The organism is Wenjunlia tyrosinilytica (assembly GCF_014646055.1).
Lineage (GTDB): Bacteria > Actinomycetota > Actinomycetes > Streptomycetales > Streptomycetaceae > Wenjunlia > Wenjunlia tyrosinilytica.
The window spans coordinates 169,137-226,454 of the sequence record NZ_BMMS01000014.1; the positions used below are offsets into that span (position 1 = coordinate 169,137).

47 protein-coding genes and 2 pseudogenes (1 of these 49 cut by a window edge) are annotated in these 57,318 nt (G+C 71.0%); 21 read left to right on the forward strand and 28 right to left on the reverse strand.

The genetic code is table 11. The annotated features are described in order from the left end of the window. Positions 1-288: 288 nt before the first annotated feature. Together IEY86_RS17700 and IEY86_RS17705 are read left to right on the forward strand one after the other, a co-directional pair. Entirely contained in the window at positions 289-1,092 is an 804-nt protein-coding gene (locus tag IEY86_RS17700; protein ID WP_189132679.1) for a hypothetical protein, read from the forward strand. A 552-nt stretch (positions 1,093-1,644) separates the two neighbouring features. Beyond that, positions 1,645-4,611 carry an ATP-binding protein gene (locus tag IEY86_RS17705; RefSeq protein ID WP_229698522.1) on the forward strand — a complete coding sequence of 989 codons (2,967 nt, stop codon included), beginning with the start codon at positions 1,645-1,647 and terminating at the stop codon, positions 4,609-4,611. On the opposite strand, the gene IEY86_RS17710 is transcribed toward IEY86_RS17705, so the two are convergent. Continuing rightward, positions 4,608-5,654, reverse strand: coding sequence for a terpene synthase family protein (locus tag IEY86_RS17710; protein WP_189132681.1), 1,047 nt, complete (start codon positions 5,652-5,654; stop codon positions 4,608-4,610). The genes IEY86_RS17705 and IEY86_RS17710 overlap by 4 nt on opposite strands. Positions 5,655-5,909: 255 nt before the next feature. Here IEY86_RS17710 and IEY86_RS17715 point away from each other — a divergent pair. Further along, a pseudogene (locus tag IEY86_RS17715) lies at positions 5,910-6,116 on the forward strand (ZIP family zinc transporter); the annotation flags it as partial. 35 nt (positions 6,117-6,151) lie between these two features. Here IEY86_RS17715 and IEY86_RS17720 read toward each other — a convergent pair. Continuing rightward, entirely contained in the window at positions 6,152-7,105 is a 954-nt protein-coding gene (locus tag IEY86_RS17720; RefSeq protein WP_189132682.1) for a Rieske (2Fe-2S) protein, read from the reverse strand. Positions 7,106-7,235: 130 nt separating this feature from the next. Between IEY86_RS17720 and IEY86_RS17725 the strand changes: the two are divergent. Both IEY86_RS17725 and IEY86_RS17730 read left to right on the forward strand, forming a co-directional pair. Continuing rightward, positions 7,236-7,364: pseudogene (locus IEY86_RS17725) on the forward strand (GlsB/YeaQ/YmgE family stress response membrane protein); the annotation flags it as partial. A 602-nt stretch (positions 7,365-7,966) separates the two neighbouring features. Further along, on the forward strand, positions 7,967-8,485 hold the full coding sequence (locus tag IEY86_RS17730; protein WP_189132683.1) for a hypothetical protein: 519 nt from the start codon (positions 7,967-7,969) through the stop codon (positions 8,483-8,485). 129 nt (positions 8,486-8,614) lie between these two features. Here IEY86_RS17730 and IEY86_RS17735 read toward each other — a convergent pair whose 3' ends face one another. Continuing rightward, the gene (locus IEY86_RS17735) at positions 8,615-9,685 is read right to left on the reverse strand and encodes a carboxylate-amine ligase (RefSeq protein WP_189132684.1); all 1,071 of its coding nucleotides are present in this window, start codon (positions 9,683-9,685) and stop codon (positions 8,615-8,617) included. 240 nt (positions 9,686-9,925) lie between these two features. Between IEY86_RS17735 and IEY86_RS17740 the strand changes: the two genes are divergently transcribed. Next, on the forward strand, positions 9,926-10,249 hold the full coding sequence (locus IEY86_RS17740; protein ID WP_189132685.1) for a plasmid stabilization protein: 324 nt from the start codon (positions 9,926-9,928) through the stop codon (positions 10,247-10,249). A gap of 267 nt (positions 10,250-10,516) precedes the next feature. On the opposite strand, the gene IEY86_RS36535 is transcribed toward IEY86_RS17740, so the two are convergent. The 6 genes from IEY86_RS36535 to IEY86_RS17775 all read right to left on the reverse strand — a co-directional run bounded on the left by IEY86_RS36535 (position 10,517) and on the right by IEY86_RS17775 (position 18,036). Continuing rightward, positions 10,517-12,487 carry a sensor histidine kinase gene (locus IEY86_RS36535; RefSeq protein WP_229698523.1) on the reverse strand — a complete coding sequence of 657 codons (1,971 nt, stop codon included), beginning with the start codon at positions 12,485-12,487 and terminating at the stop codon, positions 10,517-10,519. A gap of 203 nt (positions 12,488-12,690) precedes the next feature. Then, positions 12,691-14,379, reverse strand: coding sequence for a phosphoenolpyruvate--protein phosphotransferase (locus tag IEY86_RS17755; protein WP_189132686.1), 1,689 nt, complete (start codon positions 14,377-14,379; stop codon positions 12,691-12,693). Beyond that, positions 14,376-15,002, reverse strand: coding sequence for a dihydroxyacetone kinase subunit DhaL (dhaL, locus tag IEY86_RS17760; protein WP_189132687.1), 627 nt, complete (start codon positions 15,000-15,002; stop codon positions 14,376-14,378). The genes IEY86_RS17755 and dhaL overlap by 4 nt, the downstream gene beginning before the upstream one ends. Positions 15,003-15,159: 157 nt before the next feature. Then, positions 15,160-16,158: a dihydroxyacetone kinase subunit DhaK gene (gene dhaK / locus IEY86_RS17765; RefSeq protein ID WP_189132688.1), complete on the reverse strand. Its 999-nt coding sequence runs from the start codon at positions 16,156-16,158 to the stop codon at positions 15,160-15,162. Next, the gene (locus IEY86_RS17770; RefSeq protein ID WP_189132689.1) at positions 16,155-16,925 is read right to left on the reverse strand and encodes an MIP/aquaporin family protein; all 771 of its coding nucleotides are present in this window, start codon (positions 16,923-16,925) and stop codon (positions 16,155-16,157) included. The genes dhaK and IEY86_RS17770 overlap by 4 nt, the downstream gene beginning before the upstream one ends. A gap of 331 nt (positions 16,926-17,256) precedes the next feature. Next, positions 17,257-18,036, reverse strand: a complete 780-nt coding sequence (locus IEY86_RS17775) for an IclR family transcriptional regulator (protein WP_189132690.1) — start codon at positions 18,034-18,036, stop codon at positions 17,257-17,259. 60 nt (positions 18,037-18,096) lie between these two features. On the opposite strand from IEY86_RS17775, the gene dhaM reads away from it, so the two are divergent. The 3 genes from dhaM (at position 18,097) to IEY86_RS17790 (ending at position 19,486) form a co-directional block, all read left to right on the forward strand. Then, positions 18,097-18,489 carry a dihydroxyacetone kinase phosphoryl donor subunit DhaM gene (gene dhaM / locus IEY86_RS17780; protein WP_189132691.1) on the forward strand — a complete coding sequence of 131 codons (393 nt, stop codon included), beginning with the start codon at positions 18,097-18,099 and terminating at the stop codon, positions 18,487-18,489. After that, entirely contained in the window at positions 18,473-18,808 is a 336-nt protein-coding gene (locus tag IEY86_RS17785; protein ID WP_189132692.1) for an HPr family phosphocarrier protein, read from the forward strand. Before dhaM ends, IEY86_RS17785 begins: the two co-directional genes overlap by 17 nt. 243 nt (positions 18,809-19,051) lie before the next feature. Next, the gene (locus tag IEY86_RS17790; RefSeq protein ID WP_189132693.1) at positions 19,052-19,486 is read left to right on the forward strand and encodes a hypothetical protein; all 435 of its coding nucleotides are present in this window, start codon (positions 19,052-19,054) and stop codon (positions 19,484-19,486) included. Positions 19,487-19,592: 106 nt separating this feature from the next. Here IEY86_RS17790 and IEY86_RS17795 read toward each other — a convergent pair whose 3' ends face one another. The 4 genes from IEY86_RS17795 to IEY86_RS17810 form a co-directional block, all read right to left on the reverse strand. Next, on the reverse strand, positions 19,593-21,137 hold the full coding sequence (locus IEY86_RS17795) for a M1 family metallopeptidase (RefSeq protein ID WP_189132694.1): 1,545 nt from the start codon (positions 21,135-21,137) through the stop codon (positions 19,593-19,595). A gap of 164 nt (positions 21,138-21,301) precedes the next feature. After that, positions 21,302-22,450: a serine hydrolase domain-containing protein gene (locus tag IEY86_RS17800; RefSeq protein WP_189132695.1), complete on the reverse strand. Its 1,149-nt coding sequence runs from the start codon at positions 22,448-22,450 to the stop codon at positions 21,302-21,304. 193 nt (positions 22,451-22,643) lie between these two features. Next, complete coding sequence (locus IEY86_RS17805; protein ID WP_189132696.1) at positions 22,644-23,663, reverse strand: substrate-binding domain-containing protein; 1,020 nt, start codon at positions 23,661-23,663, stop codon at positions 22,644-22,646. A gap of 191 nt (positions 23,664-23,854) precedes the next feature. Next, positions 23,855-24,547: a TetR/AcrR family transcriptional regulator gene (locus IEY86_RS17810; RefSeq protein ID WP_189132697.1), complete on the reverse strand. Its 693-nt coding sequence runs from the start codon at positions 24,545-24,547 to the stop codon at positions 23,855-23,857. Positions 24,548-24,789: 242 nt separating this feature from the next. On the opposite strand from IEY86_RS17810, the gene IEY86_RS17815 reads away from it, so the two are divergent. Both IEY86_RS17815 and IEY86_RS17820 read left to right on the forward strand, forming a co-directional pair. Next, positions 24,790-27,357, forward strand: coding sequence for a SpoIIE family protein phosphatase (locus tag IEY86_RS17815; protein ID WP_229698524.1), 2,568 nt, complete (start codon positions 24,790-24,792; stop codon positions 27,355-27,357). A 91-nt stretch (positions 27,358-27,448) separates the two neighbouring features. Further along, positions 27,449-28,081, forward strand: coding sequence for a hypothetical protein (locus IEY86_RS17820; RefSeq protein ID WP_189132699.1), 633 nt, complete (start codon positions 27,449-27,451; stop codon positions 28,079-28,081). A 143-nt stretch (positions 28,082-28,224) separates the two neighbouring features. On the opposite strand, the gene IEY86_RS17825 is transcribed toward IEY86_RS17820, so the two are convergent. From IEY86_RS17825 to IEY86_RS17875, 11 genes are all read right to left on the reverse strand, one after another. After that, the gene (locus tag IEY86_RS17825; protein ID WP_229698525.1) at positions 28,225-29,082 is read right to left on the reverse strand and encodes a class I SAM-dependent methyltransferase; all 858 of its coding nucleotides are present in this window, start codon (positions 29,080-29,082) and stop codon (positions 28,225-28,227) included. Positions 29,083-29,342: 260 nt separating this feature from the next. Then, positions 29,343-30,827 carry an NAD-dependent succinate-semialdehyde dehydrogenase gene (locus IEY86_RS17830; protein ID WP_189132700.1) on the reverse strand — a complete coding sequence of 495 codons (1,485 nt, stop codon included), beginning with the start codon at positions 30,825-30,827 and terminating at the stop codon, positions 29,343-29,345. Positions 30,828-30,879: 52 nt separating this feature from the next. After that, the gene (locus IEY86_RS17835) at positions 30,880-32,046 is read right to left on the reverse strand and encodes an iron-containing alcohol dehydrogenase family protein (RefSeq protein WP_189132701.1); all 1,167 of its coding nucleotides are present in this window, start codon (positions 32,044-32,046) and stop codon (positions 30,880-30,882) included. After that, positions 32,043-32,978: an NAD(P)-dependent oxidoreductase gene (locus tag IEY86_RS17840; RefSeq protein WP_189132702.1), complete on the reverse strand. Its 936-nt coding sequence runs from the start codon at positions 32,976-32,978 to the stop codon at positions 32,043-32,045. Before IEY86_RS17840 ends, IEY86_RS17835 begins: the two co-directional genes overlap by 4 nt. A gap of 3 nt (positions 32,979-32,981) precedes the next feature. Further along, positions 32,982-34,502 carry an aldehyde dehydrogenase gene (locus IEY86_RS17845; RefSeq protein WP_189132703.1) on the reverse strand — a complete coding sequence of 507 codons (1,521 nt, stop codon included), beginning with the start codon at positions 34,500-34,502 and terminating at the stop codon, positions 32,982-32,984. Positions 34,503-34,625: 123 nt separating this feature from the next. Next, positions 34,626-35,750: a mandelate racemase/muconate lactonizing enzyme family protein gene (locus tag IEY86_RS17850; RefSeq protein ID WP_229698526.1), complete on the reverse strand. Its 1,125-nt coding sequence runs from the start codon at positions 35,748-35,750 to the stop codon at positions 34,626-34,628. Beyond that, positions 35,747-36,244, reverse strand: coding sequence for a formaldehyde-activating enzyme (fae, locus tag IEY86_RS17855; RefSeq protein ID WP_189132704.1), 498 nt, complete (start codon positions 36,242-36,244; stop codon positions 35,747-35,749). Before fae ends, IEY86_RS17850 begins: the two co-directional genes overlap by 4 nt. Positions 36,245-36,294: 50 nt before the next feature. After that, positions 36,295-37,257: a glycine betaine ABC transporter substrate-binding protein gene (locus tag IEY86_RS17860; RefSeq protein WP_189132705.1), complete on the reverse strand. Its 963-nt coding sequence runs from the start codon at positions 37,255-37,257 to the stop codon at positions 36,295-36,297. Positions 37,258-37,340: 83 nt separating this feature from the next. Continuing rightward, complete coding sequence (locus tag IEY86_RS17865; RefSeq protein WP_189132706.1) at positions 37,341-38,117, reverse strand: ABC transporter permease; 777 nt, start codon at positions 38,115-38,117, stop codon at positions 37,341-37,343. Further along, positions 38,114-39,172 carry an ABC transporter ATP-binding protein gene (locus tag IEY86_RS17870; protein WP_373287045.1) on the reverse strand — a complete coding sequence of 353 codons (1,059 nt, stop codon included), beginning with the start codon at positions 39,170-39,172 and terminating at the stop codon, positions 38,114-38,116. The genes IEY86_RS17865 and IEY86_RS17870 overlap by 4 nt, the downstream gene beginning before the upstream one ends. Continuing rightward, entirely contained in the window at positions 39,165-39,815 is a 651-nt protein-coding gene (locus IEY86_RS17875; RefSeq protein WP_189132707.1) for an ABC transporter permease, read from the reverse strand. Before IEY86_RS17875 ends, IEY86_RS17870 begins: the two co-directional genes overlap by 8 nt. A 113-nt stretch (positions 39,816-39,928) precedes the next feature. Here IEY86_RS17875 and IEY86_RS17880 point away from each other — a divergent pair, with 113 nt between their 5' ends. From IEY86_RS17880 to IEY86_RS17900, 5 genes are all read left to right on the forward strand, one after another. Continuing rightward, positions 39,929-40,729, forward strand: a complete 801-nt coding sequence (locus IEY86_RS17880; RefSeq protein WP_189132708.1) for an IclR family transcriptional regulator — start codon at positions 39,929-39,931, stop codon at positions 40,727-40,729. Between the two features lie 87 nt (positions 40,730-40,816). Beyond that, positions 40,817-42,373 carry a GMC family oxidoreductase gene (locus IEY86_RS17885; protein WP_189132709.1) on the forward strand — a complete coding sequence of 519 codons (1,557 nt, stop codon included), beginning with the start codon at positions 40,817-40,819 and terminating at the stop codon, positions 42,371-42,373. Between the two features lie 381 nt (positions 42,374-42,754). After that, positions 42,755-43,576 (forward strand): alpha/beta fold hydrolase, encoded by an 822-nt coding sequence (locus IEY86_RS17890; protein ID WP_189132710.1) that lies wholly within the window; start codon positions 42,755-42,757, stop codon positions 43,574-43,576. 249 nt (positions 43,577-43,825) lie between these two features. After that, positions 43,826-44,833 carry a zinc-dependent alcohol dehydrogenase family protein gene (locus tag IEY86_RS17895; protein ID WP_189132750.1) on the forward strand — a complete coding sequence of 336 codons (1,008 nt, stop codon included), beginning with the start codon at positions 43,826-43,828 and terminating at the stop codon, positions 44,831-44,833. Positions 44,834-45,281: 448 nt separating this feature from the next. Then, positions 45,282-46,325 carry a zinc-dependent alcohol dehydrogenase family protein gene (locus IEY86_RS17900; protein WP_189132711.1) on the forward strand — a complete coding sequence of 348 codons (1,044 nt, stop codon included), beginning with the start codon at positions 45,282-45,284 and terminating at the stop codon, positions 46,323-46,325. A 119-nt stretch (positions 46,326-46,444) separates the two neighbouring features. Here the strand turns inward: IEY86_RS17900 and IEY86_RS17905 are convergent, their stop codons facing one another. Next, positions 46,445-47,371, reverse strand: coding sequence for an HAD family hydrolase (locus tag IEY86_RS17905; RefSeq protein WP_189132712.1), 927 nt, complete (start codon positions 47,369-47,371; stop codon positions 46,445-46,447). Between the two features lie 257 nt (positions 47,372-47,628). On the opposite strand from IEY86_RS17905, the gene IEY86_RS17910 reads away from it, so the two are divergent. Then, a complete protein-coding gene (locus tag IEY86_RS17910; RefSeq protein ID WP_189132713.1) occupies positions 47,629-49,344 on the forward strand; it encodes a sensor histidine kinase in 1,716 nt (571 codons plus the stop codon). Positions 49,345-49,363: 19 nt separating this feature from the next. Here the strand turns inward: IEY86_RS17910 and IEY86_RS17915 are convergent, their stop codons facing one another. After that, complete coding sequence (locus tag IEY86_RS17915; protein ID WP_229698527.1) at positions 49,364-52,051, reverse strand: cation-translocating P-type ATPase; 2,688 nt, start codon at positions 52,049-52,051, stop codon at positions 49,364-49,366. Positions 52,052-52,615: 564 nt separating this feature from the next. On the opposite strand from IEY86_RS17915, the gene IEY86_RS17920 reads away from it, so the two are divergent. Both IEY86_RS17920 and IEY86_RS17925 read left to right on the forward strand, forming a co-directional pair. Further along, positions 52,616-53,167 (forward strand): Rv1733c family protein, encoded by a 552-nt coding sequence (locus IEY86_RS17920; protein ID WP_189132714.1) that lies wholly within the window; start codon positions 52,616-52,618, stop codon positions 53,165-53,167. 84 nt (positions 53,168-53,251) lie between these two features. Further along, entirely contained in the window at positions 53,252-53,509 is a 258-nt protein-coding gene (locus IEY86_RS17925; RefSeq protein WP_189132715.1) for a DUF1876 domain-containing protein, read from the forward strand. A 65-nt stretch (positions 53,510-53,574) separates the two neighbouring features. Here IEY86_RS17925 and IEY86_RS17930 read toward each other — a convergent pair whose 3' ends face one another. Then, entirely contained in the window at positions 53,575-54,093 is a 519-nt protein-coding gene (locus IEY86_RS17930) for a flavodoxin domain-containing protein (RefSeq protein WP_189132716.1), read from the reverse strand. 30 nt (positions 54,094-54,123) lie between these two features. Beyond that, positions 54,124-54,792, reverse strand: a complete 669-nt coding sequence (locus IEY86_RS17935) for a DUF4389 domain-containing protein (RefSeq protein ID WP_189132717.1) — start codon at positions 54,790-54,792, stop codon at positions 54,124-54,126. A 243-nt stretch (positions 54,793-55,035) separates the two neighbouring features. Between IEY86_RS17935 and IEY86_RS17940 the strand changes: the two genes are divergently transcribed. Together IEY86_RS17940 and IEY86_RS17945 are read left to right on the forward strand one after the other, a co-directional pair. Continuing rightward, positions 55,036-55,908: a universal stress protein gene (locus IEY86_RS17940; RefSeq protein ID WP_189132718.1), complete on the forward strand. Its 873-nt coding sequence runs from the start codon at positions 55,036-55,038 to the stop codon at positions 55,906-55,908. A gap of 85 nt (positions 55,909-55,993) precedes the next feature. Continuing rightward, positions 55,994-57,318, forward strand: partial view of a bifunctional aminoglycoside phosphotransferase/ATP-binding protein gene (locus tag IEY86_RS17945; RefSeq protein ID WP_189132719.1) — the 5' portion only. It continues 217 nt past the right edge of the window; 1,325 of the gene's 1,542 nt are visible here — the first part of the coding sequence; it begins with the start codon at positions 55,994-55,996; its stop codon lies off the right edge, out of view.

The following is a 57,318-nucleotide window of genomic DNA, read 5'->3' on the forward strand; positions in this document are numbered from 1 at the left end:
TGGTAGCTGAGTTGTTCGGGTGTGCGCCCGTATGGATGCTTCTGTGGCTGAACCATTGAAAGGATCTCCTCACGCTGTGCTACTAGGCATATCGAACCGGTGGGCCGCCCATCCCTCCCCGGGGGAGCGGAGCCACCGGCCCGTCGCGGGTTTGAGCGATACCCGGTCGGCCCCGAAGGTCCAGCCGTCCTGGACGAGGCGCCCCTCGTGGAGATGGAACCGTCAGCCGCTGCGTCCCGCAGCACTCGCTGATGAGCGGTGGCCCACGCCACCCCCTCGAGGAGTGTCATGCGACTCACCCGCGTACTTGGGGCACTCACCGGCTCCGTCCTCCTGGCCGCCGGACTGGCTGCCGTCCCGGGCACCGCCGAGGCCCGGGCCGTCGTGCCCTGTGACCTCACCGCGCTCGTCAACGCCATCGACGCGGCGAACACCGCCGGCGGCGGTTCCCTGGCGCTGGCTCCGCTGTGCACCTACACACTCAGCACCGTCGACAATGACAGCGTGGACGGCGCCAACGGCCTGCCGGTCATCACGACCAACATCTCCATCACGGGGGCGCTGAGCACCATCGAGCGCTCCAGTGCGCCCGGCACGCCCGACTTCCGGATCTTCCAGATCGACCCGCCCGACGGCAACCTCACCCTCACCGGAGTGACCGTCCGCAACGGCCGCGCGGAGCCGGGACAGATCGGAGGCGGCATCTGGCTCCACGACGGAGGCACCCTGCACGTGGTCAACAGCACCATCACCAACAACGTGGGCTCGGACTCCGGCGGTGGCGACATCGGCAACAACACGGCGACCGCAGCGTCCGGCGTGGGTGGCGGCATCCTCAACGCGTCCACGCTGAACGTCACCACCAGCCAGTTGGTCGACAACACCGCCGGTGGAGCGAGCAGCCGGGGCGGCGGCCTGTTCAACTCCGGGACCGCCACCTTCCAAACCAGCCTGGTCAGGAGCAACCACGCCAATGACGGCGGCGGAATCTTCAACTCGGCAGGGCTCGGCGCGGTGACCCTGGCGCTGACTCCGGTCATCCTCAACACGCCCAACAACTGCGCTCCGACGGGCAGCGTCGCCGGCTGCTGAGCCTTGCCGGTGGCCTTCATCGCCTCATCCCGCCGGGCCTCTCCGGCGGGACGAAGTGCTGCCGAGCCGCGCGGGGCCGGAGCGCGACTGGTTGTCGTCCCCTACCACGTCGCCTCCGGCGTAGGGAGGGTCAAACGCCCAATACTACGTCAGGTCATCCGAACGGGCGAAACGTACCGGCCTTTCCGGCTGGAGTCTGCCGACTGCTGATAGTCAGGGAGCGCGAACCGGCCCGCTGGGCAGGCTGCCATCGGATTCACGCAGGCGACTGCCGGGTTCGTGGCGAGCCTCCGGTGTGCGGGCGGCTCGTCGGCACACGCGTTGGACGAGTCCGCCGAGGAGTGGTCCGTGCACAGTCGCATCGACCGATATGGGTCGAGGGATTTGTCCTGTCGGCGCCCTTTGTGATTGTCCCCCGGCTACGCTGCCGAGCACGGCCGCGTCTCAGTATCGGTCCGCCCCTCGTTGGCACGGAGGCTTCCGACGGGTGGCGCCCCGCTGATGGTGAGCCGACGTGGATGCCCAGCGGTGGGGCGCCCGGGAGGGGGAGGCGTGAGCGATCGAGACAGGCAGCTCAGAGCCGTCGCGACCGGACGGCGCGGCGGTCGGGTGCACGACCGCGGACGGCTGCTGGAACGCGAGACGGAGTTGCGCGCCGCGGAGGGCGCCCTGGACCGGCTCCGCCGACAGGCTGCGACGCAGGGCAACGGCGGTGGACTGCTGCTGTTGACCGGCGCCGCCGGTCTCGGCAAGACCAGCCTGCTCGCGGCCGTGCGGTCGATGGCCATGAGCCGCGACTGCGGTGTGCTGTCCGCTCGTGGCGGCGAGCAGGAGCGGGGCGTCGCCTTCCATGTGGTCCGCCGTCTGCTCCAGCCCGCCCTCGCCGCGCTGTCCGAGGCGGAGCGCCGTGAACTGTTCGGCACCTGGTTCGACATCGTCGGCCCGGCACTGGGGATGCCCACGACCGCTGGTCCGGCAATGCCCACGACCGGTGGTCCGGGGACCGGTGGAGCGGGCCAGGGCGCCGCGCTGCCCGATCCGCAGGCCGTGCGCGACGGCCTCGACTGGGTGGTGACCCGTCTGGCCCTGGGGAACGCCCCGGTCGTCCTGATGGTGGACGACGCCCACTGGGCCGACGCCGAGTCGATGGCCTGGCTGGCCTCGTTCGCCTCCAAGGTCGAGGATCTGCCGCTTTTGATGATCCTGGCCTATCGGCCCGACCAGCTCTCCGGATCCGAAGCGCTCCGCCGGACGGCCGACAGGAACGGAGTGCGGCCTCTGGGCCTGTCCGCGCTCACCCCCGAGGCGGTGGCCGAGCTTCTGCGCGGGGAACTGGGTGAGGACGCCGAGACCGGATTCTGCCGGGAGTGCTGGGTGGTCACCGGCGGCAATCCGTACGAGACCGTGGAGCTGACCGCCAATGTGCTGGACCGGGGGATCCTCCCGACCGAGGCGAGCAGCCCCCTGCTGCACCGTCTCGCCGCGGCCACCAGGGGCAGCGGCCTGGTCGCCCGTCTGCAGCAGCTGGGTCCGGCGTCCGTTCGGCTCGCCTGGGCCGTGGCGCTGCTGGGCGCCGAGGCCACGCCGCACCTCGCCGCCACCATCGCCGGTCTCGGCCCGGCGGAGTCGGCCGACGCCACCGACCGGCTGCGAGCCGCCCGCGTCCTCACCGGAAGCGAGACCCTGGAGTTCGCGCATCCCCTGATCGCCACCGCGGTCTACCGGGCGATCCCCGCAGCGATGCGGGTCGCCATGCACGGCCGGGCCGCCCGGATGCTCCTCGACGCCGGGCACGGGGCCGACGCGGCGGCACGGCATCTGCTGGAGACCCATCCGGAAGGCGATCCCGCCGTGGTGAAGCAGTTGCGTGAGGCGGCGCAGGTCTGCCTGCGAGCCGGTGCGCCGGATGCCGCCCGCCGCTGCCTGGACCGGGCGCTCCTGGAGCCCCCCGCACCGGAGGTGCGCGCCGCGGTGCTGTACGAACTGGGCTGCTCCTCGCTCCTGCACTCGCCTCCCGTCACCGTCAACCATCTGCGGTCCGCGCTCGAACAGCCGGATGTGACACCGCCGATGCGCGAGGGCATCATCCTGCGCCTGGCCCAGGTGCTGGCACACACCGACCAGCTCGCCGAGGCCGCCGAGACGGTCGCCGAGGAGGCGCGCCGGGTGGTCGACCCGCGAGCGCGGCTGCGGCTTCGGACCTGGCACTTCATCTGGTCCGCCTTCCGCGACGACGAGCCGGACTCCGCCGCCCGCTCGCGCCGACTGGCCCGTATCGCGGACCGCCTGTCCGGACGCGATCTGACGGAGCGCTACATCCTGGGCGTGCGTGCCTGGGACGCCATGGTCCGCGCAGAGCCGTCAGCGGTCGTCCTGGACTTCGCCGAGCGGGCCCTTCGGAACGGGATGAGCTGGACGGACCCGGAGTGGGGTTTCGAGGTTCCCGCCCTGGTGGCGCTGACCTATGCGCAGTGCGACCGGCCGCACCGCGCGGAGGAGCTGTTCGCCCAGGGGATCAGGGACTTCGAGATCGCGGGATGGCGCGGCGCGCACCTGGCCTTCGGCTACGCCCTGCTCGGCTACGTCCGCTACCGTCGCGGCCGGCTCACCGAGGCGGAGGACCTCGTCAGGGCGGGTTTGCAGGTCGCCGACCGGGTCGGTGAGGGAGCGCCCGCCCAGTACAACGCCGTCGCCATCCTCATCGAGGTGCTGCTGGCCAAGGGCGAGGTCGCCAAGGCACAGGAACTGGCCGCCCGCTACTCCTTCGCCGAACCCTTCCCCCGGGCGATGATGGTCCCGCCCCCGCAAGCGGTGCGCGGTGAGCTGCGCCTCGCCGAGGGCCGCATCACGGAAGCGGCCGCGGACATCGCGGCGGTGGGGCGGAAGCTCGAATCGCGGGGCATGGTCAATCCCGCCCTCTTCCCGTGGCTCGGTCTGCTGGCGCGGTGCCGCGCCGAGGAGGCCCCGGACACCGCTCGCTCCCTGGCCCGGCGGCAGGTGGAGCGTGCCGAGCGGGTGGGCACGGCCTCGCATGTCGGCTCGGCACTGCGCGTCGCGGCGAGCCTTGCCGGCGGTGTGGAAAGCCTGAGGCTGCTGGAACGCGCCGTCCGCAGCCTCGAGCAGTCCCCGGCGGCGTACGAGCACGCACGGGCACTGGTGGACCACGGCTCCGCCCTGCGGCGGGCCGGGCGGATCAGGGAAGGCGCCGAGCAGTTGTACCTGGGCATGGACGTGGCGGCGCAGTGCGGTGCCGACGCGCTGGTGGACAGGGCACGCGGTGAGCTCGGCGGGGTCGGGCTGCGACCGCGCCGGCTGCGCAGCGTGACGACGGTGGAGTCACTGACCCGGGGGGAGCGGGAAGCCGCTGAACTGGCCGCGCGGGGCGACGGCAATGAACGGATCGCGGAGAAACTGCGTTTGGAGGAGCGGGAGGTGGCCCGGTTGCTGTCCTCGGTGTTCAGGAAGGTGGGCTCGGACCGGCCGGGTCTGCGCGCAGCTCTGGGGGAGTCGGGGCGCTAGGAGGCGGGGTGCCGGGCAGCGGTGAAGGATGTGCTTCCGCCGGGGCGCAGGGTGACCGTTCCCGCGGTCAGCGGGTTCCAGACGAATCCGGGGCCGTGGTAGCGGGGACTGGTGCGTGACCAGTGCCAGTTCCCGGCGAGCATGTCGGCCAACGCGGTCAGGTACGGCTCCACTTGGGAAGCCGCGGTGGCGCGGGCGAGCAGGCGGTCACGCAGGGCCGTGAAGCGGAGCTCTGCCGCCTCGATCCTGCCCAGCACCGTGTCGACGGCTTCCTGCAGGGCTGCCCTGCCGTCGCCGCAGAGGATGAGGACCGCGTTCATGGCCTCGCCCCGGTGCCGTTCGTAGGCGAAGGTGAACAAGTCGTTGACGAAGGTGAGGTGTTCCGCGACCGCGGCCTGCAACCGCGTGTACTCGGGGTCCGTGAAGAGGGAGTCGGGCAGGTCGGCGCCGATTCCGTACTCGGCCATCGCGCTGCACAGCTGCGCTCCCACGCTGTGGGCGCGCAGTTCCACGTAGTCGGCGAGGTCGGTGAAGCCGCCCCGGCGACGGGAGGCCACCTCCGCGACGAAGCTGCGGAACAGGTTGTGCAGGGACACCGAAAGCCGTTCGCGCACACCGGGGGCCGCCTTGCCCGCGATACGGCCCCATACATCGGACAGGGCGGACGCGTACCCGGGTTCCTGGCCGGGCGGAACTTCCCGGCCGCTGAGCGCGGCGCCGAGTTCGCGGGCGAACGCGGTGGCATGGGCCTCACTGCGGCCCACGTCGCCGGGGTTGGGCAGGGTGTCGTCTATGCGGGAGACGACCGAGGACAGGTCGCACAGGTCGAGCATCCTGTCGAACGTGGCCCTCGGCCAGACCAGGCACGGGAAGAGGCAGGCGTACTGGAGGAAGTCGTGCTCGTCGTCGGCATCGGAGAAGGGAAGACGGGCTCGGGCCCAGGCGCCGCCGAGTCCCTGCAGTTCGGGTGACCGCGGGTGGTAGCGCGCGGTGAGGCGGCTGGGGACCTGCGGCAGATGGAACTCGTACATGGTCGCCGTCACGGCGTCCGGGGGCGCGGCATCTGTTGGCGCGGCATCTGTTGGCACGGCGTCTGTCGGCGCCGACGATTGACGCCCGTCGTGGGCCGTCGCCGACCCGGTCGCCCGGTGGGTCGTGCGGGTTGCCGATCCCATCGCATGGTCCCCTCTCAAGTACCATGATCCCCCGCGTCCTTCGCACAGTGGCTCGAGCCACCGTAACGGGACACCTCGATGTTGGGACCACCCGCGCGGGCATCGGCGACGGCGTCAGGACATGTGTGGGCAGCGCGCCGCGGCGCACAGCGCCGCAAGCGCCCGGGGCACCGGCACAGCCGGCCGTCGGAGGCTCAGCAGGGCGGCTCGGGACTGGCTCTGGCGCTCGGTGCGCTCCTCGACGGTGTTCCCGAGTCGGCGGTCATCGGTGTCGGCCTCCTCGACCGCGGCACGGTGACCATGGTGACGGTGGCGGCGGTGTTCATCTCCTTCCTGAAGCGCCGCGAGGCGAATGCCCCGGCCGCCTAGGCGCTCCGTTCCTGTACCAGTCCGTCGACGTGGGAGGAGGGCGGCTTCTCCCGCAGGCGCGCCTCAACCCGCCCGTCCACGATCCGGGTGTCGAACGCAGGCTGCGGGGCGGTGGCGGGCCCGCGCACATTCCAGCCGTCGGAGAGCCGGAAGACGCTGCCGTGCCAGGGGCACTGCACGCAGCCGTCGGCGACCTTGCCCTGCGACAGCGGCCCCGCCAGGTGGCTGCAGTGATCGGCGAGTGCGTGGACCGTGCCGCCGACCTCACGGACGACGAGGACCGCGACATCGTCGATGGCGCGCCGGACCGGCTCGCCCACGGGGAAGTCGGCGACCTCGCCCAGCGGGTGCCAGCCGGGCGCGACGAGGTGCGGGACCTCTTCGGCATGGTTGGCTCCCGCGGCCTGCCGGTACGCCATGTGGCCGCCCAGCGTGCCACTGATCCCGACCGCCGCAAGGCCCGCGAACCCCAGCGTCCTGCCGAGTGCCTCCCGCGACTTCAGACGCGCGCTGAGCGAACCGGCGTAGAGGACGATGGCCACGACGTTGGTGGTCGCGTGGACCAGCCCCACCCGCTGTTGGCGCTTGTGCAGCTCGGCCCAGTCGATCCACCCCGCCCACGCGGCGGGGGCGGCCGCGGCCAGTCCGACGGCGACCAGGGTGCGCGATGCCCGGCGCTCGCCCGGCATCAGATCCAGGACCGCGGTGGACATCCAGGCGCCGATCGGCACCTGCACGAGGACCGGATGCACCGGATGGCCGAGCCACCGGCCGTGCAGAACGTCCCTGACCGGTCCGAGCGGCAGTCCGCGCACCTTCTGCCGGATCCTGTCGATCACGGGGTCGAGCCCGGAAAACCCTTCCAGCCGGTCCAGTACGGCGGCGACGCGGTCCGGCTTCCCGTCCGACGAGAGGGCGCGGCGGAACGCCGGCGCGATGCTTGAGGACATTGGGGTCATGCGTCCCGGGTCCCCCATGATCATGGACCATAAACAGACAAGCACCGTTTGCCGTACGCCTGACGGGAAGACGCATGGGCACGACAAGGTTCATCAGCGGTTGAGGAAGTGGTGCGACGCCATGGACATTGTCTCGTGGATCCTCATCGGCCTTCTCGCGGGGGCGATGGCGAAAGCGCTGATGCCGGGTAAGGACCCGGGAGGCATCATCGTCACGATGCTGGTCGGAATCGTCGGCGGCCTGCTGGGCGTCGAGACGGCACTTCGCGAATGACCAGGTGCCATCTCGTCAAAGAGTTCGATGGTTTGCTGAGCCCTGGCGCGGTGAGACGACCCGGTATTCGCCACTGGGAAGGAAGGCGCGAATGTTCGGTCTCATCCTGCTGACTGCTCCATTGCTGCTGGCCGCGCTTCTTCTGTACACCGGTTCACGGCAAGCCCGTCACCGGGCCACCGGTCACGCGGCTCCCCGTGCTGTTCACCGCCGCCATGCCGCACATGGCTGAGTGGAAAAAGACCACCCTCCGACGGGCGGCCGGGCCGACGCGAGATACGATCGCAGCCGCCCGCGTGGTCTTCGACGGGGTGTCGGCCACGGTCACCCGACGGCTCAATCCTGTGCCGAGCGCGCGCACCATCCGTCCGACCGCACAGCGTGCCCTCCGCGGTAGCAAGGCACCGCGCGGGGTTGCGTGTGCCGGACGCGCCGGGGCACCACGCTGAGCGACGATTTGCTCCTGTCCGGATGCATGGTGACAGATGTCATCTTCTGCGCCCCAGGGATGCTGGGTTAGCTTGGTCCGGACCTGTACGGCCTGCGAGCCGGGCGGCATCAGAAGGGGCTAGTACGTCGTGTCAGTCGATCTGTCCTCCGTCATAGCGGCGACCGCTCAGTGGCTGCTGCGCGCCTACCCGGCAAATGGAGGACCCTTCAGCCGGGCTCTCGCCGAGGCGCAGGCGCGGCAGGCCACCACAGTCGCGGCCTGGCTGCGCTACCCGACCTCGGTGGACGCCGCGCTGGTCTCGCTGGTCGGACCGGGCGGCTCGGGGCGGTTGGACTGGCTGATGACCTCCGACGAGCCCGACATCGACGACCATGCCTGGCGGACATGGGTGGACGAGGTTGTCGCCAGTTGGGCCGCGTGTCTGCTGACCGATCCCGCTCTCGCGGAACTCGCTGTGACGGCACTGTCCGGCTCCGATCACGCCGCCGGGACGCCGGCCGACTTCCGTCGTCTGACCTCGCCCGGCGAACAGGATCTGAGCGCCGCGCCGCTGCTGCGCCACCCGGACCTGCTGACTTCGGTGACGGAGCTGTACCGCGAGGATTTGGTCCAGCGCCTCGAGGCCGACCCGGTGGAAGCGGCCTAGTCGGCGCTTGGACGGTGGGCGGCCCGGCGAAGCCCGTGGCAGCGACTCTCGGCTTGGGTTGCCGGGGCGTCCGCGACTGGGCACGGCATTGGCTCCTGCCCGCCGCCGCACAGACCGGTACCGGGCGGGTCACACCTCCTGGGTGATGAGTTCCATGAGCGCTTTGGGGCCGCCTTCGGCGAGCGCCCTTCGCTGCCGGTCGGCGCAGGCGCCCACCTGGAGGAGCCGATGCACGAGCGAGGTCACCTCGCGGGCGTCGCCGGATTCTTCCAGGGCGGGGGTGATGTGGCCCATGAGGGCACACACCACGTCCCCGGCATGGGGGTCGATGAGCGCATTGTTGAGTCCATGGCGGGCGGCGTGCCAGTTCGCCGCGTGCAGCAGCTCCGGAGCGCGGCTCGGGACGGGTGTGCCGGACTTCGCCTCGCGGATGGCGGTCGTCACCAGGGCGCGCACGATCCCGGCGAACATGACCGCTTCGTCGGCTTGCAGCTGAACGTCCATGCAGCGGATTTCGATGGTGGGATACCGCTCGGACAGGCGAGCCTGCCAGTAGAGCTGACCGGTGTCTGCCATGGCCTCGGCGGTCAGTAGTGCCTGGACGCGGTGCTCGTAGTCGGCGAGATCGGCGAACTGCGGTGGGGGGCCGCTGACGGGCCACCGGCCGAAGACCACGGTGCGCCAGCTGGCGAATCCGGTGTCCTGCCCATTCCACAGGGGCGAGTTCGCACCCATCGCGACCAACGCCGGCAGCCACGGGCGAACCCTGTTCAGCACACCGATGCCGGTCTCCTGGTCAGGGACCGCGGCGTGCACGTGCATGCCGTTGATCAACTGCTCGTCGACCAGTTGCGGTGCCTGAGTGCGCATGAACAGATAGCGGGCCTTGGGAGTGACGGGGACCGGCACTGATCCTTTGAAGGGCGCTGTACCGGACGCGGCGAGGCAGCACCCGCTGCGGCGTGCCGCGGCGCCCACAGCATGCCGCAGCCGCAGCAGGTGGCCGCCCACTTCCTCGAGATCGGTGCAGATGGGCGTGGCCACCTCGACCTGGGCCTGCAGCAGCTCCGACTGGACCTCGTGCTCGTTCGTGATCGGCTCGAGGCCGGCGGCTGCCCGCACCTGCTCGACCAGCGGCACCGGGAGCATCGTGACCGGGTCGAGCAGCAAATACTCCTCCTCGACCCCAACCGTGATCATAAGGATGGAGTACCCCGTTCAGACCGGCCAAATCGGGGTGATCAGGGCGGTCGGGGAATGGCCTGCCTCAACGGCCGGCCGCCGCTTCCGCGCTCGGGTGAAACACCGGACGCCGGGTGCGTGGCCGGGGCACTCGCGGGTAGTCGATTGTTCGAAGAGCCGACTTCAACACGCCCCCCCGCACACGGGCAGGACTCCGGCTCGGGGCCGGGGGAGAGGGAAGCGGAAAGGAGAGCTGCTGTGCCTGCGGGATCGAGTTCCAAGCGCGAGCGGCAGTACGAGCACATCAAGGAGAGTGCGAAGAAGCGAGGCGCCTCCACCGACCGTGCCAAGGAGATGGCGGCGCGGACGGTGAACAAGGAGCGTGCCCGCTCCGGTGAGGCCAAGCAGGCCAGCCGTACCTCCATCCAGGACAAGTCCTCTTCCGAACGCGGTGGCCAGCGTTCGCACTCGGGCGCCAAAGGACCGACGCGCGACCAGCTGTACGAGGAGGCCAAGCACAAGGGCATCGAAGGCCGATCGTCCATGAGCAAGGACGAACTGGCCAAGGCACTGGGGCGCTGAACCGCCGCCGCCGCCGTCACCTGCCGCCGTGCCGCCGAGTGTCCGGACCGAATGTCCGCCGGCGGCTCGTTACAGGCGGCTCACTGCCGGCCGCTCGTGGGTGGTGACGTGCCCCTCGCCGATGACTGTGCCTCCGGCCGCACACCGGGGAGCCCTCGGCGGCGCTCGCGGTGGCCGGGTCGACACGTTCTTCGGTCGGGACGTTCTTGGGCCGGGCGGCCCCGCAGGCGTGGCTCGGCGCAATGGCGCCACGGGTCGCGACAGCGGTCAGCGCTTGCCGACCGGGCGGGCGCCGTTGCGGCGTGCCCGGTACGCACGTTTGGCCGGCGTGGTCTCGTCGAACTGCTCGGTCGTGTCGTAGTTGCGCCATCCGGTCAGGCGTCCTTCCAGGTTGTACCGGGCTGACAGACCGGGAGGATCCATGTGATCTCCGTGTTCCCGGACCAGCTTCTGGGGCAGCGCGACCACTGCTGTGATGCCGCGGAGCGACGACCTGCGGAGCTGGACGCGGATGCCGTGGCGGCCGGAGAGCCGGCCGACGACGAACATGCCCATGCGCCGCGCCACCGAGACATCGACGACCGGCGGGTTCAAGAGCCTGTCGTTGGCCTCCTCGAGGCCCTTCGCGGTCATGCCGATGCCGCTGTCCTGGATTTCGACCTCCGCGCCGCCGCCGGACAGCAGCCGGCTGGTGACGAACACCTCAGTGTCCGGCGAGGAGAACGTGGTCGCGTTCTCCAGCAGCTCCGCGATGAGGTGAACGATGTCGTTCACTGCCCGGCCGTCGACGTCCGCGGTTACCAGTCCTCGTAGCTGTACCCGCTGGTACTGCTCGACCTCGCCGGCGGCGGCCCGCAGGACATCCACGAGCCGGACCGGGGCGCTCCAGCGGCGACCCGCCTCCTCACCCGCGAGGACGAGTAGGTTCTCCCCATTGCGGCGCATGCGGGTGGCCAGGTGGTCGAGCTTGAAGAGGCTGGCGAGCAGGTCGGGGTCCTGCTCGCCGTTCTCCAGACGGTCGATCAACTCCAGCTGCCGTTTCACGAGGCTCTGGCTGCGCTGCGAGAGATTGACGAACATCGCGTTGATGCGGCCTCGCAGTTGCGCTTGCTCGAACGCCAGCCGCACGGAGCTGCGATAGACGTCGTCGAAGGCGTGGGCGGCACCGCCGATCTCGTCGGACGAGCTGATGCCCGTGGGCTCGACATCGGTGGCCTCCAGTTGCGCGTCGCCGGAGCCCCGCAGCAGCCGGACCACCTCGGGCAGGCGGCGTTCCGTGATGTCGAGCGCGCAGGCGCGCAGGGTTCGCAGCGGGCCGACAATCGACCGCACGACGACGTGCGTCACAACGGACGTGAGCAGGAGGATCAACAGCACGACGAAGGAGGCGACGAACACTGAGCGCTCGGCCTGGTGCTGCTCGCGCGAGATCTCGCCTTCGACCGATCCGACGAGGCGCTTCTCGACCAGACGCATCAGCTCGAGCTTGCTCGTCATGGTGTCGAACCATTCGCCGGCGTCGAGGCCGAGGCGGCTGGTGCCCCGCCGGGCGAGGGCCTGTTTCTTGAGCATCTCAGCCTTGATGACGTCCCTTCCGGTGACGGTGCGCTCGTAGAACTGACGCTCGGCCGAAGGCGCACCGGCCCGGAACGCGCCGATCGACGCCCGTTGCTGCCAGTCGGCGAGGATCAGGCCCTGGGCCTCGTCCGAATCGAACTGTCCCCGGGTCAGCGCCCCGCCGAGCAGCGCTCGTTGCCGGGAGGCCTCCTGCGCGGCCTGCGCGAAGGACTTGAGCGCACCGGCCCTTGCGGCGAGGGGCTGGTGGGCGATGTCCGGAGTGAGAAGGTCAAGGGCGTCGGTGAGCTCGCTGATCAACGCCGTGTATGCGTTGACCATGGACAGCAAGCGCGTCTTCGAGTGGGCCACCGTGTGGCGCAGTGACGCCGCCTTCCCCCCAAAGGCGTCGAGCACCGCGAGCCGGGTGGCCAGGACGGTGTTCGTCCCACGGCGGACATGGGCGGCCTCGGCACGGACCCGGGCGAGCGCCGTGTCCACCCGGGAGCGCTGAGTGTCCAGCCGGCTCGTGTGTCCCCCGTGCTCCCGGCCGCAACGTAGAGCGCGGTCAGATTGCCCGACGAACCCGCCGTGCAGCGGCTCGTGGCCGGATCCGCCACCCGACACCAGGCCGACCTTCCCAGCGGTCGGCCCGCCCGCGCGGGCGATGTAGCGGTCGGACATGTCGACCCGTCAGCGTGGGGTGCGCGGCGGCCACGCCGACGAGGGCATCGGCAAGCACCTCATCGGGCGAGTTGATGAGCTTCTTCACGGTTCAGGACCCTTCTCGACCGGAAAGGAACATCAGCGGAAACCAAGTCCTCCGGTGGGCCGGTCCGGTCCGACCTGCCCACGCTTGAGAAAACGCGCCATGTTCGCGGCTCGGGTCAGGGCAGCGACGGCTGGCAGCACTGCTCGACGAGTCGCCGGACCTCCTCGGGGGTTTCGCGGGTGAGGGCGATGGCGGCCAAGGAGACGCAGGTGTCATGGCGGATTCGGCGGATGCGGGCGCGGACCTCGTCGAGGGCGGCGGGGGCGACCGAGAGGCTGTCGCAGCCGATGCCGATGAGCAGGGGGGTCACGAAGGGATGTGCGGCGGCGTCGCCGCAGACGGAGACCTGACGGTTGTGGCGGTGGGCGGCGGTGACGACGCGGGCGATGGCGTCGAGTACAGCGGGGTGTGCCGCCATGGCGGGGGTGGCGGTGGGGTCGCGCCGGTCCAGGCCCAGGATCTGGCAGGTGAGGTCGTTGCTGCCGATGGAGAGGAAGGAGGCTTCGCGGGCGAGGTCGTCGGCCGCGGCGACGGCTTCGGGCAGTTCCACCATGATGCCCAGGGGCGGGGTCGGCACGCCGGCTTCGGCGGCTGCGGCCTGGAGGAGGCGTCGGCAGGCGCGTAGTTCGTCGATGCTCGCGACCATGGGGATCATGATGCGCAGGTCGGTGTCGGCTCCGGCGCTGAGCAGGCTGCGGAACTGGTCGGCGAAGGCGTCCGGTTGGGCGAGCATGAGGGGCAGACCGCGCCCGAGCCGTCGGCCTTCGCGGCTTTCGGCGAGGAACGGCGGCAGTTTGTCGTCGGCGAAGTCGAGAGTGCGAGCCGTGACCACCTGCCCGGTGAGCGCGCGCAGCACGGGGACGAGGGTGGCCGCGTGCTGATTGCGGGTGGGCCAGGAGGGGTGGTTGAGGAAGGGCAGCTCGGTGCGGAGCAGGCCGACACCCTCGGCGCCGGTGGTCAGGGCCGCGCGGGCCTCGGCGGGGGTGGCCACGTTGGCCCGCAGAACGATGCGGTGCCCGTCGAGTGTCTCGGCGGGCAGGTGTCGCTCTTCGGCGAGGGCGAGCCTGCGGTTTCGGGCGGTCTCCATCGCGTGCAGTGCCTTGGTGCGTTCGTCGTCGTCGGGGTGGGCGACCGCGCTGGCCATGTCGGCGTCGAGGAGGATCTCCTGCCCGTCCGGCAGCTCGAGCAGCTGGGGGTCGACGGCCAGGAGGAAGGGAATGCCCAGCGAGCGGGCGACGATCGCGGCGTGGGAATTCGGGCCGCCGGTCACGGAGATGGCGGCTGTCACCGTCAGGCCGGGTTCCAGCAGGTCGGCGGCGCCGATCTCGTGGGCGACCAGGACGAGGGGCTGGTCGGTGGCAGGGCCTGTGTGGCCGTAGAGGTGGGCCAGGACGCGGCGGCCGACCTGCCGGACGTCTGCCGCGCGTTCGGCAAGGGTCGGATCGTCCAGTTCCGCGATGGTTCCGGCGTAGGCGTCGATGGCCTGCCGGACGGCGACGGGTACCGGTCGGCCGTAGTTCGCTCGTTTGACGGCCTGGTCACGCAGATCCTGGTCCTGCGCGATGTAGCTGTTGACTTCCATGATGTCGGCCTGTTCGTCCTTGCCCTGTTCGCGCAGTGAGGTGGACAGGTCGAGCAGGCGGGTGGCGATGGTGTCGAAGGCGTCGGTGATCTGCTTCGTGGGGTCGCCGCCGGTGCGGTGGGGGAGCACCGCTTTGGCGGGTGGCCGGTCGGTGCGGTGGACGAAGCCGAGGGCTGTGCCGGGTGCGGCGGTGTGCCCGGTGTAGGCGCGGCGGTCGGTCATCGGGCGACCACTGCCTCGGCGAGAGCGCGGAAGATCAGGGCGGTGGACGTGGCGCCCGGGTCCTGGTGGCCCATGCTGCGGGCGCCGAGGTAGGAAGCGCGGCCCTTGCGGGCCTGCATCGGGGTGGTGGCACGCATGCCCTCTTCGGCGGCGTCGGCCGCGGCCACGGCCGCGGCGGCGAAGTCGGCTCCGGCGTCGGCCTGTTGTCGCACGGCGGCCAGCGCGAGGGCGTAGGCGTCGATCATGGTCTTGTCGCCTGGCGCGGCCGCGCCGAGCTTCTGGATGCCGGCCAGGCCGGCGGCGAGTGCGGCGGCGAACTGCCGTGGGTCGGTGGCGGGCGTGTCCAGGGCTTTGCCGATGGCGCGGAAGGCGCCGCCGTAGAGCGGGCCGGAGGCGCCCCCGACGCTGGAGATCAGGGTGGTGCCCGTCTTGACCAGCACTGCCCCGGGGGTGTCCGCCTTGTAGTCGGTGAGTGCCGCGGTGATGGCGGAGAAGCCTCGGTGCATATTGACGCCGTGGTCGGCGTCGCCGATGGCCGAGTCGAGCTGGGTGAGGTGGTCCTTGTGCTTCTCCACCGCGGCGGCGATGGCCTGCACCCACGTACGGGCGAGGTCAGTGTCCACGGAGTCTCCGTTCCTGGTCGGGGCGTGTGTGGCTGACGGTTGGGTGAGCCGGGGGCGAGGGCGGGGGCGGATGCGCGGGGGTGCGGTCCGGGGCGAGCCGGCGCGGGAAGGCTTCGGCCCGGCCCTCGCGTACGCGAGGCCCCGCCCCCGACTCGGTTCAGTTGCCCCAGCGCAGGGCGGGGGTGTTCACGGGCGCGTCCCACAGGCCGAGCATGTCGGCGTCGGCCTTGCACACGGTGAGGGAGACACCGGCCATGTCCAGGCTGGTGACGTAGTTGCCGACGAGGTTGCGGGCGATGACGATGCCCTTGTCGGCGAGTGCGGTGGCGACTTCGTGGAAGACGACGTACAACTCGATGAGCGGGGTGGCGCCCAGGCCGTTGACGATGACGATGGTCTCGTCCCCGACGGCCAGCGGCTGGTCGGCGAGGATGGCGTCCAGGGCGGTGGCCACGATCTCCTTGGCCGGGCGGAGCTTTTCCCTGCTGCGGCCGGGTTCGCCGTGGATGCCGACGCCGACCTCCATCTCGTCCTCGGGCAGGTCGAAGCCGGGCTTGCCGGAGCCGGGGGTGGTGCAGGCGGTCAGGGCGACGGCGAAAGACCGGGAAGCGGCGTTCACGCGCTTGGCCGTCTCGGCGACGGCGGCGAGGTCGGCGCCCTGCTCGGCGAGCGCGCCGGCGATCTTCTCGACGAGGACGGTGGCGCCGGTGCCCCGGCGCCCGGCGGTCCAGGTGGAGTCCTGGACCGCCACGTCGTCGTCGACCAGCACGGTCTGCACCGAGACGCCGGCCTCGGCGGCCAGCTCGGCGGCCATCTGGAAGTTGAGGACGTCACCGGTGTAGTTCTTCACAATGAACAGCACCCCGGAGCCACCGTCGACGGACTGGGCCGCGGCCAGCATCTGGCCGGGGACGGGGGAGGTGAACACCTCGCCGGGGCAGGCCGCGTCCAGCATGCCCGGCCCGACGAAACCGCCGTGCAAGGGCTCGTGCCCGGAACCGCCGCCGGAGATCAGGGCCACCTTGCCGCTTCTGCCTGCGCCGCCGCGGGAGATCACCTTGTTCTCCCCGTCGACCTTCAGTTCGGGGTGCGCGGCGGCGATTCCGGCCAGCGCCTCTGCCAGCACCGCTTCAGGGGCGTTGATGAACTTCTTCATGACAGGGCTCCTTGGGGAGTCGCAGCGGGCTCGGCCGCTTCCTCGGCCGTGGCGCCGAGGCCGCGGCGGGCGTTCAGGGCGATGTACAGGAAGCCGGCGACAACCGCGCCGACGACATCGGCTATGAGGTAGACCGGCAGCTGGTTCCAGTGGACCGTGCCGCTGTACCACTGGCCGACGAGCATGGGACCGATGACGCGGGCCGGGTTGATCGCGGAGCTGGTGGCCGGTGCGACCACCATGATGATGGCGAACACCGCCAGGCCGATGGCGAGCCCGGCGAAGCCTCCGGCCGAGCGGCGGTCGATGGCGCCGAAGACGACGAACGCGAGGATCGCCGTGCCGACCGCTTCGGCAAAGAAGGCTTGGCCGGCACTGACCTGGGGGCCGTACGAGGCGATGCCCAGACCGACGGTCACGGCCTGGCGGCCGAGCACCCCGACGATCGTCAGGGCTCCCAGGACCGCGCCCGCCACCTGGGCGGCGATGTAGCCGGGGACGTCCCGCCAGGGCATCTTCCCCGTCGCGGCGAGCGCGAGGGTGATGGCCGGGTTGATCTGGCAGCCGGAGATGTGGCCGATCGCGTAGATCATCGCGATGACCACCGTGGCGAACGCCAGCGAGATCATGCCCAGATCGGCGAAGGTGAACGGGGCCTTGCCATTGGTGATGAGCGTCGCGGGAACCGAACCGACGCCGATGAACACCAGCATCGCGGTGCCCAGCATCTCGGCCACAAGCTTTTGTGGGTATGTGTTTTCTTCCATGGAAGGCGCCCAGCGCCGAGCGGCGGCTTGGGCGTCTCACCTCCTCCGCGTGGAGCGGGCTGTGAAGGGAGGTGGCCGCCAGGTGGTCAGGGTTGGGCAACCTGGCGGCCGGCTCAGGGGAAACCGGGCAGCTTTATGCATCCGGCCGAAAAGACGTTCGCTATGGATGAACGTTGTTCGGGAAGTTAAGCCCGCGTTTCCTACCTGTCAAGAGGTTCCGCGGCCATCGCGTTGCATCGATATGGACAAGGCCCCGCGGCGGCGTGCCGAGGGGCCTGGATCGGACGGTGGTGCGCGGGAGGAGGGCAGCCGCCACCGGACCGCGGGCAGATCAGGTCTTCGTGGTGCGTGGGGCCGCCCCTCTGGGCGCGCCGAGGTCGCGGGAGAGATTGCGGGCGGTCTCCCGGACGGCGACCGCAAGCTCCTGACGTGCCGATTCGGCCAGCAGCCGGTCGACGGGGCCGACGATGCCGAGAGCGCCGACCACCTCGCCGGAGCGGTCGAAGACAGGGGATGCGATACCCGCGCCCCCGATGGCGGACTCCTCGTCCTCGATCGCGTACCCCGCCCTGAGGGCCTCCTTCAGCTGGCTCGCCAGCTCCTCCGGTTCGGTGACGCTGGCTCCGGTGAGCACGGCCGGCTCGGGCGCGAGCAGCCGCTCGCGCTCGTCGGCGGGAAGGAAGGCCGCGATGGCCTTGCCCAGGGCGCAGGTGCTCCACGGGATGCTGGAGCCCACCTCCAGGATCTGCACAGCCCCCTCCGGCCGGAAGGCGTGGTGCACCACCAGGACGCGGTCACCGGTGAGCACGGCCACCCAGACCGCCTCGTTCGTCCGGTTCGCGAGCTGGTCCGCCCAGGTCAGCGAGCGGGTCCGCAGCTCCTGGGTGTCCAGGTAGGCGTTGCCCAGCCGCACCAGGTCCGGGCCGAGCTGGTACTTCGAGCTGTCCCTGTCCTGCACCACGAGCCCCTCGGCCTCCAGTGTGCGGAGCAGCGCGTGCGCGGTCGGCTTGGCGACGCCGAGGCGGTCGGCCAGCTCGGTCACTCCCAGCCGGGGGCCGGTGGACGCGAGCTCCCGCAGTATCCGCACCGCACGCTGTACCGCCTGGACCATCGAAAATTCTCCCTGGTTCAGTATTGATGAACAGCGTTCTGAGATCTAGGGTAGGTGTTCATGAGCGCAACTGTCGGCATCGTACTCGTGTCCCACAGCGCCGAGCTCGCCGCGGGCCTACGCCTGCTGGTGGAGCAGATCGGCTCCGACACGGTCCCCCTCGCCACTGCCGGAGGAACCGACGACGGCCGCATCGGCACCAGCTACGACCTCGTCCTCGCAGCCGTCCGCACCGCCGACCGCGGAGTCGGCGTCGTCGTCCTTCCCGACCTCGGCAGCTCCGTCCTGACCGCCCGCACCGTCCTCGAAGACCATCCCCGCCCCGACGTGCTGATCGTCGACGCACCCTTCGTCGAAGGAGCCGTCGCAGCCGTCGTCACCGCCGCATCCGGCGCCGACCTGAAGACCGTCGCCGACGCCGCCAAGGAGGCCCGCCATGTCCACAAGCTCTGACCCCGTCACCACGACCGCCACGACCACGTCCACGTACGAGAGCACGTCCACTTACGAGACCACGTCCACGTACGAGACCGCCGTCGTCCTGCCCGCCGACCTGCACGCCCGCCCCGCCGGTCAACTCGCCCGGGCCGCAGCCGGATTCACCAGCGCCATACAGCTGGAGCACGCCGACCGGACGGTCAATCCGACCGGCGTCCTCGCCGTGATGGGCCTGGGTGCCACCGCCGGAAGCACCGTAACCGTCCGCGCCGAAGGCCACGACGCCGAACAGGCCGTCACGGCGCTGGCCGCGCTCCTCGCCACCGCCGAGTAAGGCCCTCTCCACGCGACACGGGAGGTCCCGCCGCACCGGCAGGGCCACCCGATGGACCGATCTCCATGTGGAGACCTGGCCAGGCCCGAGCCCCCGGCACAGACGCCACGCGTGCGCGCCGCGTGAGCGGACGGCGGAGCTCGGCGATCCGCGCCGAGCCCGCGGCACGTCGGCCACACTCGCTCGTTTTCCTTTCGGCGCCACATGCCTGACGCCAGGGATAAGCAAGCGCAAGGAGCCGCCATGTCACGCGATTTGAACATCATCTGCGAAATCTGCGAAGAGCTCATCGATGACGGGCAGGGCGACTTGTGGATCGACTACGCGCAGATCACCGCGGCCAGGGACGCCCGGGCCCGCTGGGAGCGGGAAAGGGCGGGCTGCACACCGGACCGCACGCAGACCATCGTGGGATTCGGCCGGGTCCTGGAGTACCCGGATCCGGCTCCGTGGCGGACCCACCACAAGGTGTGCGACCCCGGATTCGTACCCAGCGCCTATGTGATCGAGGCGGACCGCCTGCGCACCTGGGCGGACCTCACCCTGTGGACCGCGAAGCTGATGAGCATGCGGTGGCTCGAGGTGACGGACTGGAACCAGTTGCTGCGCGGGGCGGTGTCGACGGACGGTGTGAGGGTGCGAGCGGTGGAGCGTCAAATGGTGAACAACTTCTTTTGAGTGCCGGGCGCGCGACCTGCCCCGGGTGCGCGGCGGTGCGGCACACCCGGGGTTCTCGATCGGAGGAGGCGTGCCCGCACTCATGAATCCAGCGCGGGCCCCGCGATCAGAGAGTGGCGCTCGCCGAGTCGTGGCCGTGCGGACCGCCGCGCCGCGGCCCACGGGTGGCGGAGGGCTTGACCGGGGCGACGGTCCAGTCGGGGTGGCCGGGCATCCTCGGGGTCTTCGTACCGAAGAGCCATTCGCGCAGGAAGGCCGACTGGTCCTGGCCCGAGACCTCGGAGGCCACCGCGATGTAGTCCTCCGTGGTGGCCGCGCCATTGCGGTGCCGCTCCAGGAAGGTGCGCTCGATACGGCTGAAGGTGTCCTCGCCGACGGCCGACCACAGGGCGTACAGCACCAGCACACCGCCGAGGTAGCGCTGGCTGTCGAAGAGGTTGGCGGCGTTCGGGGCGGCGACCGGGCCGGAGTCGTGCCGCCACTGGTCGCCCCGTGAGTAGGTGTCCTTCATCCGGGCTTCCATGGTGGTCATGCCGAGGGAGTCGGCCCAGCCGCGCTCGTAGCGGTACACAAGCCCGTAGTAGTCCGCGTGGCCCTCGTTGATCCACAGGTCCGCCCAGGTGGCGGGGGAGACGCTGTTGCCGAACCAGGAGTGGACCAGTTCGTGCATCATGTGCGACCCGATCTTGTTCTCGGGCTGCAGCAGGAAGTTCGGCTTGTACAGCGTGAGCGTCTGGGTCTCCAGCCCGGTGAAGTCGAAGGCATTCGGATCGTCCGAGTTGCACGGCAGCAGGCCGTACGCCTCGAACGGGTAGGCCCCCAGCCGCTTCTCCAGCCAGGTCACCAGGCCCGGCGTCAGCGCCAGGGCGGGTTCAAGGGCTTCGGCGCGTGCGTGGGGGACGACATCGCGCAGCCGCAGCCCACTGGGTCCCTGGCGGTCCTTGACCGTGTACTCGCCCACCGATATCTGCACCAGCTCCGTGGCGATCGGCTCACGCGAGCGGTAGGTGTACGTGGTCCGGCCACCGGCGCCGGAGGTGGAGACGAGGGAGCCGTTGGCCACGCCCAGCAGGCCGTCCGGGACCGTGATGCGGAAGGTGAAGTGGGCCTTGTCGCTGGGGTGGTCGTTGCAGGGGAAGACGGTGTGCGCCGAGTTGGGCTGGCCCGCCACGGCGAAGCCGTCGGGGGTGGCGACCCAGCCGGTGTGCGCCAAGGTCTGACGCGGATCGGCGGTGTAGTCGATACGGACATCGAACTTCCGGCCGGAGGCGAGGACGGCCGCCGGGGTGACGACCAGCTTCTCCTCCCGCTGCTCGAAGGCGGCCGGGCGACCGCACACGGACACCGTGCGGACCGTGAGGCCGAGGCAGTCGAGCGAGAAGGCCGACAGGTCCTGGTCGGTCCGCGCGGAGAGCTTGGCGGTGGCGTCGACCGTCCGTGTGTCGGGACTGTACGTGAACTCCAAGCGGTAGGCCTTGACGTGGTACCCGCCGTTGCCCAGCTCGGGGAACACCGGGTCGCCCAGGCCCTCCTCTCCGGGGCTGCCGACGCGGCCCCGGCCCTGCGCGTGTGCCACAGGGCCGGTGACCGACGCCGCGGCAGCGGTGAGGAGGGCGGTCGCTGGGGCGGTCACCCGAGATCGGTATCGCATGTATCTCTTCCCGTACGTCCGAAACCACCACGGACGTGAGTGCCCGCGGCTTGACTGTTCGTCATGCGACCGATCGGCGCCCCGACTTGGGGACGCCGGTCGCCGATCGACAAGACGCCGACCGACAAGACGCCGATCGCGGCGCAAAGGTTCGCGCCCGCGGCTCACTTGCCGCAGAACTCGGCCTCGATCACCGCCTCGCTGTCGCCCGTCCAGTCGCCGTTGAAGTTGAAGGCGAGCGAGTGGCGGCCGTCCTTTGTCGTCACCGCCTCGGAGGTCGAGCCGTGGATGCCGCCGCCGTGGCCCCAGACCACCGTGCCGCAGCTGAGCTTGCGCTCGATGAGACCGAGGCCGTAGCGGGCCCCGGGGATGCCCTCGACCGGTACGGTCGTCGTCATCTCGGCCAGTTGCTTCTTCGGCAGCAGCCTGCCGCGCAGCAGGGCCGAGTAGAAGCGGTTCAGGTCGTCCGAGTCGGAGATCATCCCGCCCGCCGACGAGGCACTGGACGGATTGAGTTCGGTGACGTCGTACGACGGGCCCGCCGGGTCCTCGCCGAGCTTTGAGTACGCGCGGCCACTGGGCTGGGGCACACGCGGGTCGGTGCGCGGGACCGTGGTGTCGTGCAATCGCAGCGGCTTGATGACACGCCGGCGGACCTCCCGCGCGTAGGAGTGTCCCGTGGCCTTCTCCACGATCATCCCGGCGAGGATGTAGTTGGTGTTGGAGTAGTTCCACGACGTGCCGGGCGGGAAGTCCGGCTTGTGCTTCATGGCGATGTCCACGAGCTGGCGGGGTTCCCGGGTGTCGTAGCGGTGCTTGAAGAAGCCGTCCTTCAGGAAGAACTCACGGACGAAGTCCTCGTCCGCGGTGAAGTTGTAGATCCCACTGGTGTGGTTGAGGAGTTGGCGGACCGTGATGCGCCGGCCGTCATGGCCGTGGCCGCGCACCACACCCGGCAGCCAGTGGTCGACACTGTCGTTGAGGTTGAGTCTTCCTTCCGCCTCGAGCTGGAGGACCACGGTGGAGACAAAGGTCTTGGTGATGCTGCCCACGCGGTAGTGGTCATGAGCGCCGCGTGGGCGCCCGCTCTTGATGTCGCCGACGCCCGCCGTGCCGTTCCAGGTGCCCTGCTTGTCCTTCACCTGGCCCGTCACTCCGGGCACGCCCTGCTTGACAGCGGCTTCCATGGCCCGCCGGGTCGGAGCGTGGTGGTCACCCGCTGGTGCGGGGGCCGCCACGGCGGGGGCCGCGAGCGCTCCTGCCGTCATGGCCACCACCGCGGTCATGCCCGCCAGACGAGTACGTGCCGGCATCCTGTGTCCTTTCCTCGACGAAGCCGCCGGCGGCCGACATGCTGCGACCGGCTCGACGGTGATCGGGAGGAGGGACCCCGCGTGACGGCCCGAGGGTTGCCCGGCGTGCACCGGTTGATCGGATTTCAGCCTTCTTCGGCGGCGTCGGCGGCGGACGGGCCGCGTGGCGCGGTGAGACGCCGAGGCGCAGCGGTCACCGAGTGCCCTTGGCGGCGAACTTCGCGGTGGACTCCACGTTGTCCTTGGTGATGAAGGCCGGGCCGGTCAGCACCGGCGCGACACCGCCGCCGCTGAAGTTGCCGTTGCTCTTGTACAGCCACAGCGAGTCGACGGGCAGATAGCCCTGGAGGTACGGCTGCTGGTCGACTGCGAGCTGCACTGTGCCGTCCAGCACGGCCTCGGTCAGGTCCTTGTTGAGGTCGAAGGTGGCGATCTCGGCGTTGCCGCCCGCCTCGGACACGGACTTGACCGCGGTCAGTGCGAACGGCGCGCCGAGGGTGACGACGTAGTCGATGGAAGGGTCCTGCTCGAGCTTGCCGGTGATCGCCGATTGCACCGACTTCATATCGGTGCCATTGACGTAGACATTCTCGGTCCGGCCCTTGAACGTCTTCTTCAGACCGGCGCAGCGGTCCTCGAGGGCCACGTTCCCCTGCTCGTGGATGACGCAGATGTTGTGCTTGGAGCCGAGTCCGTTGAGCTTTTTGCCGAACGCCTGCCCGGCGAGCCGCTCGTCCTGCCCGAAGAACTCCAACAGGCCTTGGCTCTTCCAGTCGTTGAGGCCCGCGTTGAACCCGACGACCGGAATGCCCGACTGTTCGGCGTTGGCGACCGCGGCTGCCATCGCGTCGGGGTCGGCGAGGGTGACGGCGATCCCGTCGACCTGGTCGTCGATGGCCTCCTGGACCAGGTCGGCCTGCTTGTCGGCGTCGGGGTCGCTGGAGTAGATCAGCTCCACATTGTCCCTGGCGGCGGCCGCCTTGGCCCCCTTGCGAATGATGTCCCAGAAGGCGTCGCCGGGTGCCGCGTGGGTGATCATGGCGATCCTCATGCGCGTGATACTGGCCTTGGGCGACGTGTCCTTGTCGGCAGCGGTGTCGGCCTTGTCGTCGCCCGAGCCGCTGGAGCATCCCGCGACGATCAGAGCGCCTGCGGCCACGAGCGCGGCGGCGAGGAGTCTTCGGCTTCCACAGGCACGGGCTCGGTGATTCATGTGTCCTGACACCTCATAGAGCGGGGAAATAAGGAAGGGGAGCCCCGGCCGGGGGTTCTCGCGAGGAGCCGGAGGCGTTTTGCTCAGGGCGTGAGCCAACTCCCCACACAGTTGCACTGTCAAGGGTTTGTCAGGACATGGTTTCGTAACGGGCGATTCGCCTCGGCGAGGCCGACGATCTCATGCGGCCGTCATTCGGGCGCCGCTGACGACGGGCGGGTGAGCAGACCCGCGAGCAGCGTGCCGAGCAACTGCCGAAGCGTCGCGGTGAAGTCGAGCCGCAGGGACGCCAAGGAGGCGTCGGCCTCGTAGGCGGCGAGCATCGCTGCCGAGGGCTGTGCGTGGCTCCATACGGCACCGGTCACCATGACGGCGGCTGTCGCGAATCGCATGGCGTCGTCCTCGCTCAGCTCACGCAGGTGCTCGCGCACCTGGCGGGCCAGTGCGGCGGCATTCCGGAGGGCGGCGCGCTTGTGCTCCGCAGCGACCCTTGGGGAGACATTGTGTTCCAGTACCGCGGCCTGGGCGCTGATGAGGTCGCACAGCACGGGGCGGGCCCCGAGTGAGGTCGCGAGTGCGGCGGCGACGCGGTCGCCGCGCTCGCCCGCCGACGCGTCGTTGTCCACCGCGGCGGTGAGCGTGTCGCCGAGCTGGCGCAGCCACTCCCGCGACCCGGTGTCGAGCAGTTCGAGCAGTACGGCTTCACGGGACTCGAAGTAGCGCAGCACATTCGACTTCGCCAGACCGGCGCGTCGGCTCAGCTCATTGAGGCTCACTCGCGCCACGGGCATCTCGGTCAGCATCACGGCCGCGGTGTCCAGGATCGCCGTTCTGCGCAGGGCGCGCTGCTCGTCGCTGCGTGCGCGTTGGAAGGGCGCGGTCATGGCCGCCAGTTTACAGACCGCCGGTCCATTAATATGCGACCGCCGGTCTGCAAGAGGTTCGATGCGCATCGGAGCCATCGTGCGGGGCCCGGTTGCCCCTGTGGCAAGGACATGCCCACCTTGACACTGCCGTGCCCGGAGCGTAGAGCGAGTACATGGGCCGACGTGGGGCGGCGAAGCGTGCGGGGCCGCACGTCACCAGCGGTCCCGGGGTACGAGCGGCTGTGCCCGGGACCGCGGGCGTGGATGGTCCACTGCCTGACGCCTCGGACCCGGTCCCCACCGACGCGGCGGCGGAGACCGAAGAACTCCTCAGTTCCGCCGTGGTCAGGGCCGTCCAGGAGACCGGCGCGCACGCCGGGAGCATCTTCCTGCGCTCCCGCGACCGCCGCTCCATCGTTCTCGCGGCGGCCTGCGGGACCCCGCCCTCCCTCCTCGGGGGCTGGCGGCTCATCCCGGTCAGCAGCCCCATCCCGGTCGCGACGGCCTACCGGTCCGGGCGGACCGTCCACCTCGCCGACGGCGACGAGACCATGCGGCGCTTCCCTCAGCTCTCGGTGGCGCTGCCGTACGCGTTCGGTTCGGCGTCCGTGCCGGTCAAGGCGGGGCGGGAGTCGTTCGGAGCGCTGGCCGTCGTATGGGCGGCTCCGCCCGGTAGCGCGGGGCTGTCGAAGGCCCGGCTCAGGCATCTGCGCGCCACAGCCAACCGGCTCGGCGCCTCGCTCGCCGCGATCCAGCTCCGGGGCGGTCTCGCCGAGTGGGACGCGGAGACGGTCGTCATCGAGGTTCCGGCACCCTCCCCGCCGGCGGTGCGCGTGGGCCTGTTCGACTGGGAGCTCGACACCGGGGCCCTCACAGCGGACGACGAGCTGTGCGCGATCTTCGGGCTGGACCCGAGCGGGTTCGACGGGCGGGCCGACACACTGGCCTCCCGGGTCCACCCCTCGGACCTCGCAGCCTTCCGCGCCGCGGCCCGTGCGGCGGTCGTCGACGGCCGGATCCTCGCGCAGCGGATTCGCGTTCTGGAGGCCGACGGCACCCACCGCCCGGTCGAGCTGTGGGGCCGGGTCCCGGAAGGCCCGACTCAGGAGGCACGGTCGCACCTGGTGGGGGCGGCCCTCGACCCCGGAGCCGGCACCAGGGCCGTGGCGGCGATCGAGCGGCTTCGGGACGGCGTCTTCTCCCTGGATCCGGAAGGGCGGCTCACCTATGTGAACCGTGGTCTGGAGCAGCTTCTGGGGGTGCGGCGGGAGGAGGTGCTGGGCCAGAGCCTCTGGGAGGTCCTGCCCTGGCTGTCCTCGCCTGTCCATGAGGACCGGCATCGGGCCGCGATGGTCTCTCAGCAGCCGACGTCCTTCGTGGCCCGCCGCCCGCCCGACCAGTGGATCGCGTTCTCGCTCCATCCGGACGCGGGTGGAGTGACCGGCAGGGCGGTGCCCGTCGAATCGCCCCCCTCGCCGGCTGCGCGCCCCGGCGCACCGGCCGAGGGCACCGCGTCCGCGGCCGAAGGCCGCTCACCGCCGACAGCCTCATCGCCGGCAGCCTCACCGCCGTCCCCCGTGCCTGCCGGCCCGACCGCGCCGGCTCGCTTGGCCGCCATCTACCATGTGCTGCAGTTGGGCAGCGCGCTGACCGAGGCGGTGTCCGCCCGTGAGGTCTGCGCCGTCGTCGCCGATCAGCTCCTGCCTGCCTTCGGCGGCCGGCAGTTGGCGATACATGTGGTGCGAGAGGGCCGGATGCACCTGCTAGCTCAGACCGGTCACCACGGGCATTTCCTGGACTGGTTCGAGGACGTCCCTCTGAACGCCCGCCTACCCGGGACACAGGCCCTCACTTCAGGGACGCCCTTGTTCATCGAGTCCCGGGAGGACCTCGCCAACAGCTATCCGGGGCTGCGCATGGGGGAGGCGCGCTCCTGGGCGTACCTCCCTCTGATCGCCTCCAGCCGACCGGTGGGGACGTGCGTCCTCGGCTTCGACGAGGTCCACCGCTTCAGCGTTGAGGAGCGCAGTGTCCTCAGCGCCCTCGGCGGACTGATCGCTCAGGCCCTGGAGCGGGCGCGGGTCTACGACGAGGAGTTCGCCATCGCCCGAGGGCTGCAGGACGCGCTTCTGCCGCACCGGCTGCCCGAACTCGCGAACATCCACATCGCCGGCCGCTACCTCCCCGGCACCAGCGGAATGGACATCGGCGGCGACTGGTACGACGTGATCAGGACCGCGGACGCTGTCGCGCTGGTCGTGGGGGACGTCGAAGGGCACAGCGTCACCGCCGCCGGGGCCATGGGCCAACTGCGCAGCGCCGTGAGGGCGTTCGCCACAGCCGGGCACCGCCCTGGCGACGTGGTCGCCGGAGCCAACCGCATTCTCGACGACCTCGGAGCCGAGCTCCTCGCCAGTTGCTGCTACATCCGCCTCGAGACCGGCAGCGGGCAGACGTGCGCCGTCCGCGCGGGCCACCCCCCGCCGCTGCTGCGCCGCCCCGGAGGAACGACAGAGGTCCTCGATCTCGAGGGTGGGACCCTGCTCGGTGTGGACCGCTCGACCGACTACCCCGAAACGCGACTGGAGCTGCCGCCCGGTTCGGTCCTCGCCCTCTACACGGACGGCTTGGTGGAGGAGCGGGACACCGACATCGGTCTGGGGATCGACCATCTGCGGGCAACGCTGGCCCATACCGGCACGCACTCACTGGAGAAGCTGGCCGATGGGCTCCTGCGCGCTGCCCGGCGCTCCGCCAAGCGCGAGGACGACATCGCCCTGTTGCTCACCGAGTATGCCCCCGGCCACCATGCCGCCGGGGCGCATTGACGGGTGGCCGGGCGAGTGCGGTCCCCCACTGCTCAGGTGGTCGATCGCGCGGTGGCGGCTCATTCGGCGCTTTCCTGTCTACGATGGCTCCGTGGTGCACTGGGAAACGGTCTCTTCGCTGGCCACAGGCGTCGGTACGCTCGTGCTGGCGGCCGCCACCTTCGCGTCGGTCCGGTCGGCGAACCGTGCGGCCCGGGTCGCGGAGGAGTCGCTGCTGTCCGGTATCCGGCCCCTGCTGGTGCCGTCCCGGCCGGAGGACGTCACACAGCAGGTGAGCTTCGCCGACGACCACAGCGTTCGTGTGCCCGGCGGGGCCGGGACCGCGGAGGTCACCGACGAGGCGATCTATCTGACCTTGTCGATCCGGAACGCCGGCAGCGGCATCGCGGTTCTCCACGGTTGGCGGTTCGACCCGACCACGGCACTGCGATGGCAGGAGCGGCCATCGGCCGAGTCGTTCCACCGGCTGACGCGCGATCTCTACATCCCCGCCGGTGATCTGGGATTCTGGCAGGGGGTTCTCCGGCACCCCACCGGCGACGAATCGGACCCTCTCAGGGACCGTATCGTGGCGAGAGAGCGCATCATCCTCGATCTGCTCTACAGCGACTACCAGGGCGGGCAGCGGATCATCGGCCGCTTCAGCCTTCTGCCCGACGGGGAAGGGGGCTGGCTCGCCTCGGTCGCCCGTCATTGGAACGTGGACCGCCCGGATCCGCGTTGACCTGCGGAGCCCCGAACGAGCCGCCCCCTCCGGCTCGTGTCCAGCCGATGGCCATCAGCGGCTTGTTGTGCGGCTTCAGCCAGGTCATGACGCGGTCCAGGAAGATGCCGGCCCCACGGCCCGCAGTGCCCGGCCACCGGTGCCTACTCACCGTCGGATGAGGTCGGCGCGCTGTCATCCGGGCGGCTGTCATCCGGGCCGTTGTCATCCGGGCCGTTGTCATCCGGGCTGTTGTCGTCAGGACGGCGCCTCAGCTTGAGGAGGTTGTCGGTACGGGTGGCCGGTTGTCCGTCGGGGCCGGTCACACGGCGCTCGTGCTCACCGCTCAGGAGCAGTTCCCACTCGGCGGGCGGAAGGTCGAGTGAGGTCAGGACCTCCTCGGGTGTGGGGAAGTGGATGTCCGGATGGTGTCCGGTCTCCCATGAGGGGCATCCCACGTGCCCGACGATCAGGAGTACACCTCCCGCAGACAGGGACGCCGCGGCAGTGCGCAGGATCCGCTCTCGGGGCAGGTCGATCTCGGAGTGCAGGAAGTGGGCCGAGACGAGGTCGAAGGCACCCGCGGGGAAGGACTCGGTCAGGTCGTGCCACTGCCAGTCGATCCGGTCGGCGACGCCCTCCTGACGCGCGTGCTCCGCCGCGCGGGCGAGGGCGATCCGGGAGACATCGACCGCCGTGACGTGCCACCCGCGCTGTGCGAGCCAGATGGCGTCGGCTCCCTCACCGCAACCCAGATCCAAGGCCCTGCCGGGGGACAGCTCACTCACCTCGCGGATCAGGAGCGCATTCGGTTTGCCGCTCCAGATCCGGTCGTTCGCGCTGTAGCGGGTGTCCCAGTACTCCTCGGCCGAGGCGCCGCTCGCGTCACCGTTCATCGCTGTGGTTCCCCTGTCCTCGTGGCTGTCCTCGTGGCTGCCCCGGTGGCCGACCGGCACCATGTCATGGTGCCGCTCCCGGTCCGCGCAAGCGGCGGTCGCCCTGTGCTGCGTTCGTGCGGTCATGTGTCACACCGCCGTCCGCCACCCACAATCCGCCCGCCGCCGCTGCCTTGACAAACTTCCTTGCTGGACCAGCAAATGAAGGACGTCGGAGGGCGACCTCGCGACCGTGCTCACCGGTGTCGGCCGCCGATCGAGGGCGCTGCGCCTGGCCCGCGGTCGCCACGCTGTGCCAGGCCCAGCGGGACGTGAGACCCGGAGGGAGGCCGGCGCCCCCGCCGGAGGAAGACGCCGCCGTCCGGCGCCCCGCGCCACTTGCCGGCTCAGGGCTGGATGCCGACGTATTTGACCTCCAGATACTCGTCGATGCCCTGGGGTCCGCCCTCACGGCCGAGGCCGCTGGCCTTGACCCCGCCGAAGGGCGCCGCGGGGTTGGACACCAGGCCCTGGTTGAGGCCGACCATCCCGGTCTCCAGGCCCTCGCAGACCCGAAGCGCCCGGGACAGGTCGCGGGTGAAGACATAGGCGACCAGGCCGGCGTCGGTGCTGTTGGCGAGCCGCAGTGCCTGCGACTCCTCGGTGAAGGAGGTGATCGGCGCCACCGGACCGAAGATCTCCTCGGCAAGCATCCGGGCGTCGGCGGGGACGTCGGCCAGTACGGTCGGGGAGTAGAAGTACCCTCGCTCGCCGACCGCACCGCCGCCGGTGAGCAGCCGGCCGCCACATGCGACGGCGTCCTGGACGAGCGTGTCCACCCGCTCTCGTGCGGCCGCGTCGATGAGCGGACCCACGTGGACACCGCTCCCGGTTCCCCGGCCGAGGGTGAGTGAGGCCATCCGCTCGGCCAGTCGGTGCGAGAACTCCCGCGCCACCGATGTATGGACGAGGAAGCGGTTGGCGGCCGTGCACGCCTCGCCGATGTTGCGCATCTTGGCCAGCACGGCGCCCTCCACCGCCGCGTCGAGGTCGGCGTCGTCGAACACCAGGAACGGGGCATTCCCGCCCAGCTCCATCGACACCCGCAGAAGGCGTGTCGCGGACTGCGCCACCAGGGCCCTGCCGACCGCGGTCGACCCGGTGAAGCTCAGCTTGCGCAGCCTGGGGTCGGCGATCAGCGGCCCGGTGACCTCGGCCGCCTCGGTCGTGGTCACCACATTGAGCACGCCCTCGGGCAGCCCCGCCTCGGCGAACACCTTCGCCAGCGCCAGCATGGTCAGCGGCGTCTGCGGCGCGGGCTTGACCACCATGGTGCAGCCCGCGGCCACAGCCGGGCCGATCTTGCGGGTGCCCATGGCGAGGGGGAAGTTCCAGGGGGTGACCAGCAGGCAGGGGCCGACCGGCTGTTTCATCGTCAGCAGCCGCGTGGCGCCCTGGGGAGCCACCTGGTAGCCGCCGGCGATCCGGACGGCCTCCTCGGAGAACCAGCGAAGGAACTCCGCGCCGTAGGCCACCTCGGCCCTGGACTCGGCGAGCGGTTTGCCCATCTCCAGGGTGATCAGAAGGGCGAACTCCTCCGCCTGGGCGGTCACGGCGTCGAAGGCCCGGCGCAGGATGTCGCTGCGCTCGCGCGGCGGGGTGGCCGCCCAGGACGCCTGGGCGGCGACCGCCGCGTCCAGCGCCGCGAGGCCGTCCGGCGGGGAGGCGTCGGCGACGTCGCGCAGGACGGTACCGGTGGCCGGGTCCTCCACGGCGAAGCGGCGGCCGCCCTCCGCGTCGCGCCAGGAGCCGCCGATGAACAGTTGGTCGGGTACGCGGGCGAGGGCTGCTGCCTCCGCCGACTCGGTCACTGCCTGCTGGGTCGCGGTCATGGGGTACGTGTCTCCTTGGGCGGTCGCCGTCCGGGGACCGGCGCCGATCGGGTCACAGGCAGGAGGTGATCAGTTCGGTGATGTCCTGCTCGGTCGGGGTGCGTGGGCTGTTGGCGGTGACGGCGTCCTCCAGGGCGGTCCTGGCCAGGTCCGGGACCATGTCCGCGGTGACCCCGTAGGCGGACAGCGGCCGCCGTGCGCCGACCTGCTCGGACAGCTCCCGGCAGGCCTCGGCAACCTCCTCGCCGTTGCCGCCGTCCTTGCCGTTGCCGCCGACGCCCATCCCGTGGGCGGCGCTGGCGAAGGCGTCCTCGGCATGCGGGGCGCACCACGCCATCACCTCCGGCAGCACCGCGGACAGCGCCAGGCCGTGCGGTGCGCCGACCCGTGCGGAGACCGCGTGGGCGATGCCGTGCACCAGTCCCAGGCCGCTGATGCTCAGTGCGAGCCCCGCCAGGTGGGCCCCGAGCAGCATCTGGGAGCGGGCTTCGAGGTCGGACCCGTTCTCCACCGCGACCGGCAGCCAGCGGCTCACCAGGGCGATCGCCTGAGCGGCGTACGCCTGTGAGAGGGGGTTGGCTCCCCGGGAGGCGAGCGACTCGATGCCGTGCACCAGGGCGTCCATCCCGGTCGCCGCGGTGGCGCCCGGGGGCAGACCCAGGGTCAGTTCGGGGTCGAGCAGCGCCGCCACCGGCTTGACCGAGTCATGGCCGATGTAGACCTTGCGGCGCAGACGGGTGTCCTCGATGACGCCGAAGCCATTGGTCTCCGCTCCGGTCCCCGCGGTGGTGGGGATCGCGATGAGCGGCAGACCGGGACGCTCGGGCTCGATCCGGTAGTCGAACTCCGCGGCGCTGCCGGGGTTGACGGACAGCAGGGCGACGCCCTTGGCGGCGTCCAGCGCGGAACCTCCCCCGAGGGCGACCACGGCCGCCTCCCCGAAGGCCCGTGCCTGCTGCGCCGCGGTGTCCACGGCCGTGGTGGACGGGTTGGCCGGGATGGCGTCATGGACCTCGGCGTCGATACCGGACTCGGCCAGGACCGTGGTGACGCGGTCGACCAGGCCCGCGGCGCGCAGGCCCGGATCCGTCACCACGAAGGCACGGCGGTGACCGGTGCGGCTCACCGTCCCGGGCAGGCGCCGCAGGCAGCCGGCGCCGAACTCCAGCCAGCCCGTGGGCGGCAGACTGAGCGTCAGGTCCCGAGCGTGAGTGGTCATGGGCGCACCTGCCCGGGGGTACCGGAGGCCTCGCGGGCGGGCAGCCGAAGTTCGATGCCGGCCACGTCCTCGTACAGCTTCATGGGGATCATCTCTCCGGCGAGGTCGCCGAAGACGGCCTTGCCGCGCCGGTAGATCTGCTCGACGACGGCACTGAGCTCGACCGGCACTCCGACCTCGCGTGCGAGGTCGATGGCGAGGCCGAGGTCCTTGCAGGCCAGTGCCATGGCGAAGGACTCGTCGTAGTCGCCGTTGTTGAGCACCGAAAGCGCGTCGTTCTGGAGGAAGTTGGAGTTCGCCGGGCTGGCGACCAGGGACCGGTGCAGGACTTCGAGGTCCACTCCGGCCCTGGCTCCGACGGCCAGCACCTCGGAGGTGGCCACCAGGTGGCAGAACCACAGCATATTGATCATGAGCTTGACGGCGTAGCCGGTGCCGTGCGGGCCCACGTGCAGGATCCGCTCGGGATCGCCCATGGCCTCCAGGACCGGGCGCTGGCGGGCGGCGTCCTCGGGGTCCGCGCCGACGAAGATCTGCAGGGTGCCCGCCCGGGCGCCGTGGGCCATTCCGGAGACGGGGGCGTCCAGCACCCTGATGCCGCGCTCGTCGGCCAGGGCCCGTACCCGGTCCGCCACGGCGGGCACCGAGGTGGACATGTCGATCCAGGTGCTGCCCTCGGCCATGGCCGCCAGCAGGCCGCCCTCGCCCAGCATCACCCGCTCGACATGGCGCGGAGTGGGCAGCATGGTGATCACGGTGTCGCTGTGCTCGGCCAGTTCGGCCGGTGAGGCCGCCCAGCGGGCGCCGCGGGCGACGTGCTCCGCCGCGGCCTCCTCCCGGACGTCGTGCACGGTCACGGTGTGGCCGGCGGCGAGCAGGTTGAGGGACATGGGTCCGCCCATGTTGCCCAGGCCGATGAATCCGATGCGCATGTCTTACTCCTCCGTGCCGCTCGCGAGCGGTCCGGTTCCGAGGTCCAGCCAGGTGGTCTTCAGTGCCGAGTAGGCGTCGAGGGCGTGCAGCGACTTGTCGCGGCCCGTTCCGGTGTCCTTGAAGCCCCCGAAGGGGGTGATGACATCGCTGGCGTCGAAGGTGTTGATCCACACCGTGCCGGCCCGCAGAGCGCGGGCGACCCGGTGGGCGGTGGAGACGTCCCTGGTCCAGACCGCGGCGGCAAGGCCGTACCGGGTCTCGTTCGCCAGTCGAACGCCTTCCTCCGCGCCGCGGAAGGGGACGGTGGCCAGGACCGGGCCGAAGATCTCCTCCTGGCCGATCCGCCCGCTGTTGGCGACTCCGTCCAGGATGGTGGGCTCCACATAGGAGCCGCCGGTCTCGGGGAAGGCGGCATGCCCGCCGAGCACCGTTCGGGCGCCCTCCTCGGCGGCCACGCCGAGGTAGTCCAGCACCCGGTCCTGCTGGGCCCGGTCGACCAGGGGGCCGACCTGGGTGGCCGGGTCGAGCGGGTCGCCGAACCGCAGGGTCCGGGTGACCGAGGCGACCTCGTCGAGCAGTTCGTCGTGGATCCGCTCGTCCACCAGCAGCCGGGATCCGGCGTTGCAGGTCTGCCCGGCGTTGTAGAAGATCCCCCAGGCGATGGCGCTCGCGGCCGCCTTGAGGTCCTGGGCGTCGGCGAGGACCAGTTGCGGTGACTTGCCTCCCAGTTCCAGGGCGACCTGTTTGCCGTTGCTGGCGGCGCTGTAGCCGAGGAAGGCACGACCCACCGGGGTGGACCCGGTGAACGCGACCTTGTCCACGCCGTGGTGCAGTCCCAGGGCGCGCCCGGCGACCGGGCCCAGCCCGGGGACCACATTGAGCACCCCCGGTGGCAGCCCCGCCTCGGCGGCCAGCTCCGCCAGCCGCAGCGCGGACAACGAGGACTGCTCGGCGGGCTTGAGGATCACGCTGTTCCCCATGGCGAGGGCGGGCGCGATCTTCCAGGAGGCGATCATCAGCGGGTAGTTCCACGGTACGACGGCGGCGACCACGCCCAGCGGCTCCCTGGTCACCAGCGCCAGCGCGCCGCGCGGGGCGGGTGCGATCTCGTCGTACGTCTTGTCGATGGCCTCGGCGTACCACTGGACGCAGTCCGCGCACTTGGGCACGTCCACCGCGAGGGTGTCCGAGATGGGCTTGCCCGCGTCCAGTGCCTCCAGCAGGGCCAGTTCCTCGAGGTTCTCGCGGATGAGCGCGGCCAGCCGCAGAAGCACCCGCTTGCGGTGCCCCGGGTCGGTCCGCGACCAGCGGCCGTCCTCGAACGCGGTGCGGGCCGCGCGTACCGCGTCGTCGACGTCCTCGTCTCCCGCCGCGGCGACGGAGGCCAGGATCGAGCCGTCGCGGGCGCTGACGGTGGTGAAGGTCTCTCCTGAGCGGGCGGGTCGGAACGCTCCGTCGATGAAGAGGTCGGTGTGCGGGGTGAGTGCGGAAGCGCGCTTCCGCCAAGTGCCGTTGTCGGCCATGGCGTCAGTCCAAGTACGGAGTCGGTGCGGAGTCGGTGGGGAGGTGCCGGAGAGGTGCTCGGTGGGGGGCGGGAGCCTCTGTGGGGCGGGAGACTCGGAGGGGCGGGGGGCTCGGTGGGTGAGTCAGCGGTCGTGCCGCAGCCGGGAGAGGGCGTCGTGGTCGATGGCCGCGCCCAGACCGGGAGTGTCCGGGATATTGAGGAAGCCGTCGGAGTCGATCTCCACGGGTTCGGCGAGGAAGAAGTCGCGCCGATCGGGGGTCCAGCCCGGCGGGTCGTAGGGGAACTCGACATACGGGCCGCCGCCGACGCCTGCGACCACGTGCAGATTGGCCAGCAGGCCGAGTCCGTTGCTCCAGGTGTGCGGAGTGAACCAGCGGTGCCGCAGCTGGGCGAGCTCGGCGATGAACCGTGCCCGGTACATGCCCACGGCCAGCACGACATCGGGCTGGTAGACGTCGAACGCGTCCTCCTCCACCAGCTGAACCAGCTCGGGAAGGCTGCGCACCATCTCCCCGCCGGCGATCCGCACCCCGGTGGCGGCGCGGACCGAGCGGGCCCCTCGGATGTCGGCCTGCGGCAGCGGCTCCTCCAGCCACAGCACTCCGAGCTCCTGGAGCCGGGCGGCGATCCTGCGGACGGAGACCAGGTCGAGGGCGGGGGCGATGTCGCCGCTCATCCGCCACATCTGGTTGAGGTCCACCATGATGTCGATGCCGTCGCCCACGGCTTCTCGGGCGGCCCGCACCGCGGCGACGCCCTCCTCGAGGCGGTCGCGGGAGATGCGGATCTTCATCGCCTTGAAGCCGCGCTCCACCGCGGCGACCGCCGCGTCGGCCCGGGCCGCGGGAGCCTTCAGCTCACCGAACGAGGCATAGGCGGGCAGTCGGGTCGCCGCGCCGCCGAACAAGGTGGAGACCGGGCGGCCGCACACCTTGCCGACGATGTCCCACAGCGCGGCCTCCAGCGGCCAGTAGCGTCCGGCGTGGAAGTTGATTGTCTCGATGGTTCGGACATGGCTGAGGATCTCGAGCGGGTCCTTGCCGAGAAACAGGTGCTCGAACGCCTCGAAGCCGTCCATGGTGTCGCCCGAGCCATGGCCCACGACGCCGTCGTCGGTCTCGACCGTCACCAAGGTGGCGTCGAAGAAGGTCCGGGGAACCGGATCCCAGGCGGCGGCGAACGCCGGCTCCAGGGGGAGCCGCATCCGGTCCAGCCGAATCGCGGTGATCTTCATGGTCGTGGTCACTCCGGGGCGTCGAAGAAGGGATTGGCCGGGCGGGTCCTGGCCGCCAGCACGTCGTCCAGGTCCGGGGACCCCGACGCGCCGTTGGCCAGCGCCTCACGGGTGGCCTCGCGGTTGTTGCGGTAGACCTCGTCCGGGTCGTCGGCGGCCGGGTTGACCCACACCGCGGTGATCAGCACCAGGCCGTCGGCGCTCTCGGAGGGGATGACGCCGTCCGCGACGGCATCGGCCACCCCGGCGGCGACTCCGGCCTGCGCCGGGCCCCAGGTCAGTTCGCCGTGCTTGTCGTCGGTGATCGCCGCCTTGTTGACGAACAGCGTCGGCGGCTTCACCGGCAGGTTGGGTCTCAGCACGGCCATGAAGGGCGCGTGGCCTCGCGTGGGTGTGGCGAGCGCGGTGGCCCAGGCCGTGCCCGCGGGGCCGTCCCGGTGGCCGAGCACCGTGTTGATGTGCGCCGCGTTCGGCCCGGCGCCGACGAAGCTCTCTCCGATGTGCATCTCTTCTGCCCTTCTGGGGTGGAACGGTTCTGCGCCTGCGGGAAGGGCCTCTACTTGAGGAAGCCGTTGTCCTCGAGCCAGCTCGTGGCGATGTCCTCGGGGTCCTCGCCCTCGACATCGGCGAGGGCGTTGAGCTTTTGCATCTCGAAGGTGGTGAGCTTCTCGGCCAGGGGAGCGAAGATCTTCTTGAGCGCCGGGTACTTCTCGAGCGTCCCCTTCTTGAGGGTGAGCGCGGGCTGGTACACGGGGAAGAACTTCTTGTCGTCCTCCAGGACCACCAGCTTGTTGGCCGGGATCCTTCCGTCGGTGGCGAAGACCTCACCGAAGTTGCAGGTCTTGCCCTTGGCGGTCTCGGTGTAGATCAGTCCGGTGTCCAGCATCTTGACCTGTGCGCCGGGTGCCTTGATGCCGTAGGCCTTCAGCAGTCCGGGGAAGCCGTCGTCACGGGTGGAGAACTCGCTCTCGATGCAGAAGGTGGCCTCGGACGGCTTGCTCCTGCTCAGTGCGGCGAGGTCGGACAGGCTCTTGAGGCCGAGCGCGTCCGCCTTGTCCTTGCGGACGGCGAAGGCGTAGGTGTTGTTCAGCGGGGCGGGCGGGTCTATCCAGGCAATGCTGTTCTTGGCCAGGTCCTCCGCGGCCACCTTCTCGAACTGCCCGCGCTGGTCGGCGATGGGCTTGGTGTGCTTCAGGTACGTGATCCAGCCGGTGCCCGTGTACTCCCAGTACATCGAGATGTCGCCCGAGACCAGCGCCTTGCGGGTGCTCGCGGAGCCCTTGATGTTGGTCTTGTCGGTGACCTTGGCGCCATTGGCCTTGAGCAGGTCGACGGTCATCCGGCCCAGGATGATCTGTTCCGCGAAGTCCTTGGAGCCGACGGTGAACGACGCGCCCTTGAGCGCGTCCCCGGAGCCCGACGCGGCCTCGACGGAGTCACCGCCGAAACAGCCGGACAGGGGGAGGATCGTGACGGCTGTGACGGCCGCGAGAGCGAGTGAGGTGGCGCGTTGAGGCATGGCGGTACTCCTGGAGGTGGTACGGCAGCGGTGAGAAGGACGGGAGGGTGATCAGCCGGCGGTGATGGCGGGAGGAGGCGGTGTCATGTGCCCTTGGGCCTCAGCGCGCTCTCGACGAGCCCTCCGGCCCAGTCGAGGAGCAGGGCGATCGAGGCCGTGAGGATGCTCCCGGTGACGAGCACGGGGTCACGGTCGAGCTTGATCCCGTTGACGATGATGTCGCCGAGTCCTCCGGCGTTGACGAAGGTCGCGAGGGTGGCGACGCCGACGCAGAAGACCAGTGCCGTGCGCAGCCCCGCGAGCACCACCGGGACGGCCAAGGGCATCTCGATGCGCCAGAGGACCTGTGCGGGACGCATTCCCATCCCGCGTGCCGCCTCGATCAGGGTGGGGTCGACCTGCTGGATGCCGATGAGGGTGTTGCGCAGTACCGGCAGGGCCGAGTAGGCGACCAGGCTGGTCATGGCCACCCCGACGCCGGGACCCACGGTGATCGTCAGCAGGACCAGGACCCCGATGGCGGGGGTCGCCTGGCCCACGTTGGCCAGGCCGAGGACGAGCGGGGGCACCCACCGGGCGCGCACCCGGCTGATCAGCACACCCAGGGGGACGGCGATCGACATGATCAGGACGGTGGCGACGAGAGTCAGCTTGAGGTGCTCGGCGGTCCTGCCGACCAGATAGCCGCTGTTGAGAGTGCGCTGCTCGATGCTGTCCAGGCGCAACGAGTGCACCCACAGGTAGTCGGCGATCAGGGCGACGACGACCACCGCGGGAGTGGCGAGGTGCCTGATTCCGATGACTCCGGTGAGGGAGCGGCGGCGTGAGGGCGCCGAGGCCGGGGTCGCGACGGCGGTCATCGCGCACCACCGCTGTCGGCGGCCGCGGTGAGGGAGTCGAAGTCCAGCTCGCCGCGCACCCTGCCGTCGGAGTCGACCACGGCGATCCGCTGAGCGCGATGGGCCACGATCGCGTCGAGGACATCGCGCAAGGTGGCGTCCACCCTGACCGACGGCAGGGACGCGGACCCCGCGGGCAGCAGGTCGAGGTCGCCCGCGCGGATCAGTCCCAGTCGCTTGATGGCGGCCTGGCCGCCGACGAACGAGCGGACATAGTCGTCGGCGGGCTCGGCGAGGATACGGTCGGGGGTGTCGTACTGAACGATCCTGGACCGCTCCCCGAGCACCGCGATGCGGTCGCCGAGCCGCAGGGCCTCCTCGAAGTCGTGGGTGACGAACACGATGGTCTTGCGCAGCCGTCGCTGGAGCGCGAGGAACTCGTTCTGCAGATGCTCGCGGGTGATCGGGTCGGTGGCGCCGAACGGCTCGTCCATCAGCATCACCGGAGGGTCCGCGGCCAGCGCGCGGATGACGCCGACGCGCTGCTGCTGACCGCCGGAGAGCTGGCGGGGATAGCGGGAGCGGAAGCGCCCGGGTTCGAGCCCGACGAGGTGCAACAGCTCGTCGACGCGCTCCGCGGTCCTGCGCTTGTCCCAGCCGAGCATCCTGGGGACGAGGGCGACATTGTCCGCGATGCTCATGTGCGGGAACAGGCCGATCTGCTGGATCACATAGCCGATGCGGCGGCGCAGCTCATGCGGGTTGAGGGACAGCAGGTCCTCGCCGTCCATGGTGATGCGGCCGCTGGTCGGCTCGATCAGCCGGTTGACCATCTTCATGGTGGTGGTCTTGCCGCAGCCGGAGGGGCCGACGAAGCAGACCAGCTCCCCGGCGGGAATCACCATGGAGAAGGACTCGACCGCCGGTTCCTCCTGTCCCGCGTAGATCTTGGAGACATCGGCCAGTTCGATCCGGGCACCGTGCCGGGTGGCGGTTTCCCCATCGGCGTCGGCGCCGGTGCCGGCCGGGACGGTGCCGGCCGGGACGGTGGCGGTCGGCGAGGCGTGGTCAGACACGAAGCCCCCTCGGGGTGGTCAGTCGCCGGACGGCGAAGAAGAGCAGGTCGAACGCGAGCGCGAGGACGATGACACCGAGGGTCCCGGCCAGTGCCTGGTTGATGGCGTTCTTCGATCCGAGCCGTGAGAGCCCGTCGAAGATCTCGTTGCCCAGGCCGGGGCCCGCCACATAGGCCGCGATGGCGGCGATGCCGACGGTGAGCTGGGTGGACACGCGGATGCCGGTGAGGATCAGCGGCCAGGCCAGCGGCAGCTGGACGCGGAGCAGGGTCCGCGTGGGCCCCATACCGGTGCCGCGGGCCGCTTCCAGGATGGCGGGAGCGACCTCCCGCAGGCCGACTATGGTGTTGCGGGTGATCGGCAGCAAAGAGTAGACGACCAGCGCGACCACGGTCGGCGTCCAGCCCAGTCCCAGCAGCGGGATGAGCAGGCCCAGAAGCGCGAAGCTGGGGATGGTGAGGAAGGTCCCGGTCGTCGCGACGGCCGCGGCGCGGCCCATGGGGCGGTCCCACGTGGTGACACCGAGTGCGACGCCGAGCACCGTGGCGATCACGATGGCCGTCCCGACGACAGTGGCGTGCTCCAATCCCTGCTGCAACAGGTCGTCGGTGTGCCTGCCGACGTAGCTGAGAAACCGGTCCATGTCTCCTCCGGACTGGGGCGCCTGGGTGACGGGCGCTGTTCGGTGTGTTGAACCGTAGGTGTGCTAAACATGGTGGACAACTGGAGTTGCTCAGATTGCAACAGGAGTCTGCTATGGCATCCCGACCCACATCCGGACTGAGAAGAGACGCCGACCTGCTGGAGGTGCTCGCGGGACAGGAGTCACGTGTCCAGGGAGGGCTGGGAGTCACCCGGATCGCGGAGCTGGCGGGACGGGAGAAGAGCCAGGTCTCCCGGGCACTGGCGGGCCTGGCCGAAGAGGGGCTGGTGGACCGGGATCCGGACACCCAGGCCTACCGGATCGGCTGGCGGCTGTACGCACTGGCGGCCCGCACCGGTGAGGCGAGGCTGGCGTACGTCGCCGCGCCCTTCCTGCGCCGCCTGGTCGCCCAGCTGGGCGAGACGGTCCACCTGTGCGTGCTGCGGGGGCGCGGTGTGCTGACCCTGCGCAGCGAGTCCTCGCCCCACGCCTTCCGCAGCCTCGGCTGGGAGGGGGTGATGGTCCCGGCGGCGCAGACCTCGGCCGGGCGGGTCCTGGTCTCCGACTGGGAGGAACGGGTGCTGCGCGCCTGGTTCACCGACGAGGAGTTCGCCGGCCTGCCCCCCACCCAGCGCATCCGCGGCATCGAGGACCTGCTGAAGGAGATCCAGGCGATCCGTTCCTGCGGCTACGCCACGGCCGACGAGGAGTTCGAGGCCGGTCTCGTCGGCGTCTCCGCTCCCGTGCGCGACCACTGCGGGCGCGTGATCGCGGCGATCAACGTGGGCGCTCCCAAGGGAAGGATGGGCCGACAGCTCAACGCCGCGGGCCGGATCACCGCGCGCTGCGCCGCGGAGCTCTCCCGCGCTCTGGGCTTCGAGAGCGGGGCTCAGGGGGGTGCCGGCGCGCCGTAGCACAATGGCCGGTAACACGGTGTGATCCGCCCGCCGTTGCGGCTTGGGTGAGGGGGTTGGCGGTCAAGCCGGGCGAAGGGGCACACAATGTACGACTACATCATCGTGGGTGCCGGGTCGGCGGGGTGCGTGCTGGCGGCCCGGCTCAGCGAGGACGAGGACACCAGTGTCCTGCTCATCGAGGCCGGGCCGCGGGACGATGCCCCGGAGATCCGCGTTCCGGCCGCGTTCGGCAAGCTCTTCCAGACGAAGTACGACTGGAGTTACCTCAGCGAGTGCGAGCCGGGGCTGGACGGCCGCCGCCGCTTTCTGCCCCGGGGCCGGATGCTCGGCGGCTCGTCGTCCATGAACGCGATGGTGTACATCCGCGGCAATCGCCGCGACTACGAGGCGTGGGCCGCCGGCGGCGCCGACGGATGGGCCTGGAGCGATGTCCGGCCCTACTTCCTTCGTGCCGAGGACTTCACGGGACCCGCTTCACCGTGGCACTCCACGGGCGGACCTCTCACGGTGAGCGAGGGCCGCTCCCGGCATCCCCTGGCAGCGGCCTATGTGGCTGCCGCCCAGGAGGCGGGCCACCCGTACACCGCCGACTTCAACGGCCCGGAGCAGGACGGCGTCGGCTACTACCACCTGACTCAGCGAGGCGGACTGCGCTGCAGCACCGCCGTCGCGTATCTGCGACCCGCCCTGGACCGTCCGAACCTCGAGGTCCTGACTCACGCCCAGTGCACCCGAGTACTGATCGACGGTGGCCGGGCCACGGGCGTCGAGGTGGAGCGGTACGGCGAACTGCGGTCGCTCAGTGCCGAAAGGGAAGTGGTGCTCTCGGCCGGCGCCTACAACTCCCCCCAACTGCTGATGCTCTCCGGCATCGGCCCGGGCGCCGAACTGGCGGCGCACGGCATCACCCCGCGAGTCGACCTCCCGGTGGGGGAGAACCTCCAGGACCATCCGCATGTCGGCCTGTGCTATCTGACCGACACCGAGTCATTGATGACCGCCGAGACCCCGCAGAACGTCCAACTGCTGGAGACCGAGGGCCGCGGCCCGCTCACCTCGAACGTCGGTGAGGCCGGCGCGTTCCACCGCACCCGCGAGGGCCTGGACGCCCCCGACCTCCAGGTGCACGCCGCCCCGGTCATGTTCCATGAGGAGGGCATCGGCCCCGTCACCGACCATGCCTTCATGTTCGGCGCGGTCCTGCTGACGCCCACGAGCCGGGGCAAGGTCTCCCTGCGGTCGGCGATGCCCAGCGCCAAACCGCACATCCTGCACAACTACCTGACCACGGACGAGGATCGCGCCACGATGACCCGAGCGCTGCGCCTCCTTCTCGACATCGCCGAACAACCCAGCCTGCGCAAGCACCGCCGGGCCGACTTCCGCGTACCCAGCTCCACCGACGACACCGGCCTTCTCGACTTCGCCCGGCGCGAGTTGCAGACGCTGTACCACCCGGCGGGCACATGCTCCATCGGCCCGGTCGTGGACTCCCGGCTGAGGGTGCACGGACTCAGCGGCCTGCGGGTGGTGGACGCCTCGGTGATGCCCGCAGTCGTGCGGGGCAACACCAATGCGCCCACCATCATGATCGCGGAGAAGGCGGCGGACATGATGCGCGGCGTCGCGGCGCCGGCCTGACCCGACCGACGTGCCGGTGGGCGGAGGCGGCCGCGGTCGAACCGCCGGCCGCCAGGCTTGCGTTCCCCGCCGTGCACCCCGGCACCCGTGGCGCGACGGCACTCCTGATCCCGCCACGGGTTGCATCGTCGACGGCGGCCTGACCGTCGACGGCACCATCCTCGACATCATCGACGGTAGTGCGCAGGACGGCGAGTTCGCCGAGACAGGAGTGCGCAACCGGCACCTCCACAGCCGGCTCGCCCAGGGGCTCCCCGTCATCCGGGGCAGCCGGGCAGTGGCCGCGTTCGAGACGGCCGATCGGCCACGCCGCGCGAGATCGGCTCTCCACTCCTCCGGATTCCTATGATGGACAGGGGCGCACAGGGAAGCGCGCGAGGCATGGACGTGAGAGGACAGCACACCGTCGAGGAGGGCCGCTTCCGGCATCGCGGGGCCGAGCTGGTCTACGACGACGCCGGCCGTGGCCCTCTCGCCGTCTACGCTCACGGCGGCTTCGTCAGCCAGGCCGTCGAGGACCGGATGGGCCTGTTCGACTGGGAGCCGGTGCTGGACGCGGGGCGGCGCCTGGTCCGCTACGACGCCCGGGGGCACGGCCGGTCCACCGGTGACGCCGTCGACACCGACTACACCTACCCTTCGCTCGCCGACGATCTGCTGCGCCTGCTCGAACACCTGGGTGCCGTCGAACCGGTCGAGGCCATGGGCGCGTCCATGGGATGCGGCACCGTAGTGCACGCCGCGGTCCGGGCCCCCGAACGCTTCTCCAGGCTGGTCCTCCTCATCCCACCCACGGCGTGGGCCACCCGGAAGGCGCACGCGCGGAGCAATCTCGACTGCGCCGACAGGGTCGAACGAGAGGGGGTGGACGCCTGGCTCGCCGCCCAACGGCAGCGGTCCCGCCCGGCCGTGGTCGCCGATGTCCCCCGGTTTCCACCGACCCCGGCCGAGCAGGTGCTTCCGTCCATTCTGCGCGGCCTGGCAATGTGCGACCTCCCGCCTCCCCAAGCCGTCGCCTCGCTGAGCCTGCCGACGCTCGTCCTGGCCTGGGCGGACGACCCCGGGCACCCCCTGTCGACCGCGCAGACCCTGGCCGGCCTCCTGCCGCGGGCCGACCTTCACATCGCCCGGACCCGCTCCGACATCCGGACCTGGGGCGAGCGTGTCGCCGAGTTCCTGAAACAAGCGTCGAACGAGAGATGAAGGACGGCCGGGCAATCGGAACGCTCCGACACTGTGCGTACGGACAACTCCCGCGCGTCACCCCCTCGTACCGCTGGGCCGACGGAGTGACCCTGAAGACGTTGCGCGTACACCCGCCGGTGCGCGCGGGAGTCCTTGGATGTGCCGGCTTTCCGGCCGTGTGGGAAGGAGCTTGTCGTGGACAACTCACGGGACAACTCGCCGGGCAACTCGCAGGACAGTGCTCCGGACGACTCGCCGCGAACGCTGCTGGAGACTCCCGCCTGGGTTGTCTCGACCCCTGGGCCGATGGCGTCGTCACCACTGCGCAGGACACGGAAGGCGGTGGCGGCACCGGGTCCGCAGGAGATCCTGATCGCGGTTGCCGCCTGCGGCGTGTGCCGGACGGATCTCCATTTGGCGGAGGGAGACCTGGAGCCAAGGGTGCCGGGCCGCACCCCGGGCCATGAGGTGGTGGGCACGGTCGTGCTCACCGGCTCCGAGGTGCGGGAGTTCACCGTCGGCGACCGCGTGGGAGTCGCCTGGCTGGCCGGCACCTGCGGCCGATGCCGCTACTGCCTGTCGGGCCGCGAGAACCTGTGCCCCGACTCCACGTACACCGGCTGGGACATCGACGGAGGCTACGCCGGGCACACCGTCGCTGACGCCCGCTACGCCTATCACCTGCCCAAGGACCTGCCCGAGGAGGAACTCGCACCCCTGCTGTGCGCGGGAATCATCGGCTACCGGGCGCTGGAGAGGTCGCGGCTGCCGCCCGGTGGACGCCTCGGAATCTATGGATACGGCGCTTCCGCCCATCTGACCGCCCAGTTGGCCGTGGCCCGAGGCGCGACCGTGCATGTCCTCACCCGGGCGCAGGAGGCGAGGCGGCTGGCGCTCGAACTCGGGGCGGCGTCGGCCCGCGGTGCCCATGACGCGCCGCCCGAACCCCTGGACTCGGCGATCCTGTTCGCGCCGGTCGGCGAACTCGTGCCCGTCGCCCTGGCCGCACTGGACCGGGGCGGCACCCTGGCGGTGGCCGGCATCCATCTGAGCGACATCCCGGCACTGAACTACGAGGCCCACCTCTTCCAGGAGCGTTCGCTCCTCAGCGTCACCGCCAACACCCGGCAGGACGGGCGGGCCTACCTGGAGGAGGCGGCCCGAACACGCCCCCGGGTGCATGTGCGTCGCTACCCCATGAGCCGCGCCGACGAGGCCCTGTCCGATCTGGCCGACGACAGGATCACCGGCGTGGCCGTCCTCATGGCGGACTGAGAGCCCCGGGCTTCGAGGTGCCGGGGCCGGGCAGCCGTGTTGGGCGACCGATCCCCGCGCGGCCCTTCATCCCAGCGGGACGACGGCCACCGGACACCGCGGGTGCTGAAACCACGGCCTGGTCCACCGACCCGAGCAGGCCGACCGTGCCGGCCGGGGACGACCTCTGCGAGAGCGGCCGGGCTTGCTTCGGGACCGCGGCCGACGAGGAACCATCGGAGCCGGTCGGGTCCCCCGGGGGGCCGTCCGGCCCCTGCCCCGGGCGTGGCGCCCCGGCGAAGACTGAGGAGAGCAGAGAACCGGCGTCGCGCGGCCGGAACGGCGGGGCGGGAACCCGGAACGGCGCGGCCAGGACAAGGAAGGAAGGACAGCAGAGAAAGGACGGCAGAGACCGGCAGCGACCGGCAGGAGACCAGCAGGAGACCAGCAGGAGTGGAGTGATCTCGGCATGAAGGCGCTCATCTACCACGGTCCGGGACGCCGTATCTGGGAGGACGTGGCGGACCCGGTGGTCCTGGATCCGGAGGACGCGGTCGTCCGGGTGGACGCGGTGACGATCTGCGGCACCGACCTTCACATCCTCAAGGGCGACGTTCCGGAGGTGGAGGCGGGACGGGTCCTCGGGCACGAGGCCGTGGGCACCGTCCTGGAGGTCGGATCCGGTGTGCGGACGGTCTCACCCGGTGATCGGGTGCTCGTCTCGTGCATCTCGGCCTGCGGACGGTGCGGATACTGCCGTGCGGCTGCCTACGGGCAATGCACCGGAGGCGGCGGATGGATTCTCGGCCACCTCGTCGACGGCACTCAGGCGGAGAAGGTCCGCACCCCGTTCGCCGACAACTCGCTCCACAGACTGCCGCCCGAGGTCAGCGACGAGGCGGCCCTTCTGCTCGCCGACATCATGCCCACCTCCTACGAGGTCGGGGTGCGCAACGGGCGTGTCGGCCCGGGGCAGACGGTCGCGATCGTGGGCGCGGGGCCGATCGGCCTGGCCGCCATCGTGACGGCGCGGCTGTTCAGTCCTGCCTCGGTCGTCGTTGTCGACCTCGCCCCCAGTCGGCTCGAGGCCGCCAAGCGCATGGGCGCCGATGTGACGCTCAACGCCTCCGGCCCGGTGGAGGAGGACGTGCGCGGCGCGACCGAGGGCGGGCTGGGTGTGGACGTGGCCATAGAGGCCGTTGGAATCCCTGGGACGTTCGAGCTGTGCACCCGCCTGATCCGGCCCGGCGGACGGGTGGCGAACATCGGAGTCCACGGCAGGCCCGCGACCTTGCACCTAGAAGACCTGTGGCCGGCCAACGCCACGATCACCACGGGCCTGGTGGACACCAGCAGCACGCCGATGCTGCTGGGCATGCTCGCCGCTCACCGCCTCGATGTCTCCGGCATGGTGACGCACCGCTTCGGCCTCGATGAGATGCAGGAGGCGTACGACGTGTTCAGCCGGCCGGAGGAGACCGGTGCCCTGAAGGTCGCGTTGTTTCGTACGTGACCCGTTGCCCGTCTGACAGCCCTCGTCCGACAGCCGACAGCCGACAGCCCGCCCGCGCGGGCTGTCGGACGGCAGTCCGTCAGTCAGGCTGTCAGTCAGGCTGTCAGGTCGGGTACGGGTCAGGTACGGGTCGGTGCCCTGGTCTCCTCACGCGGCGCGACGGTTATGGCGTTCAGCCCGGGGACCACGAGGACGCCGCTCTGCGCCGCGCTCGGACGGCCCCGCTCGCCGTGGCCGAGGGCGGCGACCACCGCGAGGCGGCCGCGGCGCCCGGCCAGCACGTCGTCGGGGGTCACCGCTATCAAAGCCGTCCGCTCGGGCTGCGCGTGCAGCCGCGACAGCGTGTGCAGGAGCATCGCGGGATCGGGAGGTCCGGCAAGCCGGTGGGTGCGCGCGTCCTCGGCATCGGTGCAGGTGTCGACGAGGTGGCCCAGCCCGGCGCAGCGCAGTAGCTGCCGACCGTCGTAGCCGGTCCACACCGCGGCCGTCGCCACGTCGTGGGACCGCAGGTCGAGGAGCAGATCACGCGCGCCGCTCCGCGGGCCCACACCGCGCTCCTGGACCAGTTCGGCGAACCGCCGCTCCGCTCGGGCGAGCAGCAGGCGCAGGACATCGGCCGGGGGAGGTCCCAGATGGCCGGCGGCCAGGTCCGGGCGGCAGCCGCGCCCCTGAAGGAAGTCGACCGCGCCCTCCTCCCCGAGGCGGCCGAGCAGGTACGCCGGATGGTCGACGGCGATGTCGAAGGCCGGCCGACGACGGCCTGTCGTGTGCGCGTACTCGATCAGGAAGGAGTCGAGGACTTCCTTCCAGGCCGCCGCGCGCAGCGTGCTCGCGTCGGTGAGCAGGGCTTCCGCGCCGAACACGGCCGCGGTGGTCCTCGTCGGATCGAGCACGAGTACCCCGGCATTGTCGGGGGGCCGGGCCGGCTCGCGAGCTGTCGGGAAGTCCGTCTCCGTGACTGCCGGGAGCGTTCCGGGGGTACGCAAGGCCGGGTGCGGCGCTGTCCGAGGTCGCGCATGGGTGGTGGTCTCGAGGTTGCGGATCATCGTGTCCGCCTCCTCTCGCATCCGTTCGCGTCTCCCCCTCACTCCACCGTGTTGCGGTGGTTCGCGCGCGTACAGGGCCAACAGGTCCAGACCGGTGGGCCGAGTGCCCCGGCGAAGTGTCCGACCGGCCCCGTGCGGGCTGGTCGGCTCCGCCGGGTGGATCGTGCGGTCACCGCTGCCGAGGCCACCGGGGGCGGATACGGTGGTGCAGAGCGGAGAGTCGGATCGCCGGCCCGGCGAATCCGCGAGGAGGGACATTGGAGAACGCCGAAGGAGGCCCGGTTCGGCTTCCGCAGCTGCGGTTGGACGAGCTGCTGGAGGAACTCCAGGCCAGGGTGGATGCCGCGCGGGGGACGCGCGACCGTGTGCACAGCCTGCTGGAGGCGGTGCTCTCGGTCGGGCGCGAGCTCGATCTCGAGCACGTGCTGCGTCGCATCGTCGAGGCGGCGGTGCTGCTGGTCGATGCCCAGTACGGCGCCCTGGGCGTGATCGGTCCCGACGGAAAGACGCTCTGCCAGTTCCTCACCGTGGGGCTGACCGAGGAGGAGATCAAGGCCATAGGTCCGTATCCGTCCGGCCACGGGATCCTCGGTGAACTGATCCGGCACCCGGAGCCGCTGAGGCTGGCCAAGCTGTCCGAGCACCCGTCCTCGTACGGCTTTCCGCCGAACCACCCGCCCATGAACTCGTTCGTGGGCGTACCCATCCGTGTGCGCGAGCACGTGTTCGGCAACCTGTACTTGACCGAGAAGCGCGGGGAAGGCGACTTCGACGCGGAGGACGAGGCCGTGCTCTCCACGCTGGCCGTGGCGGCCGGGGTGGCGATCGACAACGCGCGGCTGTACGAGGAGGCGATGCGGCGCGAGAAGTGGCTGCGTGCGAGCGGCCGGGTCACCACCAGCCTGATGTCCGGCAGCCCCCTCGTCGAGGTGACGGGCCTGATCGCCGAGACGGCCAAGGACATCACGGGAGCCGAACTGGCCGCTGTCGCCCTGCCTCTCCCCGACGCCACCGCGCTGACGGTGGAGTTCGCCGCCGGGCGGCAGGCCGACGCCCACCGGGGCCTGGTGCTGCCGGTCGAGGGGAGTCTGGTCGGTCTGGCCTACCACGCCGCGGATCCGGTCTTCAGCGAGGACGTCACCCGGGACCCGAGGATCTCGGCGGGACCCCCGCGGTTCGCGGGCCTCGGCCCCGCGGTCGCGGTGCCCATCAAATCGGGCCAGGCCGTGCGCGGCGTGCTGTTGCTCGTCCGCGCCCCGGGACGTCCCATGTTCTCCGAGGAGGAGATCGAACCCCTGCTCGGCTTCGCCGGGCAGGCCGCGCTGGCCATGGAGCTGGGGGAGCGGCGCAGTGACGCCGAGCAGATCGCGCTCCTGGAGGACCACGACAGGATCGCGCGGGACCTGCACGATCTGGCGATCCAGCGACTGTTCGCGACCGGCATGACCCTGCAGAGCGCGGACCGCCTGATAGACCACCCCGGTGCCTCCGAGCGGGTGCAGCGGGCGGTCAACGATCTGGACGAGACGATCAAGATCATCAGGTCGACCATCTTCGGCCTGCGCGCCCGCGAGACCGCGTCCCAGCACGGTCTGCGTACCCGTGCGGTCCAGGCCGTCGGTGAGGCCGCCTCCGTCCTCGGCTTCGCCCCCAGCCTGCGGATGGAGGGCCTGCTCGACACCCAGGTGCCCAAGGAGGTGGCCGCCGACGTGGTCGCGGTGCTGGGGGAGGCGCTGTCCAACGTCGCCCGGCACGCGCATGCCGGCCGGGCGGACGTGGCCCTGGTCAACGACGGAAAGTCCCTGGTGGTCACCGTGACGGACAACGGTGTGGGTGTGCCTTCCGGCGGGCGGCGCAGTGGACTGCGCAACTTGTCCGAGCGGGCCGAGCGCCAGGGTGGGGAGATGGCTTTGACCGTCCCTCCGGGCGGTGGGACGACCTTGACGTGGCGGGTGCCGCTGCCGGCGCCGTAGCGGTGGGCCGGGCCCACCGTCACCGCCGACCGCCTGCTGCGGCCGCCGGTCCGGGGGCAGGGATCCGGCTCCTGGAAGGCGTGCGCGGCGGGGGGCCTGCTGAGAAGCGCACCAGCGACAGCAGGCGCATCGCGGCGTAACCGATCGCGGACAGGGCGCAGGCGATCCCCAGGTCGGCCGGGTGGAGCGACTGGGTGCCGAGCAGCTCGCGCAGCGGCGGCAGGTACACACCTGCGATCTGCAGGCTCAGTGCCACCGCCAGTGCGTACAGCAGGAACGGGTTGGCCAGTGTGCCCGGACGTGCCCGGGAACCGAGGCCGACGCCGAGCTGGGTGGCGCCCAGGACCAGGAAGACCATGGTCTGCCACGGACGGCCGGTCTCGTGGGCCCAGACCCCGGTGGCCAGGGTGACCGCCGTGATGACCGCGCCCATGGCGAGGACCCGGGGCCACAGGCCGGCGCCGAGGACACTTTCCTCGGGCGGCCGCGGCGGCTGCCGCATCGTGCGGGGAGCCACCGGCTCGGCGCCGAGAGCCACTCCGGGAAGTCCGTGGGTCAGCAGGTTGATCCAGAGGATCTGAGCGGGCAGCAGGGGCAGGGCGAGGCCGAGGAACGGGCCGAGCAGCATCACCAGGATCTCCGCGGTGCCCCCGGCCAGCGCGTACAGCAGGAAGCGCCGGACGTTGGCGTAGACCCGGCGGCCCTCCTCGACGGCTGCCACGACCGTCCCGAGGTTGTCGTCGGCCAGTACCAGGTCGGCTGCCTGTCGGGCGACCTCGGTGCCCCTGCGGCCCATCGCCACGCCGATGTCCGCCCGGTGCAGGGCGGGGCCGTCGTTGACGCCGTCGCCCGTCATCGCCACGACGTGCCCGGCCTGCCGCCACGCCTGGACGATGTCGAGCTTCTGCTCCGGGGTGGTGCGGGCGTAGACCCGCGCGCCGGTCAGGTCGGCCGAGGACCCCTCGCGGATCCGGTCGCCGGTGGTCACGTCGTCCTGCGCGGACGAGATACCGAGGCGTTGGGCCACCGCGGACGCCGTGAGCGGGTGGTCGCCGGTGATGAGAACCGGTGTGATGCCCGCCTCGCGGCATGCCGCCACCGCCGCCGCGGCGGCCTCCCGGGGCGGATCGAGGATGCCGATCAGCCCCAGCAGGGTGAGTCCGCGCTCCCACTCCTGCCGCGGCGAAGGGGAACCCGGTCGGTCGGCCGCGGCGACGGCCAGAACCCGGTACCCGCGCCCGGCCAGCCTCCGCGCGTATTCGGCGGCCCCGGCACGGTCCGGGGTGTCCTCGCCGAGTATTCCCGGGGTCAGCACGACTTCGGGGGCGCCCTTGCAGACGACCCGCAGTCCGCCGTCGGGGCAGCGGTGCACGGTGGTCATCCGCTTGCGGTCGCTGGTGAACGGGATCTCGTCCACGCGCGGCATCTCATGATCGAGCGCCGACCGGTCGAGGCCGAACCTGGCACCTGCGGCGAGCAGGGCGGCCTCCGTGGGGTCGCCCAGCGCCAGCCATGTGCCCTCGTCGCCGCCATTGCCGTCACCGTCGGTGCCGGCGCCGCCGTCGCCCGGCGGGCGCACCGTGGCGTCGTTGCAGAGCATCGCGGCGCGCAGCAGTTCCGCGAGGTCGGGCGCGTCCTCGGGGCCGACGACCGAGCCCCCGCGATCGACGTGACCCGCTGGACCGTAGCCGGTGCCCGAGACCGTGGCCTCTCCACGAGGCGTCCACAGCAGCTGCGCGGCCATGCGCCCCTCGGTCAGGGTCCCCGTCTTGTCCGTGGCGATCACGGTGACCGATCCCAGGGTCTCCACCGCGGGCAGGCGCCGCACGATCGCGTGGCGCTGCGCCATCCGCCGGGCGCCCAGGGCCAGACCGAGGGTCACCACGGCGGGCAGGGATTCGGGAACGGCGGCCACGACCAGGCTGATCGCGGCCACCACCATCAGCTCCGCGGGTTGCCCGCGTACCAGGCCGATCGCCAGGACCACCACGCAGAGGACGACGGCGACGGCGGCCAGGATCCTCCCGAAGCCGACGAGCCGGTGCTGCAGCGGGGTCGGCTCCGGGGCCGTCGTCATCAAGGCGGCGATCCGCCCGGTGGCGCTGTCCGCGCCGGTGGCCGTCACGACCACCCGTCCGCGGCCCCGGGCGACCACCGTGCCCGCCGACACCGCCGGCCCGGCCTCGTCCGCGGCGGGTGGCGGCTTGTCCACGGGCACCGACTCCCCGGTGAGCGAGGACTCGTCCACCAGCAGGGCCGCCGCCTCCACGATGCGGCCGTCCGCGGGCACGATGTCACCCTCGGCCAGCAGCACCAGATCACCGGGTACCACGTCCGCCGAAGCGACCGGGCGCTCGGCGCCGTCGCGGACCACCCTGGCGAGGGGAGCGCTCAGCTCGCGCAGGGCTGTGATCGCCCGCTCCGCGCGTACCTCCTGCACGACGCCGACAGTGCTGTTGGCGACGACGACGAACGAGATGATGGCGGTGTCGATGTAGTCGCCCGTGGCAACGGTCAGCGCGGCGGCGGCGAGCAGCACCAGGATCAAGGGATCGCGCAACTGTGCGAGGACGCGCCGCCAGACGGGTGTGCGCACCTGGGCGCGGACCACGTTGGGGCCATGGGCGACGAGTCTGCGCGCGGCCTCGTCCTCGGTCAGGCCCGCAGCGGCCAGGGTCTTGTGGGCCTGATGTGCTGGAGTCGTCACCCTTGGAAGCCTCCGGCATCCCTCGTCGATTGCGACAGGGTCGCCAGGGGCAGCGAGGTGGGCCGATGGGCCCACCTCCGGTCGGGGCACGGTTGCCGCGGCGAGATCCGGGCGTCCGTCCCGGACCCGCGCGGGACCGGAGCCACTGAAGGGACGACAATTGAAGGGACGACAATTCTCATGAGTGCCCGAAGCGCTCAGGGGTGCGGTGGAGCGAACCGCGCGACCGTCGCGGTGGCTCCTGGCAGGACGCGGATCCGGGCGGCTCCGATCCAGGCGGATCCGATACCGGGCGGGTCCGATGCCGGGCGTGTCCGATCCCGGCGGGTCCGATGCCGGGCGCGTTCCGATCCCGGCGGGTCCGATACCGGGCTTGTCCGATGCCGGGTGGGCCCGGTCGGCAGGTACGGAAGGACACTCGGCCCCATGCCCTCATCCGCCCCCTCCGCTCGAATGGGAGGACAGCCGGGCGACCCGGCCAGGCAGACCGAGTGAGGAGATCCGGCCATGCACTCGCACATTCCGCCGCACCCGTCAGGGCCGCCCGGCGCACAGCGCGGGCGCATGCCGAAGCGGAGCAATCCCCTGCGCCGCACATCCGACCGTGTCGAATGGTGGCTGTGCGGGGTGCTGGTGATACTCCTCGCGGTGGGGCTGCCCGCGGTCTCCGTGGCTGTCGGTCTTGCGACCTACACGTCGCAGATGCGGACGGTGCGGGCCCAGTCGGCCGACCGGCACACGGTCACCGCGCACGTGACCGGGGCGGCGCGCACCGCAGGTGACACCGCCGTGGTGAAGGAGAGGGCACCGGTGCGCTGGACCGACCCCGACGGCACCCGGCACACGGGTACCGCCGCCGTGGACCACGGCACTCCCACGGGAGCGAGGGTGCGGATATGGGTCGACCGCGACGGCTCCGTCGCCTCGGCTCCCCTGACACCGGGCAAGGCGATCGGGAGCGGCTGGTCAGCCGGCATCCTCGCCGCGGGTTCGGTGGTGGCGGTGCTGTACGCGGGCCGCAAGGGCGTCGAGCGCGCGATCAACCGCAGAAGGTACGCCCAGTGGGCCGATGAGTGGGAGCAACTGGAACCGCGGTGGTCCGGCAGGGGCGCCTGACCCTCCCGCGGCAGTACTCCGTGGGGCGGATGCGCGGATGTCATCGGGCTGGGGACGAGTCAGTGATCGGCAGGGAGCGGCAGCATGGCAAGGACACTGGAGTGGAAGGTCCGCCTCTACCTCTTCGAGGAGGAGGGGACGACCAAGGCGCGTATGACGGTGGACACCGGGGCCACGGTGCTGACGGGCCGTGGAGCGGCTCGGTGCAATCCCTGTGACGCGGACGTACCGGAGATCGGCGACGAGCTCGCCGCGGGCAGGGCCATGGACGATCTGGCGCACCAGTTCCTCAGTGCGGCGGAACGCGACATAGCCGGTGTGGAGCGCGCGGCCGCGGGGTGAGCGCGCGCATCCCGGCGCAGACCGTTCGGCGCCGAGCAGGTGGGCGACCGGTCGGTCGGGGCCGGTCAATGGGTGGTGGGCCCCGTGTCTCTCAGGTGGTGGGCGATGCCGTCGGCCCATGCGTCGATCTCCTGCCAGTTCCTGAAGTCTCCGTAGCGCCCGCGCATGAGCCGGTACGCCAGCCGCCCGGCACGCGGCAGGTGCTCGGGCCGCACGGCACCGGCGAACAGGCGGTGGTCGAGTGGGTGTGCCGCCTTCCTGAAGTCGGCGACCTCCTGGGGCTCGGGAGCCTTCGCCTCCCACCTGCCGCCCATCGCCCGGGCCAGGCCGACGCTGAAGAGCCACACGGGCCGGGAGGCGAGGACGCCGCTCTCCCGGCGCAGGAACCGCGCTGCCTCGGGCAGCCAGGCGCGGTCGTGGATGGCACTGCCGAGCACGGCGGCGTCGTAGGCCGCAGCCTCCTCGACCAGTTCGAGGGATCGCACATCGACTCCGAGACCGCCGTTGCCCAGGCGTGTCCCGATGCGCTCGGCGACACCGCGTGTGGAACCGAAACAGGTCGCGTATCCGATCAGCACCAGCACACCGCACCTCACTGCCTGGTGGAGACGATGTCACACCGCGGGCTTGCCGGCGATGTCGACGCGGACCGGTTCGGCTCCTCCCATGTCGAGACGGAAGGGCGGGTAGACGTCGGTCATCAAAGCCGCGTAGGCGGCGACCCGCAGTACCCACCTGTTGAGCCCGATCAGCAGGTCGAACAGCCCGGTCGGGTAGCGGCTGGTGGCGGCGAGCGCGACCCCCGCGTACAAGGTCAGCAGCCCGATCAGGCCGGCGTACCGCCCGGCGCCCCATCCGCCGCCGAGGAAGAGCCCGACCACCAGGTAGTGGGGAATGGCCAGGAGCCACCACTTCACCAGCACGAGCCCGCGGGAGAGCTGCTCGGGGTAGGCCACTTCCAGGTGGGTCGGATAGTCCGGGACATCGCTGATCGTGAAGGGAGGGTAGCGGTCGGTGCCCAGCGTGCCGTACGCGTAGTAGGCGACCCGCCAGTTCCAGCGCAGGACGCCGACGTTGAAGTCGAAGATGCCCCGTGGATAGCGCCCGGTGAACAGGATGGCGAAGAAGGCCACCACGGTGAGGAGCACGAAGGCCAGCCACAGGAAGAACAGGATGATGTAGTGCGGGACGGCCAGCAGCCACTTCACGAGCCAGAGCCAGCGGGACAGGACCGGATCGAGTGCCGCGTTCAGACGCACGGGTTGGGTCGGGTCCGATGACATGCCGACCGCCTCCTTCACGACGGGAGTGGTGTACCTGTCACTACCACCCTCCCGCGTCCCCGCCCGCGTGGCCTGCGGGCCGGGCGGGCCGGGCGTACGGCCGTGCGGCATTCGGGTGAGTACCCCCATGGGCCCGGGGCGGGGACCAACGGCCCCTGCCGCCGCTGCCGTGCCTGCGGTCACGCTGGAGAGGAGGGGATTCCGACCGCCGCGTGACGGCGGCGCGACAACGGAGGTAGAGCCATGGAGCCAGTCGTCACAGTCGGCCTGGACGGTTCACCCGAGAGCGTGACCGCCGCGCACTGGGCCGCCGGCGAGGCACGGCTGAGGCACGTGCCCTTGCGCCTGGTCCACGCCTGGGTCATGGCGCCACCCGCCACGGCCGGCGTCCAGGACGCGGATGTGCAGGACCACTGGGCCACCCGCATCGTCCGCGACGCGGCGAAGGAGCTGCGCGAGGACTTCCCGGGCCTGGCCATCAGCGAGGAGCTGGTGGCCAAGGACCCGGTCGAGGCGCTGCTGGCCGAGGCCGAGCACTCACAGGTCCTCGCGCTGGGCTCGCGCGGTATCGGCCCCATGGCTCACTTCTTCCTCGGAGACATCGCACTCGACGTCGTGAGCCGGGCGGAACAGCCGGTGGTGCTCGTGCGGGGCGCGGAGCGGGAGGCGGGCGAGCCCCTGTTCCCGGGCGGCGGAAACGTCGTCGTCGCACTGAGGCTCCACGGGCCGAGCGAGAGCCTGCTCGAATTCGCCTTCGAGGCCGCACGGCGACGGGGAGCCCCCGTCCGCGCCCTGCACTCCCGCGCCCTGCCCCCTCAGGCGTACGCGCCCTGGGGTGTCGGCCCCGACGCCGCAAAGCACCTGGCCGACGACGCACGCGAGGAGCTCAAGAAGGCGCTCGCACCGTGGCAGAGGAAGTACCCCGACGTACGGGTGATCGAAGAAGTCGCGCTGGAGAGCCCCGCCCGTGCCGTCGTGCGAGCCGCGTCCGGGGCCGATCTGCTGGTCATGGGGCGTCGGCGCAAGAGCCCGGCCTGGTCGCGCCGCATCGGCACCGTGGTGCACGCCGCGATCCACCATGCCACCTGCCCGGTCGCGGTCGTCCCGCACGACTGAGACCCCGCGCGCCGCGCACCGTGACACGGCGCACGTGATCGCCGACTGTACGGCGGAACGGAGGCCAACGAAACGGAGGCCAACGATGAGAACCTCTCCCGAGGAGAGCCTCGGGCGGGCCGCCCCACAGCTGCCCGCCGAAGTGAGCGAGACCCACGTCGCGGTCGTCTTCTTCGTGGGGGACCGCGCCTACAAGCTCAAGAAGCCGGTGGACCTGGAGTTCCTGGACTTCACCGGCCTTCCCGCCCGGCGGAACGCCTGCGAGAGGGAGATCGAGCTCAACCGGCGCTTCGCTCCGGATGTGTACCTGGGGCTGGCCGAGGTGCTGCTGCCCGACGAGGGCCCGGCCGAGCCGCTGGTCGTCATGCGCAGGATGCCCGCCGAACGCCGACTCGCCCAGCTGGTCGTGAGCGGTGCCCCCGTGCGGGATCCCCTGCGCGGTGTCGCCCGTCTGCTCGCGGCCGTGCACGCGAAGGCGCCCCGGCACGACGCGGTCGTCGCGGAGGGGACCCGGGACGCTCTGCGCTCGCGCTGGGAGGCGAGTTTCGCCCAGGTGGCCGAGCTGGGTGAGGCCGACGGTGCGCCCGCGGGCGTATCCGAGATCGAAAGGCTGGTGCGGCGCTACCTCGAGGGGCGCGAACGCCTGTTCGTCAGACGGATCGAGGAGGACCGCATCGTCGACGGCCACGGGGACCTGCTCGCCGACGACATCTTCTGCCTCCATGACGGTCCGCGGGTACTGGACTGCCTGGAGTTCGACGACCGGCTGCGGTACGTCGACGGGCTGGACGACGCGGCGTTCCTGGCCATGGACCTGGAACGACTCGGAGCGCCCGAGTCCGCGGCCTTCTTCCTCGCCCGCTACTGCGAGTACTCCGGCGACCCGGCACCGCCGTCCCTCTACCACCACTACGTCGCCTACCGGGCCTTCGTGCGGGCCAAGGTCGGCCTGTTCCGCGCCCGTCAAGGCGCCCCGGGGGCACTCGGCGAGGCCCACTGGCTGATCAAGGCGACCCTGCGCCACCTGCGCACCTCGGCGGTGGGCCTGATCCTCGTCGGCGGCCTGCCGGCCAGTGGGAAGTCCACGCTGTCCGGCGCGCTGGCCGACCGGCTCGGCATCACGCTGCTCAGCAGCGACCGGCTGCGCAAGGAACTGGCCGGGATCCCACCCGAGAGTCCCGCACCCGCCGAGTACGGCCGAGGCCTGTACAGCCGGGAATGGACTCGCCGCACCTACGGAACTCTGCTCGATCACGCGTCCGTACTGCTGGAGTCCGGTGAGTCCGTCGTGCTGGACGCCACCTGGATCAGTCGTGAGCACCGCAAAGCCGCCGCCGCGCTTGCCCAGCGGGTCGGCGCGGACCTGGTGCAACTGAGGTGCGAGGTGCCGGCCGACCAGGCGGCCACGCG

Excerpts from the sequence above, each read along its gene's own strand:
- IEY86_RS17720 (WP_189132682.1), bottom strand. The coding sequence starts at position 7,105 with ATGTCCTCAAGCATCGCGCCGGCGTTCCGCCGCGCCCTCTCGTCGGAC.
- IEY86_RS17830 (WP_189132700.1), bottom strand. The coding sequence starts at position 30,827 with ATGACCGCGACCCAGCAGGCAGTGACCGAGTCGGCGGAGGCAGCAGCC.
- IEY86_RS17890 (WP_189132710.1), top strand. The coding sequence starts at position 42,755 with ATGGACGTGAGAGGACAGCACACCGTCGAGGAGGGCCGCTTCCGGCAT.
- IEY86_RS17810 (WP_189132697.1), bottom strand. The coding sequence starts at position 24,547 with ATGACCGCGCCCTTCCAACGCGCACGCAGCGACGAGCAGCGCGCCCTG.
- IEY86_RS17805 (WP_189132696.1), bottom strand. The coding sequence starts at position 23,663 with ATGAATCACCGAGCCCGTGCCTGTGGAAGCCGAAGACTCCTCGCCGCC.
- IEY86_RS17935 (WP_189132717.1), bottom strand. The coding sequence starts at position 54,792 with ATGTCATCGGACCCGACCCAACCCGTGCGTCTGAACGCGGCACTCGAT.
- IEY86_RS17770 (WP_189132689.1), bottom strand. The coding sequence starts at position 16,925 with ATGGAAGAAAACACATACCCACAAAAGCTTGTGGCCGAGATGCTGGGC.
- IEY86_RS17835 (WP_189132701.1), bottom strand. The coding sequence starts at position 32,046 with ATGACCACTCACGCTCGGGACCTGACGCTCAGTCTGCCGCCCACGGGC.
- IEY86_RS17875 (WP_189132707.1), bottom strand. The coding sequence starts at position 39,815 with ATGGACCGGTTTCTCAGCTACGTCGGCAGGCACACCGACGACCTGTTG.
- IEY86_RS17940 (WP_189132718.1), top strand. The coding sequence starts at position 55,036 with ATGGAGCCAGTCGTCACAGTCGGCCTGGACGGTTCACCCGAGAGCGTG.
- IEY86_RS17880 (WP_189132708.1), top strand. The coding sequence starts at position 39,929 with ATGGCATCCCGACCCACATCCGGACTGAGAAGAGACGCCGACCTGCTG.
- IEY86_RS17845 (WP_189132703.1), bottom strand. The coding sequence starts at position 34,502 with ATGGCCGACAACGGCACTTGGCGGAAGCGCGCTTCCGCACTCACCCCG.
- IEY86_RS17735 (WP_189132684.1), bottom strand. The coding sequence starts at position 9,685 with ATGATCACGGTTGGGGTCGAGGAGGAGTATTTGCTGCTCGACCCGGTC.
- IEY86_RS17800 (WP_189132695.1), bottom strand. The coding sequence starts at position 22,450 with ATGCCGGCACGTACTCGTCTGGCGGGCATGACCGCGGTGGTGGCCATG.
- IEY86_RS17775 (WP_189132690.1), bottom strand. The coding sequence starts at position 18,036 with ATGGTCCAGGCGGTACAGCGTGCGGTGCGGATACTGCGGGAGCTCGCG.
- IEY86_RS17900 (WP_189132711.1), top strand. The coding sequence starts at position 45,282 with ATGAAGGCGCTCATCTACCACGGTCCGGGACGCCGTATCTGGGAGGAC.
- fae (WP_189132704.1), bottom strand. The coding sequence starts at position 36,244 with ATGCACATCGGAGAGAGCTTCGTCGGCGCCGGGCCGAACGCGGCGCAC.
- IEY86_RS17790 (WP_189132693.1), top strand. The coding sequence starts at position 19,052 with ATGTCACGCGATTTGAACATCATCTGCGAAATCTGCGAAGAGCTCATC.
- dhaK (WP_189132688.1), bottom strand. The coding sequence starts at position 16,158 with ATGAAGAAGTTCATCAACGCCCCTGAAGCGGTGCTGGCAGAGGCGCTG.
- IEY86_RS17860 (WP_189132705.1), bottom strand. The coding sequence starts at position 37,257 with ATGCCTCAACGCGCCACCTCACTCGCTCTCGCGGCCGTCACAGCCGTC.
- dhaM (WP_189132691.1), top strand. The coding sequence starts at position 18,097 with ATGAGCGCAACTGTCGGCATCGTACTCGTGTCCCACAGCGCCGAGCTC.
- IEY86_RS17925 (WP_189132715.1), top strand. The coding sequence starts at position 53,252 with ATGGCAAGGACACTGGAGTGGAAGGTCCGCCTCTACCTCTTCGAGGAG.
- IEY86_RS17785 (WP_189132692.1), top strand. The coding sequence starts at position 18,473 with ATGTCCACAAGCTCTGACCCCGTCACCACGACCGCCACGACCACGTCC.
- IEY86_RS17905 (WP_189132712.1), bottom strand. The coding sequence starts at position 47,371 with ATGATCCGCAACCTCGAGACCACCACCCATGCGCGACCTCGGACAGCG.
- IEY86_RS17795 (WP_189132694.1), bottom strand. The coding sequence starts at position 21,137 with ATGCGATACCGATCTCGGGTGACCGCCCCAGCGACCGCCCTCCTCACC.
- IEY86_RS17700 (WP_189132679.1), top strand. The coding sequence starts at position 289 with ATGCGACTCACCCGCGTACTTGGGGCACTCACCGGCTCCGTCCTCCTG.
- IEY86_RS17840 (WP_189132702.1), bottom strand. The coding sequence starts at position 32,978 with ATGCGCATCGGATTCATCGGCCTGGGCAACATGGGCGGACCCATGTCC.
- IEY86_RS17885 (WP_189132709.1), top strand. The coding sequence starts at position 40,817 with ATGTACGACTACATCATCGTGGGTGCCGGGTCGGCGGGGTGCGTGCTG.
- IEY86_RS17865 (WP_189132706.1), bottom strand. The coding sequence starts at position 38,117 with ATGACCGCCGTCGCGACCCCGGCCTCGGCGCCCTCACGCCGCCGCTCC.
- IEY86_RS17920 (WP_189132714.1), top strand. The coding sequence starts at position 52,616 with ATGCCGAAGCGGAGCAATCCCCTGCGCCGCACATCCGACCGTGTCGAA.
- IEY86_RS17755 (WP_189132686.1), bottom strand. The coding sequence starts at position 14,379 with ATGACCGACCGCCGCGCCTACACCGGGCACACCGCCGCACCCGGCACA.
- IEY86_RS36535 (WP_229698523.1), bottom strand. The coding sequence starts at position 12,487 with ATGTCCGACCGCTACATCGCCCGCGCGGGCGGGCCGACCGCTGGGAAG.
- IEY86_RS17825 (WP_229698525.1), bottom strand. The coding sequence starts at position 29,082 with ATGACCGCACGAACGCAGCACAGGGCGACCGCCGCTTGCGCGGACCGG.